We start from the raw sequence: 57,671 nt of genomic DNA, 5'->3' as shown, positions 1-57,671 counted from the left end.
TAAAAAAGCCAGAATAGATCTGGCTTTTTCTTTTCTTCTATTATTTAGCGATGGGTATGAATTGACATCACAATACCCATCCCTGCCAACATGGAAATCACAGCTGTACCCCCATAACTCATCAATGGCAAAGGGTCACCCGTTACAGGTAAAATCCCACTGACCATGCCTGAGTTTAAAAACACGAAGAAAAAGAAAGTCAGTCCGATCGCACCGGCATACAAACGGCCAAAGTTATGAAAGCTATTCATGCCAATAATCAGACAGCGAATAATAATGGCCGTAAACAGGCTGCATAGCAGAAACACCCCGATAAAGCCAAATTCTTCTGCATAAGTCGACATAATAAAGTCGGTATGATGTTCAGGCAGATAACCTAGATGAGACTGCGTACCTTGTGAGTAACCTTTTCCCATAATCCCGCCCGAACCGATGGCAATTTTGGACTGGATAATGTTCCAGCCTGCACCGAGTGCATCCGATTCAGGATCAAATAGCGTCAGGACACGTTTTTTCTGATATTCCTGTAACAAGAACATCCACATTAATGGTGCGACCACAGCTAATGCTGCCATTGCACCGCCAATCAAGCGCCAGGACATACCACTCAGAAATAAAACAAAGATCCCCGGAATCACCAGACCGATATTCAAGTCAGGCTGCAATGCCACAAGCACAAATGGAATACCTAGTAAAATCAAGGCACCAACAATATGCATAAACTTCGGTGGAAATGGTTTGCGGGCAAAGTACCAAGCCATCATCAGTGGCATGGCAAATTTCATCACTTCACTCGGCTGCATACTTCCCACGCCCGGCAAAGTAATCCAGCGTGTTGCTCCGAGTCGTCTTTCACCAATCACAAAGACCAGCAGCAGCATAAAAATCCCGAAGGCATAAAAATACGGGCTTGCGGCTTGATACACTTTTGGCGGAACCTGCGCACAGATAAACATCACCACAAAACCGACACCAAAACTGATCGCCTGACGGATCACCATGCCTGAGTTTTCAGAGGTCGCACTATAAACTACCATCAACCCCAAGGCAGCATTCAGTAACAGGAAGCATAGCAACCACGGGTCCAGATGTAGCTTGGCCCATCTTGAGGAATCGTGTTTTATACTCAATCCATCACGTGCGGATTGTCGTAAAAAACGATACTGCTGTGAAGGTATCATTGTGACAAAAGGTTCAAAACTAACAATGGCGAAATTATAAGTGAAAGCAGCGGAGAATTGATCGCCAGTGCTCTATTTATTATGTATTTCTTCAAATAAATTTAGGCTTGTGCTGCCAGAATCAGACGAGCCAGTTCCAGGTCATCCGGATAGGTAATTTTGAGATTATCAGATCGCCCCTGTACCACACGTACGGTTTCACCTACATGCTCAAGTGCACTGGCTTCATCGGTAATATTGGCACCATCTTGTAATGCCTGCTCAATGGCATGTTTTAACCGGCCCAGTTTGGCCATTTGTGGGGTTTGTGCCTGCCAGAGAGTCGAACGGTCTACTGTAGTTTCGATATCCTGACCTTGTACGACGCGCTTTAAGGTATCGCGGACTGGAATTGCCAAAATGGCAGCTTGATCAGTTTCAGTCGCCGTATTGACCAGATCAATCAATGCATTTTGACTGACACATGGACGTGCCGCGTCATGTACCAATACCCAATCTTCTGCTGAAGTGATTTCAGTTAGGTAAGCTAAGGCATTGAGGACAGAATTAACCCGCTCTGTACCGCCGGTGCAGAAATGGGCTTTCTCCTGATTGGAAAATGGCAAGGTTATAGCAACATCATCCTGACTACCGATCGCCAGCACATAACCGGTCAGCGGAAGTTGATTCAGACGTGCAACCGTATGTTCAAGAACAGTACGCTCCTGAATCATTTGATATTGCTTTAGTTCTGTTTTAGAGAATCTGCTACCCGAACCTGCAGCTGGAATGATAGCCCATAATTTATGGTGTGCTTGAATTTTCAGCTGACTCATTGGTACGCAGGTCTACTTTAGAATTTTGATCGAGATAAATCGGTTTATATTGGGTACTGATAGTACTCATCTGCACAAAAGTCTCATGCGGCTTAATTAAACCCAGATCCAGACGTGCATGTTCTTCAATGGCTTGATCACCATTTTTCAGATCATAAACTTCAGCTGCCAGCACACGGTTGCGCTCTTTCAGCTCTTCATTCAGTTCTACTTGTTGTTGTATTTTCTGTGTCAGTGCCTGATGGTCTTGATAGCCACCCTCACCAAACCAGTATAAATATTGAAACCCTGCGATCACAAGGATCGCAAGGCCCAACAGTACTTTACTCATCAAAGAGTCGAATACATTTAACATCAACGATAATCGCTTAGTTCAAACCTTTGAATTCAGCTTTACCGCGATATGCAGCATTAGTCAATTCTTCGATACGAAGTAATTGATTATATTTCGCTACACGGTCAGAACGGCAAAGTGAACCAGTCTTGATTTGACCTGCTGCTGTACCTACTGCAAGATCCGCAATAGTTGAATCTTCAGTTTCACCTGAACGGTGAGAAATTACAGTAGAGTAACCGTTTGCTTTTGCAAGGTAGATTGCATCTAAAGTTTCAGTCAAGGTACCGATCTGGTTGTACTTGATTAGAATAGAGTTACCTACTTTCTCGTTGATACCACGTTGCAGAATCTTAGGATTCGTAACGAACAGGTCATCACCAACCAGCTGGATCTTGTCGCCCAAGATCGAAGTCAGATAAGACCAGCCTTCCCAGTCAGATTCATCCAGACCATCTTCAATCGAGATAATCGGGTACTGATTTACCAGACCTGCAAGGTAGTCAGAGAACTGGTTGCTTGTGAATGCTTTATTACCTTCACCTGCAAGAATGTACTGACCATCTTTGTAGAATTCTGAAGACGCACAGTCAAGCGCAAGCATAATGTCAGAACCAGCTTTGTAGCCAGTTTTTTCAATTGCTTCAAGAATAACAGTGATCGCTTCTTCGTTTGAACGTAAGTTCGGAGCAAAACCGCCTTCATCACCAACAGCAGTATTTAAACCCTGTTTTTTAAGTACTGATTTAAGTGAATGGAAGATTTCAGCGCCAGCGCGAAGTGCTTCAGAGAATGAAGTGAAACCTACAGGCTCAATCATGAACTCTTGAATGTCAACGTTGTTGTCCGCATGTGAACCACCATTCAGGATGTTCATCATTGGAACAGGCATTGTCAGAATGCTGTTGTTACGAAGGTCTGCGATATATTGGAAAAGTGGGATTTTCTTTTCTTCAGCCGCAGCACGTGCAGCAGCAAGCGAAACTGCCAGAGTTGCGTTTGCACCTAGTTTTTCTTTGTTTTCAGTACCATCTAAAGCAATCATCGTGTTATCGATGTCTTTTTGTTCAAATACTGATTTACCAACCAAAGCTTCACGGATTAAAGTGTTTACGTTGTTAACCGCAGTTTTAACACCTTTACCCAGGTAACGTGCCTTGTCGCCATCACGAAGTTCTAAAGCTTCACGAGAACCAGTTGAAGCACCAGATGGTGCACATGCACGGCCAACTACGCCAGATGCTAAGATAACGTCTGCTTCGATGGTTGGATTACCACGAGAGTCCAAAATTTCACGTGCACGAATGTCAACGATTTGACTCATGAACTATTCCTCAGTTGATTAATAAAAATGATGCGTCAAAAAAGACGCATCAATGTGTATTGAATTAATGTGTATCTAGCTTTGCGAAACCTTTGACCAAGGTATCTAATTCTTTCAGCTGCGCCAGGAAAGGCTCAAGCTGTGACAGGCGCAATGCGCAAGGACCATCGCACTTGGCTTTTTCCGGATCCGGATGTGCTTCCAGGAACAGGCCTGCAAGACCTGTTGCCATACCCGCGCGTGCAAGTGTCGTGATCTGGGCACGACGACCACCAGCAGAGTCAGCACGACCGCCCGGAGTTTGCAGCGCATGGGTAACGTCAAAGAACACCGGGACATTCATCTCTTTCATGATGTCGAAGCCCAGCATGTCTACAACCAGATTGTTATAGCCAAATGCTGAACCACGTTCACAAAGAATCAGTTTGTCATTTCCTGCTTCCAGACACTTGTGCAGAATGTGGCGCATTTCATGTGGAGCAAGGAACTGGGCTTTCTTGATGTTGATGATGGCATCAGTTTTTGCCATTGCTTCAACCAGGTCAGTCTGACGACTTAAGAAAGCTGGCAACTGAATAATGTCGGCAACCTCTGCCACAGGAGCCGCTTGATACGGCTCATGTACATCGGTAATGATCGGCACATTAAAGTGTTTTTTAATGTCCGCTAACCACTCGAGACCTTTTTCCAGACCTGGGCCACGGAAAGAGTTCAAACTTGAACGGTTGGCTTTATCAAAACTTGCCTTGAATACGTATGGGATTCCCAAACGTTTACAGATATCTACATAAGTTTCTGCAATTTCAAAAGCCAGGTCTTTGGACTCGAGTACGTTCATCCCGCCGAATAGTACAAATGGCAAATGATTTGCCATTTGTATATCGCCTAAACATACAATCTCTTGTGGTTTTAACTGCGACATTTAAACTTCCTAGTTGTGTCCTGACACCGATTATTGCGCTTTTTGATGCTGTTTTTTCGCAGCGTCGATAAAGCCAGCAAATAATGGATGACCATCACGTGGTGAACTTGTAAATTCCGGGTGGAATTGTACCGCAATAAACCAAGGATGTTCAGGAATTTCAACAGTTTCTACTAAATGTTGTACTGGTGAATAACCAGAAATCTTCATGCCTTTCTCTTCCAGCACTGGGATATAACGGTTGTTCATTTCGTAACGGTGACGGTGACGTTCGATGATTTCATCAGAACCGTACACAGCAGCAGTCTTGGTCCCTGGTACCAGTTCAGACTTCTGTGCACCTAGACGCATGGTACCACCAAGGTCAGAATCTACAGAACGCTGTTGCACTTCACCACGCTCATCTAACCATTCAGTGATCAGACCAATCAATGGAGATTTGGTTGAACGGTTGAATTCAGTCGATGTTGCGTCAGCAATACCGGCAACGTTACGTGCATATTCAATTACTGCCAACTGCATACCCAAGCAGATGCCCAGGAACGGTACGCCATTTTCACGGGCGTATTTAATTGCCTGCATCTTGCCTTCAGTACCACGTTCACCGAAACCACCTGGAACCAGGATCGCGTCAGCATCTTTCAGCACTTCGCTTACATCCTGACTTTCAAGCTCTTCAGCATTAACATAGTCGATCTGAACTTTAACGCGATTTTGAATCCCTGCGTGTAAAAGTGCCTCATTCACAGATTTATATGCATCTGGAAGTTCAACGTATTTACCGACCATTGCAACACGTACGGTGTATTCAGGATTCAGTAAAGCTTCTACAACGTTATCCCAATCTGTTAAGTCAGCTTCAGGAAGGTCGTTATAACCAAAACGTTCACAGATTAAATCGTCAACATTTTGTTCATAGAAAGTACGTGGAATCTGATAAATCGTACGCGCATCTTTACATACGACAACTGCACGTGCTTCAACGTTAGTGAACAGTGCAATTTTACGCGTAGTATCTGCATCAACATCGTGTTCAGTACGACAGATCAGAATGTCTGGCTGAATACCAATCGACAGAAGTTCTTTAACAGAGTGCTGTGTTGGTTTGGTTTTTAATTCTGCTGCAGACTTAATGTATGGGAGTAACGTTAAGTGCATAAGCATCGTGCGCTTGTGACCAAGTTCAACCATTAACTGACGTACAGATTCCATGAATGGGAGAGATTCAATGTCACCTACTGTACCGCCGATCTCAACGATCGCAACGTCATAACCTTCACCAGCGCGAAGTACACGTTCTTTAATATTATCAGTAATGTGTGGAATAACTTGCACAGTACCACCCAGGTAGTCACCACGGCGTTCTTTATTCAGAACATCCTGGTAAACACGACCTGATGTGAAGTTATTCAGTTTGGTCATTTTCGCACGACGTAAGAAACGTTCGTAGTAACCCAAGTCTAAGTCTGTTTCAGCACCGTCTTCTGTAACAAAAACTTCACCATGTTGGAATGGGCTCATGGTCCCCGGATCGACATTAATGTATGGATCCATTTTTACCATGGTCACTTTTAAACCACGGGCTTCTAAAAGTGCAGCAACAGAAGCAGCTGAAATACCTTTACCTAGTGATGATACAACACCACCAGTAACGAAAATAAAATGGGTCATTGGGTTTCTCGTACAATCGAGCCTAAATAGGCCTGCAATGTTGCGCAATTTTACTTTACCTTGCACCTAGAAAGCAAAGTCAATCCGCATCAATTCAAAGAACAATAAACAATTGACTATTCTAGCAGCATTTCCGATAAAAAATTAGAGTAAGTTCAGATCATTTCTATCTGCTAATTTACTGCTATAATATTGTAATCCCCTCTACATTTACCTATGAAGTAATGATGAATAAGAAACTTTTAATCTGTGGCGCGCTTGCAACCGGACTTTTACTTACTGCATGTGTAAAGAAAGAAGCTCCAAAGGAAGAGGAACAGACTGAAGTTGCTGCAGCATCGGAAGCAACCCCAGTAGAACAGCCGAATTTCGAAACACTGGAACCAGCAGAACAAGATCAGCCTTTAATTGAGGAAATTCCTGAAACAGTTGAAGTGATTCGTGAAGAAACGCCGAATACCACAACTGAAATTCGTCGTGAAACTCGACCTGCTCAAAGTACTCCTGCTACAGCACCGGCAGCATCACAACCTGCTCAAGCACCAAACACCCAGGATTCTGAGACTGAATACAAGCCTAAAACCAATTCAGGTGCAGAACAGTCAGAGGATGATGCTGTGGCAGAAGCCATTGCAGCTGCTACGCCAGCACTTGAAAACTGATTATTTTTCAGTTAAAAAACCCAGCTTATGCTGGGTTTTTTAATGCTACGTATTCAGGTTCTGCTTCTTCTATTGCTGCCGCGGCCATAGAAAGCTGCTTCAGATACTGTGCCATAAGACGAGTAGCCCATGATTCAGTTCTGGTTAAGCCCTGATAAAAACCGCAATGACTGCCCCTTTTCGTAGTAACTACAATAATATTCGGCATGGCACGGATACGGTCTTTATATGGATGCAGATTATTAATATGACAGACTGGGTCGTCTTCTGCATTCAGAATCATCAATGGGATTTTGACATTTTCAAAGACATAAATTGGGTTCGTGGCTTTGGTATAGGTTTCATAGTCTTCATAGCCAGCCAACTGAAAATACAGCTTCTCAAAATCGGCCAGATTTTGAACGGAAAGAATCTGCTCCCAAGAAGGTATATTTTTCCAGGTGTCCTGATAAGGATGAATAAATTTTTTCAGTAATTTTTTAGCCATAACCTTGCTATAAAATGGATGCACATAAGCAAAACCACTTTCAGTGTTATAGCCCGGACACAGTGCAAAGGCTGCTTTGAGTGGGGTCTGTTCACCCTCTTCCCCCAGATAACGCACTAACAAACCTGTTCCAGCGGAAGAACCTATACCATATAGTTCGGATTGCGGGAATTTATCCTGAATATAAAGTAACTGTTCACGTAAATCCTGAGTGGAACCAAATAGGTTCATTTTCGGAACAGGCATCGGCAAATTGGCATGACCACGGCGTAAACATAATGCCACTCGCCAACCCGTATGCAGATGCAGATCTCTGACCAGCTCACCCATTGATTCTGGTGAACCGGTAATGGTATGCAGTAAAACAATCGTTGGCGTATCTACTGGCAGGTCGAGTCCATACCAGGCAATACCAGTGATTCCGCCATCAGACATGTTCAGCTGCTCAATTGCATCGTATTTTAGTTTGATGGTTTTCTTTTTGATCAGGTCAAAATACAGAATATGAGCATGCGCATTGCATAGCCACGGTGTAGGACGGTATTTTTGCTTTAATTGTGGTAAATGATCAATCAGGTTCTGAAATACACCATTCGGGTTGTAATATAAAGTAGGCGTGTCCGCACCAATTACACGGTCCAAATACTCACCTGAAAGCTGAACTACTTTTTTTATCAACATTTTCATTTGTCTTTCCATCCAGTTGTCCTTCAGTGACTTACAAATTTCATGCCGGGTTATATGATGGCTCCTGAATCAGACTAGTTTTGGAAGGCCATCATCCGCTGTCCCATTTGTGCAGCAAGCGCTTCAAGACCTGACTTCGGTCGAATCATCACTTCAAAGTCGATAATTTTGCCTTCATCATTGAACTGAATCATATCGATACCCTTTAATTTCTTATCCCCCACATTGGCAGAAAACTCAAGTACAACATGGTTACCGTCTTCTGAATAGAAAGTACGGTGATACGTAAAGTTCTCGAAGACCTGAATCACATTAGTCAGAATAAAAAAGACTACAGGCTTACCTGAGTATGGATTAAATGCCACTGGTGAACAAAATACCACTTCATCTGCCAGCAGTTCATTCAGAATATTCATGTCACGGCTTTCCAACATTTCGTGCCAGAATGCGAGTGAAGCTTTGGTGGTTTGTAGAGTCATTTTTGGGTCCTTTTTTGTTTTTTAATTTCCGCATATAAACGATAAAGATTGATGCTTTTAAATATGATATCCCTTCTGTTAGAAAGCAGTTTCCCTCTTTATTAAAGGTGAGAAGTACTACTTCGCAAGGAGGAGTCATATATTTAATAGTTAAATCCTCTCCCTAACCCTCTCCTTTATTAAAGGAGAGGGAAAATTACATATCCATTTGTTTACATCACTACAAATCTTGGTTTGCAAACAAAAAACGGAAATGCAGTTTTTAATATTTTTAAATCACTGCTGCCAATTCAGCACCTTGACGAATCGCGCGCTTGGCATCCAGTTCACCGGCTTCTTTAGCTCCCCCGATCAGATGCACGCTCTTGCCTGACTGTTTCAGTTCATCAAACATGGCAGTATAAGATTCCTGACCTGCACAGATGATGACATTATCTACTTCAAGCAACGTTGGCTGACCGTTGACTGTAATATGCAAGCCCTGATCATCCACTTTTTCATAGCTGACACCAGGGATCATTTTTACGTGGCGGTGTTTCAGACCTGTACGATGAATCCATCCGGTTGTTTTACCCAGGTCTGCGCCCACGGATTTTGCTTTACGCTGCATCAAGTAAATTTCACGACTTGGCTGCTCTACACTTGGCTGTTTTAAACCACCGACATTGTCATAATCGGTATCGATTCCCCACTCATCATAGAATTTCTGCGGATTGACGCTGCCACTTTCACCTTCATGGCTTAAATATTCCGCGGTATCAAAACCAATACCGCCTGCACCAATAATGGCGACATGCTGACCCACAGGCTTACGCTCTTTTAGTACATCCAGATAAGACAGCACTTTTGGATGATCAATGCCTGGAATATCCAGCTGACGTGGATTCACCCCAGTCGCTACGACGATTTCATCAAATTCTGAAGACAGCAGCTGCTCAAAAGTCGCTGTATGATTCAGTTTGAGCTGAATACGGGGTTGCAATTCGATCTGGCGTTTAAAGTAACGAATGGTTTCGTAGAATTCTTCTTTGCCCGGAACAGTTTTGGCAATATTAAACTGACCGCCAATCTGATTGGATGCCTCAAAGACAGTGACATGATGACCACGACCTGCAGCATAAATCGCGAAACTTAAACCAGCTGGACCCGCACCAATTACTGCAATATTTTTTGGTGTAGACACTTCTTTGAAAATCAGTTCAGTTTCATAGCAGGCGCGCGGATTGACCAGACAGGTCGCAATTTTCATCGAGAAAATATGATCCAGACAGGCCTGATTACAGCCAATACAGGTATTGATTTCATCACTACGGCCCTGCTCCGCCTTTACCACAAACTCTGCATCCGCCAGCATCGGCCGCGCCATGGAAACCATATCCGCATGACCGGCAGCCAGGACATATTCTGCCATTTCTGGAGTATTGATACGATTTGAGGTAATTAAAGGAACCTTGACTGAACCTTTTAGCTTTTCAGTTACCCAGGTAAAAGCTGCACGTGGCACTTTGGTCGCAATGGTTGGAATACGCGCTTCATGCCAGCCAATCCCTGTATTGATAATCGTTGCACCTGCTTTTTCGATTTCCTGTGCCAGCTGAATCACTTCTTCTAGCGTTGAACCACCTTCAACCAGATCCAGCATCGACAGACGATAGATGATAATAAAGTTCTCACCTACGCTTTCACGGGTCCGGCGCACAATTTCAATCGGGAAACGGATACGGTTTTCATAACTACCACCCCACTCGTCATCACGGTGGTTGGTACGTGCGGCAATAAATTCATTGATCAGATAGCCTTCTGATCCCATGATTTCTACACCATCATAACCGGCATATTGGGCTAAGCGTGCACAGTTGGCAAAATCATCAATAGTCTGCTGGACTTCACTCGAAGTTAAGGCATGCGGTTTGACCGGATTGATTGGTGCCTGAATCGCAGACGGCGCGACATTTTCAGCCTGATAGGAATAACGTCCGGTATGCAAAATCTGCATGGCGATCTTGCCGCCAGCTTCATGCACTGCTTGAGTAATTACCTTGTGCTTCTCAGCTTCTTCTATCGTATCGAGCTTGGAGCCACCTTGGAAAGTCACACCGTGATCATTTGGCGAAATGCCACCAGTCACAATCAGGGCCACACCCCCTTTGGCACGTTCAGCATAGAATGCCGCCATACGATCATAACCACCCGGGGCTTCCTCCAACCCGACGTGCATAGAACCCATCAGAACCCGGTTTTTTAATGTGGTAAAGCCCAGATCTAATGGGGCAAGTAAATGCGGATACTTTGACATTTCGACTCCTTAGCGTGCCTGTCAGCTGGCTATTTTTATATCGGCTGATGTGAAATTCCCCTCAGTCATCAGCTTTTATGCAACTTGTTGCATTAATTTATAGTTCAGAATTGATTTTTATGCAACATGTTGCATAATAATCTCGAGTCATTTTTCTTGAGACGTTTATGTCTTTATCGCATGTTCTATTGACCAGTTTACTGGAAAAACCAAGTACCGGTATTGAGTTAGGACGCCGTTTTGACCGTTCGATGGGCTTTTTCTGGAATGCCACCCATCAGCAGATCTATCGTGAACTGAATGCCATGTTACAAAAAGGCTGGATCTCCACCATAGAAGATGAAGACAGCGGTTCACGTAAAAAGACTTATCAGGTAGAACGTCCAGGACGTGAAGAACTGGCCAACTGGATGCTGGAACAAAGTCCACCGGCTCAACTACGTGAAGAATTGATGGTACGCTTACGTGCTGAAGCCCAAATGGGCAGCAATACTATTTTGCCAGAACTGGAAAGGCATCTAGAGTTGCACCGGGAAAAACTGAATATTTACCGACAGATTTTTGCCAAAGATTTTGCAACAGCTGACGAAAATAACCGCACACTGTATATTCATAAAATGATTCTGCAACTGGGTATCGATCTGGAAGTAGGCTGGATTAGCTGGTTAGAAATCATGATTCTAAAATTAAAACAATTTAATAATGCAGCTGCTGGCTAGCATATAAAAATAAGGACTCAGTCGATGTCATATTACAAAATGCCCGATGGCGAAATGCTTTTTGTACGCGAATATGGACAGGGTCAGCCGGTACTGGTGTTGTCCGGCCTGGGGATGTTGAGCTGGCAATGGGCGGCTTTCCTCTATCCGCATCGGCATCAGTTCAGATTTATTATTCCGGAGTGGCGCGGTTTTGGTGCTTCCAGTGATTGCAAGATTCCAGATATGGATGCGATTTCCAGTCACTGGCTGGATGTGCAGTCGGTAATCCAGCAATTACATCTTGATAAGGTGATGGTGATTGCATATTCCATGGGTGCTACTACGGCCATGCATGGTATGCACTATGCTGATTTCGCCGAGCATATCACTGCTTATCTGCATATTGACCAGACCCCAAAAATCCCGGTAGATGACAGTTGGGGCTATGGCCTGTTTGGTGAACATCATCCGGTATTTATTTCTATTCTGACCCAGATTTCAGAATTACTGGCACCACATCATAATGTAAAATACATTAAAGATTTGGACAGTAACACTCGCCATCAGATTGCCAAACTTTGGCTGCAGTTTATTGGCTTGCAAAATAACAATAAATACAGCCTGAAAGCCTTTGAATGGATTATGAATCAGCCACGCCTGCAAAGTCTGCTATTACCATCAAACCGGGTCGACTATATGGCCTGGTATATCAATAATTATCTTTACCATCGAGAAGATTACCGTGCGGCGATTCAAAAACTAAAATGCCCGGTGACTTTCCTTAGCGGCTCACAATCCAAACTTTATCCAGTTGAAGGTCAAACCCTGATTACCCAAAGCATTCCACATGCCAAACAGGTACGTTTTGAAAAATCCGGGCATACTCCACTTTTGACTGAACCGGTAAAATTTAGCAAGGAAATCGCGGCATTCTTAAAAGCCAGTGCTAAGCACAGCAATCACGCAGCTTAGAGGAAAAAAGAAACAAAATGAAAAAACTGGTGGTCTTTTCTGGTGCAGGTATGAGTGCTGAAAGCGGAATCAATACCTTCCGCGACAGTGATGGTCTTTGGGAACAGCATCGCGTAGAAGATGTGGCAACACCAGAAGCATGGCGACGTGATCCCGAACTGGTACAGCGCTTCTATAATGAACGGCGCAAAAAGATTCTGGCTGCACAACCCAATGCTGCGCATCAAATGATTGCTGAATTGGAAGTTGCTTATGACATACATGTGATTACCCAGAATATTGATGATCTGCATGAACGTGCTGGAAGTTCAAAAGTTATTCACCTGCATGGCAATATCCGGCTGGCAAAAACGTCTGGACCAAAAGCGCAATACACCACCGAGTTTTATCCAATTGATGGAGCTGAACTGGATCTCAATAAACACCTTTGTAAGGATGGCTATCCACTGCGTCCGCATGTCGTGTGGTTTGGTGAAGCTGTACCTGCTTATGCAGAAGCACAGGACTGTGCGCAGGATACTGATATTTTCATTGTGATTGGTACCAGCTTGCAGGTTTATCCGGTTGCTGGCTTGATTCATGAGATTTCATCGAATTGCAGCGCTTACTATATTGATCCTAAAGCCAATCAGCAGCACTTACCTCCTCAGTTTGAGAAAATTGCCATGACTGCTACCCAAGGCATGCAATATCTGAAAGATAAACTGCTCAATGAAGCTAGATAGTCAATAAAAAGACAAAGTCAGCATTGACACATTGCAACAATAATTCTTTAATCACCTTATTGTTGCGTATATGGAATGAACTCATGCTGACAGATCTGGATGACTTTTATTGTTTTGCCCAAGTGGTGGAACATGGTGGCTTTAGTGCAGCAGAACGCGCCACTGACATTCCCAAATCCAAACTCAGTCGCCGGGTTTATAATCTGGAAGAACGTCTCGGTGTTCGGCTAATTCAACGTAGCTCACGTCATTTTGCTGTGACTGATATCGGTATGAACATTTACCGTCATGCCCAGGTTATGCTCAGTGCCGCCCAAGCCGCCCATGATCTGGTCGATCATCTCAGTACTGAACCACGCGGCATTATTAAACTCAGCCTGCCAGTTTCTATTGCACAAAACGAAATCGCACGGATTCTCCCTGCATTTCTGAAACAATATCCTGAAATCAAAATTCAGATGATGGTCACGAACCGTCGTGTGGATATCATCAATGAAGGTTTTGATATTGCCCTACGCGTCCGTTCCAGTCTGGATGATGATCCAAATCTGGTAATCCGTCAGTTTGACCAGATCGAACAGCATCTATTTGCCAGTCAGGGCTATCTGAATGAATTTGGTCATCTGAAAAATCCGGAAGAATTGTCCGAGCATAAAATCCTGAGCATGGCGGATGAACATACTGAACAGTTTTTGATATTACACAATAATATGCAACAACAGAAAAAGATCCGCGTTATGCCGACAGTGCTTGGTTCCGATCTAAGTATGCTGGCACAACTGGCTGCTTCAGGCTGTGGTATCACCCTATTACCTGATAACGTCGTGCAGCAATATGTGGAACGTGGTGAACTGGTACGTGTACTTCCGGAATGGAAAGCAGCACATGGTATTTTCCATATGGTTTATCCGTCACGTCGTGGCTTGTTACCTGCTGTTCGGGTCTTTATCGATTATCTGGTTGAGCACCTGCATCATGATTAGATTAATGAGCATCTAAGTAAAATAAAATAATAAGTAAAAAAAGCTCATCTACGGAGGATGAGCTAGTCAGAGTCACTACAGCATTAAGGGGTAACAATATTTACTCTGTAAATCAAAAAATATATCGCTTAGATCATTATCTTGGCTCTTAATCAGTTAATTATACGAGCAAGAATAAATAAAAGAGATTGATACAGCTTATCTATCTAACTCATATAAATATAGAGAATGAATCTCATTTGCACCACTGCAAGGCGTAATATTTTGTATTGTTTTGAAAACGTATGTGTATGCTCATTTACAATTAAAAAAACACTGATTTTTTAAAAATCAGTGTTTTCACAATCAGAGATTTATCTTTTATTTAAATTGCAGGATAAGAGCCCGTGCCTTCTGGCCATGGAGATAACAATTCAAAGCCAGTGTCAGTCACATAAACCATATGCTCCCACTGCGCAGATAACGATTTATCTGCAGTCACCACTGTCCAGCCATCTTTAAATTCTTTAACACGCGCTTTACCCAGATTCACCATTGGCTCAATAGTGAATACCATGCCTTTTTTTAGTACCAGACCCTGACCCGGTTGACCATAGTGCAGAATGTTTGGCTGTTCATGGTACACCTTACCTATGCCATGACCACAGTATTCACGTACGATACTATAACCTTCACGATGTGCCACAGACTGGATGGCATAACCAATATCACCCAACGTTGCACCCGGTTTAACCGCATGAATACCGGCGACCATTGCTTCATAAGTGGTTTCAACCAGTTTTTTTGCTTCAGCCGAAGGCGTACCAACATAGTACATTCTACTAGTATCACCAAAATAGCCATCTTTAATAATCGCAACATCGATATTGATGATATCGCCGTCTTTTAATACGGTAGTTGCTGATGGAATGCCATGACACACCACTTCATTGGGTGAAATGCAGGTAGTCTTGGTATAACCGTAATAACCCACATTCGCCGGAATGACTTGGAGTTTATTCACAATAAAATCATTACAGATGTCATCCAGGTATTCTGTCGTGACACCCGGCTTCACATGCTCTCCGATCATTGCTAAAACCTCAGCAGCCAGACGGCCCGATATACGAAGTTTTTCGATATCCTGTTCAGTTTTAAGACTTATCGTCGAAGCTCTCATGTGTTCATCCTCTTGGTCAATCCTTGAATTATAGACCCTTTTTCTGAAAGATGCGGTAAATTCCTTCAATAACAGCGATCGGAAAATGTATATTTAAAATATGTATTGCTTATAGATTAAACAAATAAAACTATTCAGGATTTTTTAGAAATATTGATAATTTATGATGATTTTTACAATTTATAAATTTATTTGATTGAATTCATAAATTTATTTTCACCAAAGTTCTACCTATCAGTTAAACAGAAAATTACTCAAGGAAATTCATCGAAGCTCAAACCAAAATGTGCTCCAAAAATCAGCATATTTCCTTTAAAATCGCTTTCTTTTGTTCGTTTATTCTCCCTCTATGACAAGTCTCCGTACTCGGGATATTGTTGCCTTAGGTTTTATGACCTTTGCACTGTTCATCGGTGCCGGCAACATTATCTTTCCACCGATTGTGGCTCAACAAGCCGGTGAGCATGTATGGTTAGCTGCTCTAGGTTTCCTGGTTACTGCAGTTGGCCTGCCTGTTATCACCATCGTGGCACTGTCTCGTGTTGAAGGTTCAATCCAGATCTTAAGTTCACCTTTAGGTAAAGCTGCAAGTCTTTTACTGACCGTAGTTTGTTATCTCACTGTTGGACCTTTATTCGCAACGCCACGTACTGCAACCGTTTCCTACGAAATTGGTTTCTCCTCTTATTTTGGCAATGAGCCAAGTAATCTGCTGATCTATAGCGTGATCTATTTTGCTGTGGTGACATTGGTTTCACTGTATCCAAATAAAATTCTGGATACTGTGGGTTACTTCCTGTCTCCATTGAAAATTATCGCCTTGGTCATTTTAGGGGTGGCCGCAGTTCTTATTCCTGCCAGTAACCCACCTGCTGCGATTGGTAATTATGTTTCTAGCCCGGTCACTGAGGGCATCGTCAATGGTTATCTGACCATGGATACTTTGGGTGCCTTGGTCTTTGGTATCGTGATTGTGCGTGCAATTACTTCTCGTGGGGTCACTGACCGTAAGCTGATTACCAAATATGCGGTAAATGCTGCCATTATTTCCGGGATCGGCCTAACCTTGGTTTACCTCAGCCTGTTTAAATTGGGTCTGGGTAGTCATGAAGTTGCCCCAAATGCTGCCAATGGTGCGATTATTCTGCATGCTTATGTACAACATGCCTTTGGTGATATGGGTGCCTATTTCCTTGCAATCATGATCTTTGTTGCCTGCATGGTAACTGCGATCGGCCTGACCTGTGCATGTGCTGAATATTTCTCATCGATTACTCGTTTACCATACAAAGCCTTTGTATTTGTTCTGGTTGGCTTCTCGCTGGTGATTTCAAACCTCGGTTTGACCAAACTGATTGCCGTTTCTGTGCCTGTACTGAGCGCGATTTATCCGCCTGCAATTGCAGTGATCCTGCTGAGCTTCTGTGGACATTTCTTTAAAAAGCCTGCTCAAGTTGTTGCACCAACCACACTGGTTGCATTTATTTTCGGTATATTTGATGGTCTTAAAGTTGCCGGATTTGATTTACCTGCTGCACTTCAGAATTTGCCGCTTTCTGAGCAAAACATGGCATGGCTTATCCCAGCCCTGATTGTTCTCGTGATTTCAGCTGTGATTGACCGTATCAGAAACTAATCTTTCTGCGCAGTGTCAATAAATCGTCTTTTTACCCAGAATACGATTTAAGCGTGATCAATAATTGTCAGGTTTTACCCAAACGGACATTTATTGGTTCAATTCACTGCATGATTATCAGTAAGCAAGCGTTCAGTTAAAAGTAGATAAAAATTTAGCTGATACACAATTTAACCATTCGTTTAGCTAAACTACCCTAATCATTTCCAAAATTATTCAATTTCATTTACTTATATCAATATTCTAACAAATTTTATAATTCATCAGCATCCCGTATACACGTGCTTACATTCTCTGCCGAGTAAACTACATATTATGGCGTAAAATTTGCATTTTTCCGCTTGTGCCATTTAAGTTTTATCACCCAGCACTGCCTTAAACCCTAATTTAAGCATTTAAATGGTTCAGGTAAATTGCTGTACTTTGATAATTTTTATAGCTCTACGACTAAAGTTGCTGTATTTCACCAGAACAGTCATCCGGAGCTATTGAAAAGTTCTGGTATTCGAAGTACAACTGTATGTTCAATTCTGATCAATCCACTCAGTTTTGGACATCAATAACACTAAAAATAGGAGGGATGGAGATGTTATCAGTACATTTCAAAAAGCAAGTCTTCATTGACGCTCTTAAAGCCAATTCTAACCTTGTGGTGTTTCTAAGCACTACCTTTGCGCTAATGTTGACTTTAATCGTTCACTGCGTAATTCAAGGCAATTTAAAGCCAGAGTATTTAGCGTATGCGCTGATCGTCTCGGCTGCATTTTACCTATGGGTGGTCATTGACCAGAAATATCGCTAATTAACCTTGATGTTGAACCACATGGATGACTTGGCCACTCATCCATGTGGTAGAAGAAAAAGAAAAGTCCAATTCAAGTATTTCTCCTTCCAATCAGAATAAAAATAATCTAAAACAGCCCCTGTGTTGCGCCCCAAAGTAAGATTCCTGTTCCACCTAGTTCTGCCACAATTAACCCGATCATCGCCAAAGTCATTAATATGCCCGGTAACTGAACCTTGCCCAATTGATGCGGTTTTTTGAATTGGTTGGTGGTGTCTTTCAGCACGCCATGCAGAATATAAGCCCCAATTGAGAAGCTGAAAAAAGCAAGATTCAATACTACACAGATCAGATTTATAGTTTCTGAAAATTGAGAATAATAAGCCAATACCGCAAGAATTAGTGTGGCTGGTGCATACAACAAGCTGCTACGATGATGATATTGAATAATAGTGACCGAAATTGCCTGCGGGTCATACAGATATTTCTTTAGCTCCTTTTCACAGGTTAACGTAAACACCTGCTGATCAAACTCGGCAATTTTTTCAAAAAAATAATCTTGTTGTTGTGTGGATAAGGCTTTGAAGTCAAACACCGTCTCAGTGATATCCATAATCCTTCACCCTATGATTGTTTTAATTTTTCAGACTCATTTTAGTGTCACAACCCGGAATCAGTTATCACTATTTTCCTGGATTTGTCCATTTTGTGATAAATCATTGTAATTATATGAAATAATTCATATTAATCAAAATAATTGTGAGTAAATTTAATCTAATGATTTTACAACGCTTATCTGGGCTTTCTCGCTAAAAAACCTGATAATTCAGCGAATTAATGAGATCTGGTTAACATTTTAATTCGACCAAAGGTTATCTGCCTGCCATCTACACAACGGCGAAATAACCGTCGTTATATTACATGAATTTTCAACTAAAAATCAAAATGAATCATAAAAAAACCAGTGAAAAATCACTGGTTTTTGTGAAACAAAAAATGTGTGAAGAATTAAAACAACTGGAAAGCTTTAGATGCCCAGCCGCGTGCAGCCGATGAACTGACCGCAGGCAAAGGTTGTCCTCCATAAACTACGCTGCCCTGCCGATCCTGATAACTCATCCAGCCAATGGTGTCAGCAAAGCCAACTGGGGCTTGGCTATAGTCACACACGCCTTGCGGGAAAACCCGATGCAATCGCTGGAGCTGTTCATTGCTAAAGCGGACCGTATTGCCATAATCCGACACATTTAAAGGTTTCAGCTGACACTTGTTGGCATAGGTGGTCAGGCTGTCCCCGGCCACCATACGCGGTGTGCTATATACCGGTAATCTGCGCGTGCTGCACAGATTCTCGCGGTTAATGATGCCGGCAGTAATACAAGCATCTTTTACATCTGCCGGTTTGTTTTGGGTCAGTTTGGTGGCAATAGGCAAATCACTTAAGTCTTTTTCGACATTGCTTAACCAGCGGTCCATATCATTAAAGCTGATTTCCAGACATTTGACATCGGCAATCATGACCAGATCACCGCCATAAATCACATGGTTATTATAATTGCCATGCGCTTTTTCCAGTCGCGCCCGAATGGCAAAGGTACGATAGGCGTCATGGAACAGCGCCGGGTCCGGACCTCGACAGTCAATAATCGCCACTTTATTCAGGTTGTTCCCAACATTAATTAAGCCACTGCGATAGGCATTGTTCAGCGCCGTATAATTGGCTTCTAGACGTTTAGGCACCGCCTGAATATCAATATCCACACCGCCTATTTTTTCGTTTAACTGTACAAACTGTTCTGGGGTGATGATATTTTTCATCAAGCTGTCTAGGCCATATTGTACCCCGACATTATCCATCGGCAGGCCGGCAAAACCGCGACCAATGCGTTTTTCAGTTTCGGTCCACAGCTCCGTTGGACGTGGGGCCAGCAAATTAATTGCAGCATCCTGAATCGAGCAACGAATGCCTTGAGGATTATTGGTGGCATGATATAACTGCGCCGATGAAATTCCCTTGCAGATGGTATTTGGCCGCGCCACATCAAACTGGGCCAGCTCACTGACATAGCCATTAATTTCAGAAATATGTCCCTGAACATGCGCAATCTGATGCGGCAAGAAGCTTAAACGGCCTTCTGGAGTCTGGAAATAATTAATCATCAGGTGATAATCGGCGAACTGTGAAGCGGTACTCCAGGCATCAGGGAATGAGCAAGTGGGTAAAATCCCCTGATAAATTCCCGGATAGGCATTGGCTACCCATTGCGCTGCCAGCGCACCACCTGAACAGCCCTGCCCGATGGTATAGCGTAAGGTGCCATATTGCTCAATAAAACGCTCTTTGGCCATAATCAGCGATTCTGCCTGAATCGCCAGATTACAGTTATGACCACTATGGGACAGTGCGGTCGACATCACCCCAAAGCCGCGGCCTAAAGCCAAAATGGTGACATCAGGCAAAATGGAACTTGAAGTGGCAATGACCGTTGGCGCAGAGGCAGACTGGTAATCATTACCACAGCTTTGGCCATGCGTGACCACCAGTTTATGGTTAAATTGCGCTTGTGGCTTTAAGGCGGTCCACGGCTGGTTCGGATCATACAACACCGCAAAACGGTATTCATCGCGGTTCTGATAGCCCACTTCCTCACGCACAATAAATGGCACCGTTAGTCCTTCATCGGTAGTGGTGGTGGCAATATTCTGACTGGCCGGCGGTTGTGCCGGGTCATAACTTTTAATGAGTCCCAAGCGATTTTTATAGTAATAGTTATATTGCACAGCCTTTTGACAGAACTGATCGGTCGACGCATTAGTACAGGTCCAGGGCTTTAACTGCGGGCCAGACAGTAATGGTCCACTCGAAGGATGATTGATCAGGCTTAAATGCTGATAATAACGCCCTGCTTCAACCTTGAGTTGATTATCGCCCAGCTTAAGTCCTTCAACTAAGGCTTGGCGCTGCTCATTGGCAAATGCATCACTAATATTTTGTCCATTCAGGGACACTTTCAACGCCGTAGTTTGAATATCATCGGGCAGATCCAGTTTCAGCAATACATCCGAGTCTGTAATTAAATCTGGCCGGGTGGATAACACCTCCACCATTTCCCGTTCTACTTTTGAAGATGTTCCTGAACCGGAAGAATCTCCACCTCCGCCACCACAGCCATACAATATGACACTACACACCGCAATATTGAGGCTATTGAATACCAGTTTTCCTTTCATACGCTCATCCATAAATTATTATTTTCTGAAGTTTTTATCTGTATAACTTCATTCATGAGCATAAAGATAATTTAACAACAACCATTGTCATTATTGTTACTTATTGTTTTATGGGCTATTTGAAAAAATCACCAAAATCAGGGATAAAAACTCAATTAAGCGTTTAAATATTTGATTTAATTTCAAGCTATTTTGCATGACTTAAAAGATGAATAGTTATATAAATTTTACTTTAATTAACTTGGTAAATGATTAAATTCTTTTATTCTTGTGTAATATTTTCCATCTTATTGGAAAACTTTTGTAACTATTTAGCGATGAAATGAGAAATTCAAAACATCCAAATTTCAGATAAAAATGCTTAATTTTGAGCGATAAAACTTGCTCCTCCCCCCCACTTTTGACTATGACCTTCCATTTATAACCAGCAGATCAGAAAAACTTTCGTAGGTTTAAGTAAAAGAATGTGCTTTAATACGCTGAGTATGAGATGAGCCTCTTACAGTATGTGCCTCAGATGTGCATACGACTAGCCCCTAACCATGGGGCTTTTTAATGTCTATATGATTTTGAAGTCGTATTAAAATTTAACCGGAAAATGCAATGATACTCTGAATCACCACAGCATTCACAATATCAATAAAAAATGCACCACACAGCGGTACGATTAAAAAGGCTTTATGTGATGGACCATAGCTATTGGTGACCGCCTGAATATTGGCAATCGCAGTCGGGGTTGCTCCCATACCAAAACCACAATGCCCTGCTACCAATACGGCTGCATCGTAATTTTTTCCCATGATTCTAAAGGTCACAATTGCGGTAAATAAAATCAGTACCGCTGTCTGCGCAAACAAAATGGTAATGAGCGGGCCTGCCAAATCGGCCAGCAACCAGAGTTGCAGTGACAGTAAAGCCATAGATAAATACAGGGACAATGACGCGTTGCCAAATACATCAATGGCACGGTCGAAAATATCGACTTTCAGTACATGCTCCAGAAAGTTACGTACAATTACTCCTGTACCTAAAGCCCAGACAAAGGTCGGCAGTTCAAACCATCTTCCCTGACTGATCTCTGTCATTTCATTCGCAACAAAAATACATAGCGCAAACATCCCCAAAGTCGACACTGCATTACTGGCTGTAATCAACCGGGTTTTCTTTGGATATTCGAAGGGTGCGGTGTTGATGCTAGTATCGAGTTGTTGTTCATTGGTCTCTTGCGCTACTGTCTCTGCCAACTGATTTCGTTTAATCAAGAATTTGGCAACCGGACCACCCACAAGCCCACCAATAATCAAACCAAAAGTAGCACTTGCCATTCCGAGGACAATTGCCCCCTGTATTCCATATTGAGTTTCAAGCACTTCACCCCAAGCACCGGCAGTACCATGTCCACCCGTTAAGGTAACAGAACCGACAATCAGACCAATCAATGGATCAAGCCCAAGTGCTGTGGCTAAACTCATGCCAACCGCATTTTGTACAACTACAAATAGAATGACACAGACCAGAAAGATCAGCAGTGATTTCCCACCTTCTTTGAGCTTGGTAAAGTCTGCACTTAAACCAACAGAGGTAAAGAACATCAGCATCAGAATGGTTTGAATTTCTGAGTCAAATGTGGCACTGATATTAAAAAATTTATAGAGAATAAAAGCTGTAATCGCTGCGATTAGACCGCCGATTACAGGTTCAGGTAAGTTATAGTTTCTAAAGAAGCCAATTTTACTAACAAGATACCGCCCAATAAAAAGAAAAAATACTGCAATCACCAAGGTGCCAAAGGCATCGATTTCATAATTCATAACATTCCCTATTAGCTTTATTTTCATACAGTTTTAGGAAAACAGTATGAAAAATCAATTTTAGAAATGTTATGCAAGTTATTGTTTCTAGTAATTGTTTAATTTATGTCCTAAATAGATTCAATTAATACGATGGAATATCATAAACCCAATTGTGTGCTTGCTGGTCTGTCGTACTTTCACAAACATAATAATCATGATCCCAAGCATCTTGATGGAAGATTTCCTTTTTATGGTAATTCACCTGTTTACCATTTTCGACGCAGACAAAGCTGTCGCCTTGGTCTTTGACTTGTGTTCCAATGAGGAAACCGCCAATACAGAGGAATCGGGATTGTGAGGGCATTTAATTAAATCCTTTATTCTACTTCTGTATCTTAAGTATATCTTCAATAATAGATATAGCTCCACTTGGCACATATTGCTTCCAAGATTCATCATTTTCTCTAATTAATTTACGAATAGTTGTCGACGACATTTTGTTAATAAGTAAATCTTTATAAAGAATATCAATCTGATAGCCAGCATTTCTTAGCTTATTAAGTTTATGTTCATTCCAAATTTCCACAATATTTGATACACAGATAATGTCTTTAGATAAAGTTATGTTTTCAATCTGATCAATATCAAAAGGTAAAAAACTAAATCTATCTTTATTGATACCACTTTCAACTAAAGAGGATTGAATAATTTTACAACGCTGTTCATAACTAAAAATATTATTCTCTGGATCATCTCTGTACATTTTATCCAAGAAATCTGTTTCAGAAATATTAGAAATATCAGGCTTAGTAATTCCAATATATAAATAATTATATTTTTCAAAAGCTTGCATAAAATATTTTAAATGCTCATTATGAAATGGCTGAAATCTACCATGTATGCAAGCTTTAGAATAATTCAATTTTTCCACCCTGATCACATTTCTTACAAAAACCAATTTTAAAACAATTATCGATCTCATTTAATGGACTTAAAAAAAGTATTGGTCCATTAAATTCACTACCGAATATTTTTTGACTTTCAATATTTGTAAAATCCTTTTCAAATTCATGAAACATATTTCTTTTAGCACTACAATCTAAATGGTCTACATTTTCAAAAACAGAAGGTATTTGATTGAGAAATATATTAATATTAAATTTATAAATTTTATTAAATAAGAACAACTCATTATATAAACCATAACCAGATATATCAGTTGCAAATAGTATATTATTAAATATATTCAGAATAAAACTATTATCTTTTTCTAGCAAATCTATAGATGACTTATTATTTTCATAATTATATCTACCACCTAATGGTTTTGTTAAAAATAAATTACCCTCTTCAAGCTTCTTTTTACTACCTATATTATCCGAAATAAGTGTTAAAGAAATAAAAGATTTTTCAGCAAATACTGTATGTGCATTTATCAAATTAATATTCTTATTTTTTAAATAATCTATTATATATTTAATTTGGCAACTTCTTTCTTTAACAGATAAATTATAATTAATACCAAAATTTAAAAAAGCATACTTCGCAGTCTCACCTGAAACCAATAAATCATTATTACAATGTTTAAAAGATATATCTACAAATTTTTTAAACGGCAAAGTTCCTTGATACACTAAATCCGTCGTTCCAAGTCCACTCATAATATTTTGATTATTAAAATTCAAGTAATCATAATCATGATTAAAATATTCTAACATTTCTGCAAAAGAAATTTTGTTGGAACAACCAATCACTACTCTAACTCCAATATTTGGGATTCTGGTATCGACTCCCAAAGATGATCAAAATATTTTTCAAAACCTGAATATAAAGATACATCATATCCATTTGTATTATATTTTTCTTTCAAATGTAATTGTGCCAATTGCTCACCTTGATGAGAGGGATCATTAAATAATGAATAACTTACTAAGCAAAAATTATTATTTATTAATGATAATCTAAACATAGGCATTTTAAATATTTGGTCAGCTTTATATAATTTAACTTCAATAGTAAGGTTGTAATCATTAACTAATTCCTTTAGTGTTTCTTGAGAACTTTTCACATTCTGTTGAAATGATGCTTCCTTTATCCCATTTTGTTTAGTTTGAGCATTTTTAGCTAATAGTTTTAAAGCTTCACTTTGCGGATCACATAAAATTAATCTAAATTTACCATTCTTGGAATTAACTCTTCTCACTGCTTCAGCAAACGCTTCTCTATTTTTAGTTAATTTACTTGCACCAACACCAATAAAACGAAAATCTTGGGTTATTAATTTTAATGTTCTATTATAATCAATCCCATTTTCAATTGTTTCATCAGCTCCACAAACTCCATTCTGCTCCAATCTAAATAAATAGTACCAAATTATAATTAGATAAATAGATTGAAAGCCTATCCACACAATATCACTTGTATGAAAAAATAATAAGATAAATGATAAATTTATAATAATAAAAACTAAATGTCTTGATAAAAAAGCTAAGACTTGGGAGGTACTAATAAATTTATTTATTAATTTTAAAAAACTTTGATAGTATGAAATTACTACCGCCCCTATTATAGAGCCCAATGCGCCAATTAATATTGTATAGGCTAAAGAATTTTCATCAAAAAAATTCATTTTAGATTCCGTAAAATAATTTCTGACCAACTATCTAAAGAGTTATAGTTAACTTTAAGAAATTCTATATTTTCAATTTTTAAGTTTGAAAATAATTTTTTTTCTTTTGTTGATATACTACCAATATCTTTAAGTAATACTTTATAAACTAAACCAAGATGCTGAGCACCGATTTCTGTACTATCATCATATAATAGTCCAAGTTGAGAGACCTTTATTAATTGGGTACTATCTATATTAACTTCTTCAAATAACTCCCTTAATACAAAGGGAAAATCAGAAGAAGTATCTAAACAATCAAATAATGTAAAGAATTCCTCATATAGAATATGCCCCCCAAAATTTATACATTTTTTATTATAATTAAGCCTTTTTTCAGGTTGATAATTCGTTTTATAAAAGGTAATTATATTATCTTTACAATCTCCTACAACAAAACATGAGACTAGCTGAACTATACTATGATCCTGCTCAGCTACTGATCTCTGCATTGGCTTTATTATTGTTTTAAAATTAGATTCACTAAAATCAATATATTTAAATTTATTTTTGATATTAAAATTTAAGATATTTTCGATTGGAAATACGGAAATTATTTCATCAAGAGGACTAATTTTTGTTGCGCTTGTTGGATAAACCTCGGAGTATCTTTCAGTTTTTAACCACTCTCTTAATCCGAACTTATTTGATGCAGTTTTGAAAAACAAAGAATTTTCACCATTGAGTAAAATATTATCTATCAAATAATCATAGATTATTTCTTCTCCTAACATTAAAGATAAAGAGATTTCTGCACTCGTAATCGGTACATTTTTTGACTTTAGGATAGATAAAATTGCTACATCATTCATATTTTCTAGTGTATCAAAAAAGACTAATTTTAAATATATTTATTCAACTATCCAGATTATTTTTATAGCCTTTTAGATAAGTTAAGCTTTTCTATTTAAGTTTAATAAAATAAGGACTGATAAATCAGCCCTTATTTTCAACTACTTAATCAATTAAGACAACTGAGCAGCAGCAATTTTCTTGGTATCTACATTTTCAGCAGCATCTGTATATTCAGACATTTGATCGAAGTTCAAGTACTTGTAAATGTCAGCAGACATGCTGTCGATTTGAGAAGCGTATTGTTGATACTCTTCTGGAGTTGGTAATTTACCAAGAACCGCAGCAACAGCAGCAAGCTCAGCAGAAGCCAAGTAAACGTTTGCACCTTGACCTAAACGGTTCGGGAAGTTACGTGTAGAAGTAGATACTACAGTTGTGTTCGGTGCTACACGTGCTTGGTTACCCATACATAATGAACAACCTGGCATTTCAGTACGCGCACCCGCTTTACCATAAATGTTGAAGAAACCTTCTTCCATTAACTGGTGTTCGTCCATACGCGTTGGAGGAGCCAACCATAGACGAGTAGATAAAGAACCGCCAGGAACTTTGTCTAATAACTTACCAGCTGCACGGAAGTGACCGATGTTAGTCATACAAGAACCAATGAATACTTCATCAATCTTGTCGCCTTGAACGTCAGAAAGCAGTTTCGCATCATCTGGATCGTTCGGGCAGCACAGGATAGGTTCGTTGATGTCAGCAAGGTCGATTTCGTACACTTTAGTGTATTCAGCATCAGCATCAGCTTTTAGCAGTGATGGGTTCGCTAACCATTTTTCCATGTTCTCAACACGGCGCGCCATAGTACGAGCATCGCCATAACCTTGTGAAATCATCCACTTCAGCATCGTGATGTTAGAACGTAGGTATTCAGCAACTTTCTCTTCAGAAAGCGTGATCGCACAGCCTGCAGCAGAACGTTCAGCAGAAGCATCAGACAATTCGAATGCTTGCTCAACAGTCAGGTCAGTTTCCATTTCTGTTAAGTCGATCTCTAAGATACGACCAGAGAAGATGTTTTTCTTACCTTTCTTCTCTACAGTCAGGTCACCTTCTTTAATTGCGTAGTAAGGAATCGCGTGTACCAGGTCACGTAAAGTGATACCAGGCTGCATTTTACCTTTGAACTTCACAAGTACAGATTCAGGCATATCCAGTGGCATAACACCAGTCGCAGCAGCGAACGCTACAAGACCAGAACCCGCTGGGAAAGAAATACCAATTGGGAAACGAGTATGCGAGTCACCACCAGTACCTACTGTATCTGGAAGCAGCATACGGTTTAACCAAGAGTGGATAATACCGTCACCTGGACGTAAAGAAACACCACCACGGTTCATGATGAAGTCAGGAAGCGTGTGTTGCATTTGAACGTCAACTGGTTTTGGATACGCAGCTGTGTGACAGAAAGATTGCATTACTAAGTCTGCAGAGAAACCTAAGCACGCTAAATCTTTTAATTCGTCACGTGTCATTGGACCTGTTGTATCTTGAGAACCAACAGTAGTCATCTTAGGTTCGCAGTAAGTACCTGGACGAACGCCTTGACCTTCTGGAAGACCACATGCACGACCAACCATCTTCTGCGCTAAAGTGAAGCCTTTGCCAGAGTCAGCAGGTTGTACTGGAGTACGGAATAAAGAAGATGGCTCAAGACCTAAAGCTTCACGTGCTTTACCCGTTAAACCACGACCAATGATCAGGTTAATACGGCCACCAGCACGTACTTCGTCTAGAAGTACTGGAGTTTTCAGTTCAGATTCAGCAATTTGTTCGCCGTTTTTGAACGCAGTTACTTTTGCAGCAGCGTGATCGATTTTCAGAGTGATTTCATCACCCATGTTCATGTTAGAAACATCGATTTCAACTGGTAATGCACCCGCATCTTCCATGGTGTTAAAGAAGATTGGCGCAATTTTACCGCCTAAGCAGTAACCGCCATCTTTTTTGTTTGGAATGTGTGGCAGTTCGTCACCAAAGAACCAAAGCACAGAGTTGGTTGCAGATTTACGAGAAGAACCGGTACCAACAACGTCACCAACGTAAGCAACCTGGTTGCCTTTCGCGATCAGTTCTTTAATTTGGTTTAATGGACCAACTTCACCAGGAACTTCTGGGTTGATACCATCACGAACGTTTTTCAGCATTGCATTTGCGTGCAATGGAATGTCTGGACGGCTCCACGCGTCTTGTGCAGGTGACAAGTCGTCAGTATTCGTTTCGCCTGTTACTTTGAAAACAGTCAGTTTGATTTCTTCTGGAACGTCTGGACGGCTAGTGAACCATTCAGCTTCAGCCCATGATTGAAGTACTGCTTTCGCATTGTCATTGCCCGCTTTTGCTTTTTCAGCAACGTCGTGGAATGCATCAAATACAAGCAGGGTTTTCTTCAGGGCATCAGCCGCTAAACCACCAAGTTCAGCATTTTCCAGAAGCTCAACTAAAGGCGCTACGTTATAACCACCAAGCATAGTACCTAGTAAGTAAACCGCACGTTCTTTAGAAACTAATGGAGAAGTCGCTTCGCCTTTTGCAACAGCAGACAGGAAAGCAGCTTTTACATAAGCAGCTTGGTCTACACCCGCTGGAACACGGTTTTCAAGCAAATCAACCAAGAAAGCTTCTTCACCAGCTGGCGGGTTTTTTAATAATTCAACTAATGCAGCGGTTTGAGCATCATCAAGTGGCTTCGGTGGGACTCCGAGTGCGGCACGTTCTTCAACGTGTTGGCGGTAAGCTTCTAGCACGGTTTATTCCTCTTTTTTAAAAAATTATCTGTGAATTCCTACTTTATAGAGCTTCACAAATAATATGGACTCTCAAATTTTACTAAAATTCCAGTTAAAAGTTAATGCAAGTAAAGTGTTTCTTTGTGATGCTCATTATTTTGTAAATAAATGATGTGCATAATGATTATTTGATAGTCAAAAATCTGTTTTCTTGCATAAATTAAGCTCTAATTGAGCACTTTTAGCTGAATTTCACTTATAAAAAAGGCAACACGAATGTTGCCTGAGTTATAAGAAAAAAGATACTCCACCTTAGTGTACTGTGCTTGTGCTCAAATATTGGTTAAATGCATCACGACAGCCTTCAAATTTGAGTACACACTGGTCTTCGTAGGTGCCGTTATGATTGTTACTGGCAAAGGAAATATCGACCAGATAGAGTTTTTTATTTTGATCAAGAATACGTTTTAAACTGACTTTATCACCAACGCTCAGCACGTAGTTTCCACCACCAATGATCGCCATGCCCTGTTCATCTTCGAGCAACAGGTCTGCATGATGTAAGTATCCCACAACGTTCATAATGCTGCTCCTTTTTAATTATTTTGGAGATATTTTCATTATTCGATATTTAGATAAGTATTGCTATATTTTAGATTTAGAATTTGTCACAAATTGTACAAGCCGCTTAGGCTATTTTTATAAGAAATTAGTATTAGATAAATAACTTCTTCACGCTTGCATAAAATAATTTGAATATGGCAAAGCTATAAAAAAACCGTTCCTTAGAACGGTTTATAATCTGGCAATTCGTCATGCGGTGTTGCAATACATTTTTCAGTATATTCAGCACGGATTTTTTCACGCGATTCTTTCACATCTTTGGTGATTTCATCCAATGGCATTTTATAAACGTCATCAATAATGGTCATGACGAATGCTTTGGTAGTTTCATCTTCAACCTTGCTGGCATGTTCAACAGCTTTTTCTTTCTCAATGCCATTTTGACGGTCCAGCATGATACTGCGTGCAGCATTGCCCACACTACGACAATAACCTTGCCACTGCTCTTCAGGGGTGAGTGGTTTCTTTTCGGCACAGCCAGCCAAAGCCACCAAAACAGATAAAGCAAATAACTTTTTCATGAACTTCTCCTTACGCAGGGCAATATAAAAGATCACAGCGCATTTGTCATTTAATTTGCCAAGTCCGGCTGCAACAAAAAAGCCCTCTACAGGGCTTTGTTGTCAAAATGATTTAGCCGCAGCTGGACTGAACAATTTTTCCAGTTTTTGGATCTACGGTGACCGTAACACGGTCTTCACGGAAATCCATAGTTACTGCTTGTCCCGGTTGTATCATACGCACAATTTTAGCTTTGGTTTTGGCTTTGATTTGCGCTTCACTCAGACCAGACTGACCGATCAGATTATGTGCTGCTTCAGACAGGCAGATGTCCTGATTGCTACGATACAATGCCCACTCCTCCACCACTTTACCATCTGGCAGATGGCAATAGGCCACCTGACCATCCACTTCATTATGGATATCAAGCTTCCCACCTTGATCCACACAATAAGCACTGGCAGGATTCGGCATGCCAATACGCGGTGTTTCTTCTGGTTGCTGTGCTGCACATCCTGTTAATACGGCGATCAACATGCCCAGATACATGATTCTTTTCATTGGCGATCTTCTTCTAAAGGACCATTCCGACTTAATTTAACATAGTCATACTCAAGAAAGTTTATCTAAATGTATGTAAATCAATGCTGAAGCTACTATCAGCGATAAATTATGATGCTTTTATATTGCCCTGCTGCAATTAAGCCACAAGAATACTTAGTAATCTGGTTTGAGTGATATGCAGGTTTAAGCTAAAATTTGCTTGAATTTTAAACTTTTCTGCGGCTATGCAAGATCCCCAATTCTCGCTCAAGGAATATCTCTCTACCGTGCAGGAGGTGATTAAACTCACCTTCGATACACCGGTATGGGTCAAGGCAGAGATACGCAACCTGAATATCAAGGCAGGTCATTACTATCTGGAACTGGCAGAAAAAGATCCTGACAATGATCAGGTGATTGCCAGTTGCCGTGCCACCATCTGGAAATTTGCTGCACAGAAAATTGTGACCCCGTTTGAACGGGAAACTGGGATTGAGTTAAGTCGTGATTTAAATGTTCTGATTAAGGTCAAAGCCAGTTTTGATCCGCAATATGGCTTTTCCCTGAATATCGTTGAAATAGATTCCAGTTATACCCTCGGTGATATCGCCCGACGTTATCAGGAAATCGTACAACGACTCACGGCAGAAGGTTTGATTGAACGCAACCGGCAATTACCAACACCATTCGACCTAAACCGGATTCTGGTGATTGCTCCTGAAAATGCTGCTGGTTTAGGTGACTTTAAAAAGGATGCAGATGCACTAGCGGATGCACAGGTATGCGAGTTTGTTTATCACTCGGCGACTTTTCAGGGAAATACTGCACCACAAAGTATTCGCCAAAGCCTGGCACAAGGGCTGAAACAGTGGGCAGAAGATTACACAACGGCGCCTGATTTAATCGTGATTATCCGCGGTGGTGGTGCAGTCAATGATCTGGCCTACCTGAATGATTATGAACTGGCTGCCCTACTGTGTAAGCGTAGTGTGCCAATCTGGGTTGGTATTGGTCATGAAAAAGACAGGACCATTCTGGATGAAATTGCACATCGTTCCTATGATACCCCGAGTAAAGTCATCGCTGGGATTCGCAATCACATTGTGGAGCGTGTGCAGGATGTCATTACCAATCTGCAAATTATTCAGCGTAGTTCCCGGCAGCAGATTCAGGCCTATCAAAACCAGAATGATCAATTGATGACATTGATTCAAAGTATTGCCAATGCCAAAGTCTCGGATGCTTTCAAAGAAGTTACCCAATTGAAATCCAATATCGGCAATTTGGCTCGTCAGCAAACCCGAATTGCACAACAACAGATTGAAGCCTTGTTACGTGAAACGCTGATCCAGAATCCGAAAACAGTACTTTCCAAAGGCTATGCCATCGTCCGTCAACAAGGTCATGCTGTGCGTTCTGTCCATGAACTTGAAAGTGAGGTGCAGGTCGAAATGCAGGATGGAACTTTTGCAGCCAATATCACACAGGTAAATCCACATGAATAATGACAATACTTTAAGCTTTAAAGAAGGCTATGAAATTCTGAAACGAAATGCGGAATTATTGGATGCCCAGCAGGAACCGGATATTGATAATCTGATGAAGATTGTTGAGGAATCCATGGCAGCCTATAAAGCCTGTAAAACACGTGTCGATGCAGTACAGCAAGCATTAGATGACACTTTTAAGGAATAAAATTTAAGTTTTATCTCCTATTATGTTTATTTTTTAGAGCAAGTAATAAGGTTTAAAATATAACTTAGGCTATTTTTCGAATATAAAAAGCCTTCATGAAGAAGGCTTTTTTAGATGAGAACAGTCTATTTTTGCTCTCTTAGCGGATTTTCAGGCTCTGCATTGGGTTTTTTCTCAGGCTTAACATTCTTATAAGAAGCCTGATTGCCCTTGTCATCGTTGGATTCTTTATGTGGCGTAACATCTTTATCTGATTGCTCTGATAGATTGGTCATATGTGTTCCTTTACTCAATATGCTTAACCCATAGATATGACAGATTGGAACCCAACATCAAGGCTAGAAATGTTATACATCTTTATCATTTTAAAAAGACAAGAGTTGCTTCAACTCCACAATTAAAAAAAGCCCTCACTTGAAGGGCTTTTTTTCTTTTAGAAACGCCAATTATAGAACAAGTCGATGGCTCGTTCGAGAGACTGACTCGCTTCCAGATATAGACGCTGATTCATCTGATAACGCAAAGTCAGTTTATTCACTGGGGTAAAGACACCTACACCATAGCGAATATACAGGTCTGGCGTAATATAACCAGTGACTGATACCTGGGTATCATCGCCTGTACCCTGTGCATCCAATGCCAGGCCGCTCAAACCGAAAGTACGACCAATCTGATTGGTCAATGCCCGTGTACCACCTAGACCCAAACTGATCCCCGCAGCGGCAATGGTATTGTTAACATCAGACCTGAAACTTTCAGACTGGCTTAATGCTGAACTACCTTCATTGATCCGGCCAGTGATCAAGGCATTTAATGCTTCCTGTTCAGACAAGCCGGCATCGTTATACACCTGAATCGCAGGACTTGAGGCTGTACCGGTAACACGTACACCTACGACACTACCCTGAACAGATTTGTTGGCATCAACATCCAGGGTCGGATTAGACAATGGACCGTTAAAACGGGCAATGGCACGGTTCAGATCCAGACTTTGACCATACGCTTCGATTTTTACCCGCTGGGACACACCAATCGCACCATTGGCACGCATCGCTGTTTCCAGACCACGTTGAGACAGGTTGACCCGTCCAATCAATGGAATACGGCTATCAAAGCCCTGGAAGATCACCTGGTTACCCAGTGACACCGCAACATCAGCACGAATATCCCATGGACGTGCTGATTTTAGAATTGCCAGCTGATCCTGACCTTCCTGTACAATACGGACATCTGAAGAAATATTAACAACTGGTTTAGACGCTTCCGGCATAGAAATCAAAGCACGTGGAACTTCTATTGAACCATTCAGACTGAGTTTCTTGTTAAATGGATAAAGGTCCAAAGCCAAATCTGGCGTGACGACAGCTGTAATCAGTGGTGCCTGGCGTATCAGCAGATTTTCACCTTTGAGACGTAACTGAACACGTGGATCGTTTTTCCAGTCCACCAAACCAGTCAAGCGGCCTACACCACGACCACTGTTAAATGCACCATTAATTGTCGCAGAATCCTGACGTACAGATGAATACAGTTGCACATTGGTCAGATTCACTGGCAGGGAAATCATACTGATCGCCCCATCTTTTACGCGAATCTCACCGTTTAATAATGGCTGGGTTAGTGTACCGCCGATCTTACCCGCATAAGATAAGGTGCCTTCCAGCGTACGCACATCCTGAATAAATGGCTTGAATACTTTTAGCTGTACTTCGTTAAAAGCGACTTCACCACGCATCGGTTTACTGTCACGATATGGATCAATAATGACATTGGCATATCCCGTTCCGATATCCGGTGTTTTCACATCCAGACGAATTTGCAAGCCATCTGCAACACTTTTCGCGACCAATCCGACTTCATCATATTTCAGGGTCTGCCCTAGATATTGCGGATCTTCAGCAGCTAGCCCCACCACACCATTTCGGGTGACAAGTCGCGCATCAATCTTCGGTTTCGCACCTTGCGCCCATGTTGCACGCGCGTAGCCATTGACCTTACCGGTAATTGCCAGCCCTTCAGGCATGAACGCACTAAAATCATTAAGATCCAGGTTCTGGGTCTGGAATGAGACACTACCACGTGTCTTGTTGACACGTATTGGCCGGTCAAAGCACAACTGACTTTGCTGGCTCATCCAGCAATGCGCACCGACAAACAGATCTGACTGTGCTGTGTTATAGATTACAGAAGCATTCTGACGCTGTACCAGACGCGTACGCAGAGAATCGAAATCACCATTTTGGATCTGCCCCAGCCAATTGTTTTGTGCATTAAAACCACCGGCCAACTGTACATAAAACTTGGTCAGTTTGTTTTCTGCCTGAACTTTTAAGATATGCGCTGCACGTGTCCCAGCTAGAGATATTTCACCGCGGGTAATCTGACGATTACCACTACGCAGGTTATCCATGGTTGCGGTGAGCAGGGTTGGTGTGCTTTGTGAAGTCGGCAACTGGCCTTGTACCCGGATTTTCTGCACGCTAAACAGATTATTAAAGGCAAAATCATCGACTGCAAGGTTGGTTGAAGCACGCAAACGTGGCTGCGCCTGCATATTGATATAACCATATGCACGACCACGCAGTCCTGGATATAACTCATAGAGCGCTGGCGCATTCACCTTGAGTTGAAGATTCTGTGCATTACCGGTTGCCTGAATCTGGTTACTGGCATAAGACAGGAACAGATTATTGGCTTCAAACTGCTGTGGTACAAATCCGCTCTGTTTGTTATCAATAATCATCGACAGATTACCTCTACCACGTACCGGCTTGTTATTCAGTATTCCGGCAAGATTAAGACGTTCAATCTGAATACGTTTCAACGCATCTGACCATACGCCACGGGTTTTCACATTTCCCGATAGCTCACCTTTGACACTGGACGCAAAATATTGTGGCTTAAAGCGAACCAGTGAAGCATTGATATCCCAGCCAAAACCATTCGCCAGATTCACCAGACCACTGGCATTGATCTTGCCCGCAATACCATCATGCCTGAATTCATTGATTTTCAATAATTCAGGTGTACCGGATACCTTGAATTTGAGTAGACCTTTACTTGCAGCGAACTGGCTGGCATTTAAATTGCCATCATAATTTACTGCATAGCCCTTGAAGCCACCGCCCCGTTTTTCATCATGGAATAACAATGCTGCCGTACTGCTACCGGTCAGTCGCACTGTCTCATTTTGACCAGCAAGGCGTCCTGTCAGATCGATCGCTTTTAAGTTGATAATCTGCTGATTTGGCTTGGCATAACCACTCGCTGTAACGCGACCATTGAGGCGATCGACTGGTGATGCCGCTGCCAGTGCTTGCGTATTCAGATCCTTGGCATTTAGCACAGCGCTCCATTTTAACTGGCGTTTTTTATCCGGCAGCTCTACTACGGCGTTACCGGTGAGGCCACCACTTTGCGCAGCATAATTGAAGCTCGGCACTTTGAGAATGTTATTCTTCAGATTCAGTTTCGCCTGATACATACCTGTTGGCAGCATACCTTGCTCATGGGCAGCCACCTGCGTTGCCACAAAGATGTCCTGCTGACCTTCGGTTAGCGCCAGATTTACATCTCCGGATTCGCTCTTTAACCAGCCTACATAAGGCACTGCACGGTCGATATTCTTCCATGCCACATTCATCAGCATCGGCTGGGCTTTTTTATTTTTCGCTTCGTTCTGATCCAGCTTGATGTTCCAAGTTTCATAACGATCGAAATCAACCAGCGCTGTCAGGTGTAAACCTTTTTCCAATGTGCCTTTAGAAGCGATATTTCCATCCAGACTTGGTGGCAGAAAGTCCTGCACGACCTGTGGAATCACTTTATCTTTAGGATTAAGACGATTCACACGGCCAGACACATCCCAGGTCACTTGATCATGCCAGCCGACCATACCTGCCAGACTGACTGAACCTTTCATTAATTGTCCATTAAAATCAGTAATATTCAGCTGATTGACCAGATCGGTATGCATCATGGCATTGTACTGGCCTTCCGGAATATCCTTGCCGCTCAGGTCTGTATTGAGATTAATATTCAGTTTTTTGATATCACCATTAAATTCCGCCATACCATCTTTGGAGAATAGTTTCTGATCTTCTAATATTGGCCAGTGATACTGCTCAAATTTAAGTTTACCGAACATCGGCACATGTGAATTCATCGGATGAATCACGGCCCAGCCAGTCAGCAAGTCTGGCGTATAGGTAGCAACACCGGCTTCAATAGTCTCTAAGGTACCTCGGGCTGCTATACGAATATCACGAATATTCAGGCTATTGTTTAATGATGGAATATTCAGTACGCCGGTCGCATTCAGTGGATATTTACCATGGAAGTCCATATCACCCGTGGCATCATAAACATACAGATAGCCCATATTCATACGCGAATTTTCGAAGGTCAGCTTAGTTCCCGACCAGAGTCCCTCATTAATCACCACATCATAAAAATCAACTGAGGAACTATGTGTTTTAATCAGCAGGTGATCCAGATCCAGATGATCGACCCGCAACACAAATGGCAAACGAATATCATTATAAGAAAACGGCTTATCACTTGGCGGATTCTTGCTAATGACCTGCAGATTGCGCATATCTGCATTATTTAAATGAATTTCCCGTTTGAGAATTGCTCGCCAGCCTAGAATGACATCGGCACGGTCAATTTTGACATCAACCGATTTGAGCGTCACCAGCACATTGCGCACAATAATCCCGCGCCACAGATTACCGCCTTCATATTCATAATGAATAATCTGCTGACGTTGCAGTACCTGATCCAGTAAAAACTTGCTGCCACGATCCGTCGAGAACATGATCGCCAGTGCCGCGAGTAAAAATAGAATAGAAAACAGCACCGACAGTAAGATGCTTCTTAAAATACGGCGCTTTTTAGGTAAAGGCGTATTTTCCGGCTCTGCTTCTTGTGGTTGCTGGTTCTCGACCATGTTCTTCCCAAATATCTAAAATTTTTAATCAGTTTGTTTTATAGCTGTGAGCCAATAAAGAAATGCACGCGGATTGGATGGTTATCATCCGAAATGCCTGAGGCCACATCAATACGAATCGGACCAATTGGCGATGCCCAACGCACGCCAAGACCTACCCCATATTCAGTCGGATTACTAAAGTCCTTGTCATAGGCATTTCCAGCATCTGCAAATACTGCCCCACGCCAGCCTTCCCTGAATTGATAATTATATTCCAAGGAACCAATGGCCAGGGCCTGTCCACCTACTTTAAAGCCATCGATTTCTGGTGACAGACTCTTATAATCAAAACCACGAATACTTTGGTCACCGCCAGTGAAATATCTTAAGTTATACGGTACTTTGGTAAAATCTTCAGTAAAAATATAGCCTGCATCGGCACGACCGACAAACTGATGATCAGCATTTTCACCCAGTGAATAGATAAAGCGCCAGCCAGCATTGGCAATGACCATATCTGCATCGGATAACAGTGCCTCACTTCCCAGTTCAATCTTGTAGGTCTGTCTAAAGCCTTTGGTTGGGTTTACCCGACGGTCACTGGTGGTACGAGCGATTTCATAACCGAATAATAAAGACTCTTGGGTTTCTGCAGTACTGACCAGGAAAGCATCTGGAATATCATCGGCATTCACAGTACCGTCCTGAGTCAATTGATCCAGACGATAACGCACGCCATAAGTATGCTGCCAGCTTCCTCGTGGATTTTTAATATAACGATCGGCACCAATTACGGCAGATTCGATCAAGAGTCCATCGCCTTGTGCAACATCATCACGTTCTTCACGCTCATAACCACCGACAATACTGATGTAATCATTGAGCGGGTGTTTATACGGAATATTATAGCGGCCATCAATAGACTGACGGATTCCTGAAAGCTCGAGGTTGGCATCAAAAGAATGTCCACGTTTGTTAACGATGGCACGGCGGTACTGACCCCGTAGACGTGTCCCAGTATCGGTTCCATAACCTAGACCGACTTCAGCGCTGTTTTTCTTGTCAGCATTCAAAGTCACAATCACCGGAATCTCTTTCTCTTCACGTGCTTGGGCTTTTAAACGTTCCTGCTCATTGGCCTTGGTTTCCTGCGCAGTACGCATGGCGCGTACATCCAGGTTTTCTTCCTCACGGCTACCAGCAAACTGGCTTTCATCAACCACGTTTTGGGTAACTTCCTTGGAAGAAGCCTCGGCTTTTTTCTCCTGGGCCAAAACCCCTTCAGAGATTTTTTGCTGATCGACCAGCAACTGCAGATCAGGCGCCAGTTCAAGTTCCGCTTCGACTGGGTCCGGTTTCACCGCATCAACCAGGGTATAGTTAAAATATCGTGAGTTGGTCAGATTATTGGCTAGTGTGTTTACCCGCCAGAAACGGTAATCGGCACCATCTTCCCAAGGCACCAGACTTTGCAAGATATCTGGATCTAGCGGGAATTCCTCATCCGGATCACTCATCCGGAAGGTCACCGGTCCAAGTTTATAAGGATCGCCAGTTTCATAACGCAGATTTACTTCTGCCGTATTCTGTGGCTGTGCGACCTTGACATCATGCAGCCGCCAGTGCGCATCGAAGTAGCCGTTATTACTCGCTGCTTCGACAATTCGCTCCTTGGTTTTTTCATATTCACCATGATTAAACACATCACCCACTTCCTGATCTGGCAATACACTAATGACCTGGAACTGTGGTTGCTCAGCACCAGCACCGGTAAATTCCAGGTTCTGGCTTTGAATGATGACTGGCTCATTCGGAGTTACATGCACCCTGACGCGTGATTCAGAAATTTTTTCAAAACGGAATTCGGTATTATAGAAGCCAACTGCCTGAGCAGCCTGGTTAGACAGACTACGTAATTGTGGCAATGCAGATGGAAAATCGCTAAAGGATTCCTGAGTGAAACTCGACAGTTTATTTTCAATATTCTCTGCCAGGTTTTCATAGGCCTGTATACGTGCAGCCGAACTTAATCCATTGCTCGTTTGAGTACTGCTTTCACCATTACGTATAACCACGTCTGCATCAATCCGCGGCACACTAGCTGTCATGATCTGGCGTGGCGGACGGATTTTATAAAAAAGTCGTTTAAAAATATTCGGTTTCTTGTCATCTGCCGGCGTAAGTTGCTGTGGAGAAATTTCCGGCAAGGTATTGCCTATTTCATTTGCCTGCACAATGATCTGGCTGTCAGACTGAATACTTTGCATCAGCTGATCAACATTGACTGGCGCCTGATTGATTTCCACCAGTTCCTGCTGGCTGATATCGGCAACCACGGTTTCTGTCTGCTGGGTCTGGCGATAGCTTTGTGCTTCCTGCTTGGCTTGCTCAGCCACTCGGTAAATTTCATCCGCCATCGCCTGATCAATCGGTTGAACCGGTAATTCTTCTAAATCTTCAAACTCAATCGGCTTAAATACATCCAGCTGTGCGCCTTGCTGTTCCTGCTGTTGCAGCATTTCCAGGCTGTCTATTTCATTTTCTGGCTGCAAAGCCTGTTCAATTTTCCCGGCAGCTTCGTCTTCGGAATTAGCTACACCCTGTTGCACCGCCTGCTTAGACAGTTCATCAATCATTTCCGCCTGTGAAACTGCCACGGGTGTTTCCGTTTCTGGAGTTTGTGCCATGCCATGTTGGGCCAACATCATCAAGAAAATACTCATGCACAGGCAACTGCCTGTAGGTGCAGATATGAGTGGACTCATGCTCTGACTCAGTACCGTTTCTTTAAATTTTATTTTTGCAGGCATAGCAAACTCTAAACAAATACATTCTTTAATTGATTATTTGACCGAAAAATATAAGCTAAGAAACTTGAATCTATAGGATTTTGCCATTTCCGTGGTCAAAGGTATCTTACATGATTTTTCAAGATGTTCACGCATCACTGACATTTCTTAATAAATCTTAATGTAGCACGTCCAATATGAACAATAACGAACATTTGTTAGGCTCTCGTCGCTTTTTACCCATGTTTTTGACGCAATTCTTCGGGGCGTTAAATGATAATGTATTTAAACAGGCATTATTACTGGTCATTACGTATGGATGGATTCAGCAAAGTGCGGGCATTAGCACCTTAAATAATCTTGCTGCATTACTCTTTATTTTGCCTTATTTTATTTTTTCTGCGACTGCCGGACAAATTGCCGATAAATATGAACGTTCCCAATTGATTCGTTATTTAAAGATCTTGGAAATCGTGGTGATGATTCTCGGTACTATCGGTTTCCTGATGGGTAATCTATGGATTCTACTGTTTGCGCTGTTCTTAATGGGGACGCAATCGACTTTCTTTGGTCCGATTAAATATGCAATTTTGCCAGAAGTGCTGAAGAAAGAGGAATTGATGTCAGGTAATGCACTCTTTCAGTCTGGAACTTCCCTGGCGATCCTATTCGGTATGATTCTGGGGGGTGCGGTGATTGCAGCATCGGCTGGCAATTTACTCTGGATCAGCTTAACCGTAGTGGTTATTGCCATCCTCGGTTATTTATCAAGCCGCTTTATTTTAAAGCAAAGCATTCCTGCACCTGATATTCAAATTGACTGGAACTTTTTCCGTACCAGTTTTCAAACCCTGAAATATGCCAAAAGCCTGCCTTTGATCTTTCTGATTCTGCTTGGCAACTCCTGGTACTGGTTCTATGGCGCGACCTATTTAACCCAGATTCCACAACTGACCCTGCAGAACCTGCATGCTTCTGAAAATGTTGCAAGTTTACTGCTGACTTTCTTCTCGATCGGGATTGGCTTGGGATCTTATCTGTGCCGTAGATTAGGTGGGACTGAAGTCAACATTCGTATGGTGCCAATTGGTGCAGTTGGACTGACCGTCTTTGCTATTTATCTGGCTGTCAGCATGGCCTTTATACCTGAGCGTACTGGCGAACTGCTGGGTCTGGCAGATGTATTCCGTCAGGGCTGGAGCTATTACCATGTCATGTTTGCCGTGACCTTATTGGGTATCAGTGGTGGTTTTTATATTGTTCCACTGTACGCCATGATGCAGGCACATTCTCCCCGCTCACATCGTGCACGGGTGGTTGCAGCAAATAACATTCTGAATGCAGTTTTCATGGTATCTTCTGCTATATTTTCGATTATTATTTTAAGTGTCTTAAAGTTTGATCTTAAAATACTTTTCTGTATTACAGCGGTCTTAAGCGGCATATTTACCTTATGGTTATTACTGCGCCTTAAACCGATGATCAACTCTGCACAAGCATCATTGGAGGATTAATGCATGCGTCAATTTACAGGTGTCGATAAGCTCATTCATTCTTTTGACCAGGCATTACGTAGTCTTGTCCCAGGTACGACTTCTGCACAGCGCACTAATCCTGCTGAAAATACTGATAGCCAACTGGCGGTTTCTGATGCTCGTCATGTTGCGGGTCTGATGCGGGTGAATCACAGTGGTGAAGTCTGTGCACAGGCGCTTTATCATGGTCAGGCGATGACCGCCAAACTGCCAAATGTCCGTCGTGAAATGGAACAGGCAGCAATTGAGGAACAGGATCATCTGGCTTGGTGTGAAGATCGTTTAAAAGAATTAGAGAGTCATACCAGCTTGCTGAATCCGGTTTGGTACGGTCTTTCTTTTGGTATGGGTGCCATTGCCGGAATTGCTGGCGACAAATACAGCCTTGGCTTTGTTGCTGAAACAGAACGTCAGGTCAGCCTGCATTTGCAACACCATATCAGCCAGTTACCACCGCATGATGAGCGTTCACGCCGTATTCTGGAACAGATGAATGAAGATGAATTGCATCACCGTGATACAGCATTAGCAGCGGGTGGTGTAGATCTGCCTTTACCGGTCAAAATTGCCATGACCGGCATTTCTAAATTAATGACCAAGACCAGTTATTATATTTAACCATTTAGCTAGAAAAGCCCACATTGACGTGGGCTTTTCTATGAGTATTCAATCCACAAAATACTACAAAGGTTTCAGGCTCCTATACTTAATACTTCTTACTCATCTCGGAAAGCAGATCGAGTTGTATTTCCTGTATCTGGGCCAGTCTTTCCCACTGATGCTGAAGAAGATGATCCAGTTTTTCATGTAAATGCTGGATTTCAAGTTCAGCTTTGAGGTTGATTTGATAATCATTTTGGGAACGCAATCTGTCTTTGGCTTCTTGCCGATTTTGGCTCATCATAATGACCGGCGCCTGAATCGCTGCAATACAGGAAAGTATCAGATTTAAAAGAATAAAGGGATAAGGATCAACCGGTTTGGTTACGATAACCATCGTATTTATTCCGATCCAGAGGGTAATAAAAATAGTAAAACAGATCAGAAATGACCAGTTTCCACCAAAAGAAGCAATTTTATCAGCCAATCTTTCACCAAAAGTCCACTTTTGCTCCAGGGAGGCTTCTACATCTTTGGTAATCAGCTCATGATGGCGCATGCTCTTGATCACTTCATATTCAAGATTAGTGACTTCACCCTTTTCAGACTTTAACAATGCATGAACATACTGTATGCGATATTTGGTCAAGTCTGTCTGGCAAATATAATGGTCAGGTGACCAGTCTGGAATATCTTTAGCAATCTCTTCGGTAATGACTTTTCTCACCGTTCCCATCGGGGTAAGATTTTTTAAGGAATAATATTTTCCACATACCAAGCATGGATAAGTTGCATTTTTTTCTTTCATGATTATTCTCTTTATCGTGACGCCAGCTCAACAATAAATTTGCTCTAAATTATTATTTGTATTGGTAATTTTAGTAACAAATATAAAAAGTTAAGCTCTGTTATTCGTTTATAGGTCATATAGATAAGCGAGTTTCTAGCTCACCTCTTCATAGACCGTCACATTTTCTTAAAGAAGAGGGTTGATAATAGATGTTATAATTTTACTATCTTTAAATATCCTGTTTTTTCCGGGAGTGCTAATAAAATAGATAAGGTTGCTGGTCATTCCCATCCTTTTATGGCTAATTTAAAAGCTTAAATAAAAATATTCATTAAGGTCATGTTATGGAAACAGTTATAATTCTTGTCATATTAGCGATCATTACTGTACTACTGATTATTTTTTATAACAAGAAAAAATAATCGGCGCGCTTTTCTTTAACCAGTTTTAGTCAATTCTTGTTATTTAATATAAAAAATGCGTTGATTAGCCAAGCTTAAATTATAAACCTGCCCGTCTAGGTCTCATGTCATACTAATTGAATTTGATCCGTTCCGGTTTAATTTTCAGTTCATACATATAGCCAATATCACCATCGCACTTCTCTTCGGACAGTTGTTAACCCAGCATATATATCTGACAATTTTCTAATTTATGAAACCATTTATCTTTTGCTTTATAAGGGACTAATCTGATTGCAACTCCGTTTTAGACCGACAAAACATGTGCTACACATCAGCACAACTGCTAAAGGTTTAACCCTAGAAAAAACTTCGTTTAATATACCAGCATATGCTTCCACTCCTCTTTCTAAACCCTATTTTGCACAAGGTTTAGCATCAGGATTTATAGCACTGCGTTAAGTTTAACCTGTGGGTAATGTAGTTGATGGTCATATTCGAATGCCGGATGTGACCAGATCTCATGCATTGGAATTTTGACATCTAAAGCCAACGGTAACTTTTTTGGATTAAACTGCATTTGACTTAAATCACTGCCCCAGGCAATCAGATCGATATCCAAGCTGATCTGATGTGAGGGACGCACTCGTCCTGAATCCACTTCCATCTGTTTAAGCTGCTGAAGCATTTCTTCAACTGTCATTTCAACCTGTAATAGACATGCTGAATTCCAGTAATTCTCACCAATCCCGTCACGACACGGAATAATATAGATGGGAGAGAATTGAACTTCTCCCCAAGTAGAAATGCATTGTTGTGCAGCTTGAAAATGTTGCTGAGGATGACAATTACTCGCCAGTGCTAAGGCGAATATCGTTTCGGTGGCGTTCAAGACGTATCCCTACAGAATTGGCTTGCGCGATAATGGCAGGCTTACGAATAGTAATCTTAATCGATTCAATTGCTGTAAAGGTAGTAAAAAGTGCGTTTAGCACTAACTTTGCTGCATGTTCAATCAATTCTGGCTGTGCCTGCTGAATTACCTGTGCGGAAATTTCACAGATCTCGGCGTAATTTAGTGTATCTGCCAAGGCATCAGAATTGGATGCCTGTTCCAAATCTGTCTGAATAGCCAAGTCCAGCATTAAAGGCTGAATAATCTGACGTTCCCAGTCAAAACAGCCAATTACTGTTTCAACCTTCAAACCTTCAATGATAATTGCGTCCATATTTCTGCTCAGGAGTTTTAAAATCACTTCAATAATCTCCCTAAGTCCCTCTTTATGAAAGAGGGAATTCTACATCTCGAAGTATTTTTATGAGCGTGTAGCTCCTCCCTTTTTCAAAGGGAGGTTGGGAGGAATTCATCTTTTAGAATTAATGCTTCAACAATAAATTCGGGTCAATTGTCTGAATCATCTGTAAGCGCTGATCCGCATAGATATCGGTATATGGCGCAAGGATACGCATGAAACGGTCGAAATACAGCATTTGCTTGAACAGCAAGGCGAAGTCACGCGGGAAGCGAATGCCATGACGTTCACCAACGGCGACCATATCCATCATGACATCATTAAGGTCACTTGGATTGGAACTTAGCAATTCTTGTGGATCTGCCATAATTACACCACTAAATAAACGCTCAAGATCTGCGGCCAATACTTTCGTGTCAATGGCAACTGCAGTCATGCCCATTTTCAGCATGTTTTCTGCCATCAGATCATAATTGGTATTTTGCAGTGCATCCATAAAGGCCATACATGCTGTCCAGACTTCCGGATTCAGCTGACCGACAATACCAAAATCGATAAAACCAACACGGCCATCTTCGAGTAGCATCAGATTACCGGCATGCAAGTCTGCATGGAAACTTTCACACATCATCAGGCTGCCAAACCAAGTATTCATTGCAGTAATCAGCACCTGAGAAGGATCTTTAGCCACTTTCTTCACTACATCAAAATCGGTCAATGACACGCCATACAAACGCTGCATGGTCAGTACACGACGCGTGGAATACTGATGATAGACTTTTGGTGCTGTCGCTGCATGATTATTGGTGACATTCAGATAATTAACGAAGTCATCCAGATTTTTAGCTTCTTCAATAAAGTCAACTTCACGCACCATACGTGTTTTAATTTCTTCAACGATATCTGCCAAAGATGCAAATTTCACTTTTGGCACGGCTTTTTCAAGCAGCTTGGTTGCCCAATGTAGTACGTTCAGATCCGTATAAAGAATGGTTTCTACACCTGGCTTTTGTACCTTAATCACCACATCTTCGCCAGAAACCAGTTTGGCAGCATGTACTTGTGCAATAGATGCTGAAGCCAATGGCGTTTCCTCGATCGAGGCAAAGATTTCATCCAGATTACGGCCTTCAAACTCAGATGCCAGCACCTGCTGTACATAGCTAAATGGCAGGCTTGGGGTTTGATCTAGACAACCCTGAAATTCCTCGACAAATTCACGAGGAAATAAAGAGGGTGTAGAGGCAATAAACTGCCCTAATTTAATATATGTTGAACCTAAGGATTCAAAGGTTTCACGCATCAGTTTAGCATTACTTGGTTTTTCAGTCGCATACTTGATGCCTGCACGTGCAGCAATGACGGCGGTTTCACCGACACGTGCCACAGAACGCAAACCATCCAGGAAGATATTATTTTTCATAATGTCAGCGTAATTTCAAATTTTCTCGAGTGTAACAAATATTCAGGCTGATCTGTTCTATCTTGCCTGACAAATTAGACAATTCGTATCTTTCTCAAATTTGAGAATACGTTGCTGCATACTCTGACCATCCCATAACAGCAGTTTTTGTCGCAATGGCATTTTTCCAAGCCCCAGATAAAGCAAAGCATGATGTGCTTGCAGACTTGCCATGACATTCGGTGTTGTCGCCAGCACACCAGAATCCGCACAGCGCATGGCTGTATCAGTTTGATCTTCTTGCGGGAACAGGCAGTTATAGCAGGCAGAATCACCTTCCACCATAAACAGTTGGCCTTGTAGACCAATCGCAGAGGCGCTGATCAATGCTACATCAAACTGTCGGCAGGTTTGATTCACCAGATAACGGGTTTCAAATTGATCACATCCATCCAAAACCAAATCTTGGTGCTGAATCAGGACTTGTGCATTATCGATAGATATTGCCTGATTATAATATTCAATTTGCACATACGGATTAATCTGTTGCAAACGTTTCGCTAGCGTTTCTGCTTTATAAAAGCCAACATCTTGTGGGGTAAATGCGAGTTGACGCTGCAGATTACTGATCTCAATCGTGTCCGGATCAATCAGGGTAATTTTTCCCACACCTGCACGGGCAAGCAACTCCGCGAGTGCGCAGCCAATTCCCCCACAGCCAATAATACAAATATCGGAAAATTTTAGTTTTTCCTGTGCTTCGATGTCCCAGCCTTCTAACAGGATTTGACGTGCATACAAATGCATTTCCGCATCGGTGAGTTCGAATTCAGTGTTTAAAGCGTCTACCACTATACCGTCCGTGTTCTTTAAAAGATGAATCTATAATTTCAATCCATCTTGTTGATTTAAAATAATGAATAACATTTAATAAAGCATTCAACAAAAATAACTTAGATAAAATGAAATTTAATTTTTCATTAGATGCTGCCTTGATCATTACTGCTTTAACTGCACTACTTTATCTTGTAGCTCAGGTATTTCTTGCAGGTTATATCAGTATATTTGGCGCCGACATTACTGTACTAAATCTTACCGTTCAAGATAAATTGTATTATGGCTTTTTAAAGAGCCTTGTTCATACACTGTATTTTACTTTGGCTTTATTTGTACTTTTTATTGCTGTACCTTCCATCTTTAATAATTTTGGAGGCAATATATGGTTCCATAAAAAATTATAAAATTTAAGGGTCGCTATTCATACGGATACAAAGCATAGACCAGTGATCCATAACAGCTCTTTTAAATTAGAAAATGAAAGACAATTTAATCGTAAGCTTTTTGCCTCCTACTTTATTCTGGTCTTATTGTTAGGCTCAGTAAAATATTTATCTTATATCGAAACTGAAGCAAAGCAACGTGCTCAAAATGATTTAATGAATTACTCAGAAAAATTAAGAAAAGTTCAACTTAAATCTCAAGAAAATCAGGAAGCCTATAAAATTCTCTGTGGTCAAAATCTTTGTGCCGTTCTTATGGTCAATGGAAAACAAAAATCCCTGCACTATATTGACCCCAAAGATATTGCATTCTTCCTAAATTAGGTTTTATATAGGATCGACAGAATTCTTAATCCGGATCTCCTTTTCTGTTTATTTGCTTCAAAAATTCGGTTGATGCTTTCTTAAAGAATGAGTACTTAAACTAGCTAAAAGTCTCTTTTTGAAAAATATAAAATCAGGTATTTATTTTGAAACACTCAAAAACGTCCATTATTTGTAATTACAATGCAATATCAAAATTAACTAATTAATTTAAATTACAATGAGGTTGCAGAATTTATCATTATTTTTAGACCTTGCTTGCTCCAAATCTCTTATTAGCTTCTATCTAAAAAATTTATCGGATAATTTTTACTGTGCTGTAACTAAAACCTGTTTAATGGTAATTCGTGTAGTGCTCTTCTCAATTTAAGTATGTAAATGTACGAGTTCAGTGAGAGTTACAGCATCCTGCTATAAATATGATTAAGCTGCTTAACGTTATCCAAATTTAACCTTTAACAAGAATATGGAGCAGCATATGACAGAACAATATTCAGAACACAATGACCGTGAAAAATTATGGGAACTCATCAAAGATGTACGTTTCACTATGATCAGCCATCAAGCTGAAACTCAAGAAATTCACTCCCAGCCAATGACTATGCTTAATTCAGAAAAAATGCATGAAAGTCAGAATCTGTATTTCATCATGAAAGACACCAATGATATTGTCCAAGCAATTAATGCAGGTCGTCAGCATCTTGGTTTATCCTTTGCCAAACCATCAGATGATATCTATGTCTCTATCAGTGCTCATGGCGAAATCAGTACCGACCGTATCCTGATTGAAGAATTATGGAACCCTTGGGCAGAAAACTGGTTCGAAGGCAAGGATGATCCGAGTGTACGTGTGCTTATTGCCAAAGCAGTCAGCGCAGAGTACTGGAATGTGAAGGACAATAAAGTTACTCATCTATTGAAAGTCTTAAAAGGCAATATTACTGGCAAGCCTGAAGAGCCAGATACTGATCATGCAAAAGTACAATTATAAAAATTAAAGCAAATTTATTTATTATTTAGCCTCTTATCTAAGAGGCTAAATTTTTACATGTTGAGAATATTTTTTCAGTTTATTAGAAGCTCACATTTCGAAAAAAGTTGAATTCCTTTTAATCCATTACACTTATTTTAGGATCAGCATTAAACGGTAACTTAAGGAATTAATATAGCTTAGACTATTTTGCTGCCATCCGGATTGCTCCATCTAAACGAATGACTTCACCATTCAGATAGTTATTTTCAAGAATATGCCCGACTAATTTTGCATACTCAGATGGCTTAGCTAAACGTGGAGGAAACGGTACCATCTGCCCAAGAGAATCCTGTACATTCTGCGGTAAACCTTTCAGCATCGGTGTTTCCATAATTCCCGGAGCAATCGTCATGACACGAATCGAATTTTTAGCGAGTTCACGTGCCAGTGGTAAAGTCATGGCAACTACTGCCCCTTTAGATGCGGAATAAGCAGCCTGTCCAATCTGTCCATCGAATGCAGCTACAGAGGCGGTATTGATGATCACACCACGTTCCTCTTCGCCCTGTTTTAATTCATATTTCGAAATTAGCTCAGCAGCATAGCGCAGCATATTAAAGGTGCCCGTGACATTGATATTCAGCACACGCTGGAACATCGCCAAGTCATGAAATCCATCACGACCAAGTACTTTAGCAGACGGCGCAATACCGGCGCAGTTTACCAATCCATTGAGTTGCCCATGCGTCTGTTCTAATATCTTAAAAAATTCACTGGCAGCTGTTTCATCAGTCACATCTAATTGCTGGAATTGCGCCTGTTCCCCAAGTTCTTGTGCGAGACTCTGCCCAAGTTCAAGATTCATATCGACCAGTACGACTTGAGCGCCCTGCTCCACCAGATAGCGTGATGTTTCGGCACCGAGTCCTGAAGCTCCACCCGTCACTACAAAGACTTTATTTTGAATATTCATAGCTCATCCATGTCATTTTGAATTTTTCTTAGACTAATCTTTGCCCAAATAGGAAGCAAATCAAACTATGACCGCAGCAGTTTAATTATCAATTAAATATATTCTATTAGACTTAAAAACAATTAATATCAGCTTTTTCTATTTAAGTTTTTAATTTTGCAGAACATCTGGTTTTCAAGCTATATCATCAAATAAAATGAGACTCTACGGTCATCCCAATACCTTTGTATTTATCGTTAATTTAGATTATTTTTCACACAATTTGATGCATCTATTTAGTTGCTCATTCCTCTCCCTACTTAAGGTACTCTTATGTTAAACATGACTGATGTTCTTGGCCAAAACCTGGTTCAAAACTTCTCTAATGCTTTATTTCATTCTGCGGACCTTCTTTCTGAACAGCTCAATCAAGGGATTTTGAACGCATCTGATTCAGCTTTGAAAGATGCAGTGGTGACTTTCCTCAATCGTATTGATGTTCTTGACGCAGCGGCGGCACTTGAAATCTCTGCTGAACGTATTGAAAGCCTGAAACAAGGGATTGCACTGAAAGATGAGCAGTTCATTGCAGACACATTGAAAGTGGTAACCCTATGTCTGGCAATGGAAACCAATACACTGGATCAGGTTGAAGTTTCTGACTGTCTACAAGATTATCCAATGTAAAAATATAAATAAAAAAGCGACCTTGAGGGTCGCTTTTTTATAGAGGTTTATCCTGTGCAGAATCAATGCAATGAGATTTAAAAATATTTGCTTATCAAATCCAGCCATAATCTTGTAGAAATTTCAGCTAAGTCTAGAAAAATCACCTTCATTACAATTAAATTAATTATAAACAATAACTTATTAAAATTCACACCTTTATATTTTATTTGTTGATTTGATTATCTGTTTTTCTTTTTTGTCTGTTTATTCATTTACCGCTATTTATGTCGAAAATTTCCTAAATAAATTAGAGCTCCTCATGAAAAAAACTTTAGCAACAACAAAATTAGGCTTAATTACTATTTCTATCTCTCTAGTGAGCGGGTTGACAGTCGCGGCAATTCCAAGCGAATTAAAACTGGATTATGCTTATTATGCGCCTACCAGCTTGGTGGTTAAGGAGCAAAAACTACTGGAAAAAGCACTGCCTAAAACCAAAATTAAATGGGTATTTAGACAAGGCAGTAATCGCTCGCTTGAATATCTGAACAGTGGTAGTACAGATTTTGCTTCAACCGCAGGTTTAGCGGCAGTACTTAGTCGTGCCAATGGCAGCCCAATTAAAACGGTTTATGTTCAAAGCCAGCCTGAATGGACCGCGCTGGTCATTAACAAAGATTCCAATATCAAATCTCTCAAGGATTTAAAAGGCAAGAAAATTGCTGCCACCAAAGGCACCGATCCATTCCTGTTTACGCTACAGGCTTTAGATACCGTCGGCTTAGGTAAACGTGATGTTGAGCTGGTACACCTGCAACACCCAGATGGAAAAATAGCTTTAGAGCGTAAACAGGTCGATGCTTGGGCGGGTCTTGATCCGTTGATGGCTTCTGCGCAGGTGCAGTCGGGTGCGAAATTGCTGTATCGCAATGTCGGCTTTAACTCATATAGTGTACTCAGTATTAAAGAAAACTTCGCCCAGCAAAGTCCTGAAGCCGTTGATGCAGTCATTAAAGTCTATGAACAGGCGCGTAAATGGGCCAAAGCCAATCCGGATAAGCTGGCTGAACTGTTAGCTCGTGAAGCCAAACTGCCAATTGAAGTGGCGAAATTACAGCTAAGCCGTACCAATCTGGATCAAAACATTCCAACAGCAAAACATATTGCTGCATTACAAAAAGCAGGTTCTATTCTGACTGAAGAAGATTTGGTACGTAAAGGCACCAATGTCAATCAGGTCGTAACTCAGCTCTTTGATAGCAAATATGCGCAAAAGGTTGTTAAGAAGTAATGTCTGCACCAAACACTATCTCCGAACAACTTGTGAAGGCAGATCAACCTAAATCTGTTGCCCTTCCCCGTGGTATTCGTCTGCTGAAAGGGACCACCATTCCGGTGATCCTGATCTTGTTATGTGAAATTCTGGTTCGCAATGGTGTAATTGAGCCTTATTTACTGCCTGCACCCAGCAGTTTATGGCAGTCGCTGACCGAACTGGCTGAAGGTGATCTATGGCAGCATCTCTGGGCAAGTAGCTGGCGTGTCTTTTTAGGCTTTGGCATTGGGAGTGGCTTGGGCTTAGTTTTTGCGATCTTAGTCGGGTTAAATCGTCATGCCGAAGACTTCCTGGAACCAACATTTTCTGCAATCAAATCTATTCCGAGTTTGGCCTGGATTCCACTTTTGTTACTATGGTTAGGCATTGATGAAGGCTCCAAGATTACCTTGATTGCAATTGGTGCCTTCTTCCCTACTTATACCAATACCGTTGCTGCCATTCAGGGCGTGGATCGCAAGCTGATTGAAGTGGCCAGAGTCTACCGGCTGAAATATTGGCAACAGATTCATCAGATTGTGTTACCTGCGGCATCACCGGGAATTCTCACAGGTTTAAGAAACAGCTTAAGCTTGTCCTGGATGTTTATGATTGCAGCAGAACTGATTGCAGCGACTCAAGGAATTGGCTATTTACTCAGTGATGGCCGGGAGACCTCTCGACCGGATATTGTAATTATTGCCATTATTCTACTGGCAGTGTTGGGTAAGATTACTGACAGTATTATGAAGTTGTTTGAACATCGTCTGCTGCGCTGGCGCGATGTCATCAAAAAATCCTGAAACTAAAAAAGCGACCTTGAGGGTCGCTTTTTTATTAAAAATAAGATTTGGGAAATCAATGTGGCCACTGAGCCAAGGTCACTCGGTCATTACCGCCATAATCTTTAACAGTACGCACCTGTTTATAACCAGCCTGGGTAAATAGATGACGGACTGCATCCCCCTGATCATAACCATGTTCAAGCACTACCCAACCATTCACAGTCAGGTGTTTTTTGCCTTGAGCGATGATCTGCTCTAAATCAGCCAAACCGTTATTGTCTGCTACTAAAGCACGTTTTGGTTCAGTCGCCAGATCATGCATATGCTCATCGGCTGCATCAATATACGGTGGATTGGAAACAATCACATCAAAGAACTGACGCCCCAATGGTTTGAACCATGAACCCAATACGAACTGTACCTGCAACAAGTCATGCTGTTCAGCATTAAACTTGGCCACCTCTAAAGTCGGTTCATAAATATCCGTTGCAGTCACAGACCACGCTGGACGTTCCGAAGCCAAGGATAAGGCAATCGCGCCAGTACCTGTCCCCAGATCGACCACACGGGCATCTTCAGGCAAGTCCAGCTTAAGTACAGTTTCAACCAGTACTTCTGTATCGGGACGTGGCACCAACGTGTCTTTGGTGACTTTCAGATCCAGTGTCCAGAACGGTTGTGAACCAGTCACATAAGCCAATGGCTCACCCGCAGCAATGCGCGCCAGACCATCAACATAAGCCTGTTCCTGTTCAGGCGTCAGTTCCTGATCCTTTTTCATAACCAGATCAAAAGAATCAATCTTGGTAATGTGTTCCAGCAACCAGGCATTTTCCTGACGTTCATAGCTCTCTGGTTCACCACGCAAAGCCAGTGCTTGTAAAATATTCATTATCCACCATTCTGCTGTGCGAGCATGGCAAGCTGATCGGCCTGATATTCACGGTGCAGGCTATCTAACAGTTCTGTCAAATCACCTTCCATCACGGCATCCAGTTTATATAAAGTCAGGTTAATACGATGATCAGTCATACGACCCTGTGGATAGTTATAAGTCCGGATACGTTCTGAACGGTCACCCGAACCCACCAGGTCACGGCGCATTTCCGACGTTGCCGCATCTGCAGCTGCACGTTTGGCATTTTCCAGACGTGACACCAGAAGCGCCATCGCTTTAGCCTTGTTCTTATGCTGTGAACGCTCATCCTGACATTCCACCACAGTCCCCGTTGGAATATGGGTAATACGTACCGCAGAATCGGTTTTGTTAATGTGCTGACCACCGGCACCTGATGCACGATAGGTATCAATACGCAAATCTGACGGGTTAATGTCAACTGAAGTATCCACATCAACCTCAGGAAGAATCGCGACTGTACATGCTGAAGTATGTACACGGCCTTGGGATTCTGTTGCTGGGACACGTTGTACACGGTGTGCGCCACTTTCGAATTTCAGACGACCATAGACACCTTCACCATTGACCAGGCAGATCACTTCTTTATAACCGCCGTGTTCACCTTCATTTTCGGACAGGATTTCGATACGCCAGCCCTGACTCTCTGCATATTTACTATACATACGGAACAAGTCACCCGAGAAGATCGCTGCTTCGTCACCACCGGTTCCTGCACGGATTTCCAAATAAGCCGAGTTCGCATCATTCGGATCTTTCGGAATCATCAAAATGTTCAGATCTGCTTCCAGCTGTTCGATCAGGGCTTTATTTTCCTTGATCTCTTCCTGAGCCATTTCTTTAAAGTCAGGATCGCTCAGCATGGCTTGAGCAGTCTCGATATCTTCTTCAGCCTGTTTATATTTGGTCCATACTTCAGTAATTTCGGTCAGATCATTGTGCTCGCGGGAAAGCTGGCGAAAGCGTTTATTATCTGAAATGACTTCCGCATCTGCTAATAAGGCAGTGAGTTCTTCGTGACGGTCGGAGAGCTGGTCTAATCGTAAACGTAACGATTCTTTCATTTTTTAAAGTATCTCAAACTAAGGCTATAGCTAAATAAAGGTCTTAGCACAGCGAAATCAAAAATTGTGCCTAGTTTAACGATTCTCAGGCATAAAGAACATCTTTATTCAGTACAAGCTTTCTGCGGCTAAAGCATCCAGATAATTAACTTCCATACGATTAAAATCAACCTAACGCCTCTTTTTTAATCAATTTAATCCGCATTCTTTACTTATTTTACAAACTCGCAAATAAAGCATCTAAATATGGAGATCTTTCTTCACAATGTAATGACGATTTTTTGTTACATTTTCCGCCATCGATACACAATATAATCCGATCACGGATATGGAGTTCCAGCATGAAACTGAGCGCAGTTTTATTAAGTACCGCTTTAGCCGCAGGGTCAATGATGACCGTTAATGCTCATGCCGACAGCACTGCTCGTGTTGCTGCTGCAAGTGCATTAGGTAGTGTGGCTGGTACAGCTTTGGGTAAAAACATGGGGGGCAACACAGGTGCAACAATTGGTGCAGCTCTTGGCGGTGCTGGTGGTGCAGCTGTAGCAAGTAACAAGAAAAACCGTACTGAGTCTGCCATTGGTGGTGCTTTAGGTGGCGGTGCTGGTTATACCGTAGGTAAAAGCATGGGTGGCTCCAACGGTGGTTACATTGGTTCTGCGTTAGGGGCAGCAGGTGGTGCAGCTTTAGGTAATAAAATTGCCAAAGACAAAACAGCAGACCGTCGAGCTGAAAAACGTGCGAAACATTGGAAAAAACGTTACCGTTAATTCAGCTCTTATAGTGTCTCAATCGCATCTTACATTCGACATAAAAAGCACCTTCGGGTGCTTTTTTAATTACTTCTAAATGAGTCCAACTACTTGTAATACGTGAAAAATATTGTTTAGTAATTATGAATAAATTAAGGAGAGAAAAAACACATTTCGTCTACATACTCTCCATGCTGTTTCGCTCTTGCTAGATTAAATTTAACTCATAGACAAATACAGCCATATATATAAAAGGTGTACTCATGAACTACAAATCTCTAATGATCGCGGTTGTTGCTACCTCAGCTATGGGCATGGGTATGACAGCAGCGAATGCGGGTAATACAACGAATACTGCTCTTGCTTCTGCACTTGGTGGCGTAGTTGGTGCTGCAGTAGGTAATAGAGTTGGTGGTACAACTGGCGCAACAATCGGTTCTGCAATCGGTGGTGGTGCAGGTGCAGCCATTTCAGCGAATAAACGTGACCGTAACGGTGCCATTATCGGTGGCGCACTGGGTGGCGGTGCAGGTTATGCCGTAGGTAAAAATATGGGTGGTAACAATGGTGGCTTGATTGGTGCAGCATTGGGTTCTGCGGGTGGTTCTGCTCTTGGCAAGAAAGTAAGTGAAGACCGTCGTTATGATGACCGTTATGACCGCCGTTATAACTCCTCACGTAATTACCGTTATAACGACTACCGCTATAACAACCGTGGCCGTCGTTAAGCGTTCAATACAAAGCTTAATCTCTTTTACAACCTTCCCTCTTTTAAGCATCTTCGGATGCTTATTTTTTTGCCTATACATTTCGTTTACACTTATATCGTTTTTTTTCGATATACAAATTCGGTTGAACATCGTATGCTCTTAGTCATGTCAAATAAAGAGTAATATTATGCGTACGCTTAACGATACTCAGTTCTCCATTCTTGAACTGGTTCCTGTTCGTGACGATAAAACCATTCAATTCTCCCTGCAACATGCTCTGGAACTGGCACAAACCGCAGAAAAGCTGGGTTACCGCCGCATGTGGTTAGCCGAGCATCATAATATGGATGGTATTGCCAGTTCAGCAACTGCTGTCCTGCTTGGCTATTTACTGGCAAATACTAAAACCTTAACTTTAGGCTCAGGTGGCATCATGTTGCCGAATCATGCACCTTTAGTCGTAGCTGAGCAGTTTGGTACTTTAGCGACTTTATATCCTGAGCGTGTTGAACTTGGTCTGGGACGTGCACCCGGCACCGATCAGATGACCATGCGTGCTTTGCGTCGCGGTCGTCAGGAAACTGAAGATCAGTTCCCTCAAGATGTACTAGAGATTTTGCAGTACTTTAAAGATCCGATTCCGGGCCAACGTATTGTAGCTACTCCGGGTCAAAGTACTCATGTTCCGGTTTGGCTGCTTGGTTCTAGCCTGTTTAGTGCTCAGTTGGCAGCGAAACTTGGTCTGCCGTATTCCTTTGCTTCGCATTTTGCCCCACGTATGCTGGGCCAGGCTATTCAGTTATATCGTGAAAACTTTGAACCGTCTGAATACCTGGATCGTCCTTATGTTTCTATGGGCGTACCGACCTGTGTCGCAGATACGGATGAAGAAGCTCAATATCTGGCAACCAGCGCCTACCAGCGTGTACTTTCCCTGATTCGTGGTCAAAGCCTGAAACTGAAAGCACCTATTGATTCAATGGAAGGACTCTGGTCACCACCTGAAAAAATGTCCGTTGATAATTTCTTTGCCATGGCTCAGGTCGGTTCCAAGGAAACAGTCAAGGCCGGACTGGAAGCACTTTTAGCCAAATATGATGTAGATGAGTTTATTTTTACTTGTGACATCTATGATACTGACAAACGCCTATATAACTTCGATTTGTTAATGCAGGCTAAGCAGGGCTTATAAAATTTCCCTTTCATAAATTTTTTCAAAAAACCGCTGCCAGTCAGCGGTTTCTTTTTAGGAGGTAATCCATTGATTTATTAAATGCAATCTGCATTCAAATAAAAAAACTAACAATTATACGTTCAGGATAAAAACATCAATCATTAGACCTCTTTCATAAATCATTTTTTGCTCAGTTCCAAGTTGTAGATTCCAGCGATTAAATTGAATCTCAAACCAAGCCTTTTACCTCTATTTCGATAACGTTCAGCAAGGATTTTGAAGGTTTTCAGGCTGCCAAATACATGCTCAATTCCGATTCTTCTTTTATTGATTTCTTGATTATAGATTTTCAATTCAGGATCCAATTTACAGTGTCTTTTGGCTTTTAATGGCAACAGGCTATTCGGATACAACACATAAATCCCCTGATAGCCTTTATCTGCAAGGATAAAAGCCCCAAAAGGAATCTGGTTTAAATTACGTTTGAACAACTCGAAATCATGCACTGCACCGCGACTGGTACATAAACTCAGAATTTGCTGAGTTTTGTAGTGAATCATGGCCTGTACTTTAAAGGTATGGGTCTTTTTCTTG

The 57,671-nt window shown here is 41.5% G+C and carries 54 protein-coding genes; 20 read left to right on the top strand and 34 right to left on the bottom strand.

Annotation, left to right across the window (positions count from 1 at the left end; genetic code table 11):
- Positions 1-44: 44 nt before the first annotated feature.
- The 6 genes from rodA to ACTJIX_RS10885 all read right to left on the bottom strand — a co-directional run bounded on the left by rodA (position 45) and on the right by ACTJIX_RS10885 (position 6,247).
- Positions 45-1,181 (bottom strand): rod shape-determining protein RodA, encoded by a 1,137-nt coding sequence (gene rodA / locus ACTJIX_RS10910; protein ID WP_184104819.1) that lies wholly within the window; start codon positions 1,179-1,181, stop codon positions 45-47.
- Positions 1,182-1,282: 101 nt separating this feature from the next.
- Positions 1,283-1,996: a 2-C-methyl-D-erythritol 4-phosphate cytidylyltransferase gene (ispD, locus tag ACTJIX_RS10905; RefSeq protein WP_184104817.1), complete on the bottom strand. Its 714-nt coding sequence runs from the start codon at positions 1,994-1,996 to the stop codon at positions 1,283-1,285.
- Positions 1,965-2,351, bottom strand: coding sequence for a septum formation initiator family protein (locus ACTJIX_RS10900; protein WP_004815804.1), 387 nt, complete (start codon positions 2,349-2,351; stop codon positions 1,965-1,967). The genes ispD and ACTJIX_RS10900 overlap by 32 nt, the downstream gene beginning before the upstream one ends.
- A gap of 13 nt (positions 2,352-2,364) precedes the next feature.
- Complete coding sequence (gene eno / locus ACTJIX_RS10895) at positions 2,365-3,654, bottom strand: phosphopyruvate hydratase (RefSeq protein WP_004893069.1); 1,290 nt, start codon at positions 3,652-3,654, stop codon at positions 2,365-2,367.
- Between the two features lie 64 nt (positions 3,655-3,718).
- A complete protein-coding gene (gene kdsA / locus ACTJIX_RS10890) occupies positions 3,719-4,576 on the bottom strand; it encodes a 3-deoxy-8-phosphooctulonate synthase (protein ID WP_005222369.1) in 858 nt (285 codons plus the stop codon).
- Between the two features lie 30 nt (positions 4,577-4,606).
- Positions 4,607-6,247, bottom strand: coding sequence for a CTP synthase (locus ACTJIX_RS10885; protein WP_005222370.1), 1,641 nt, complete (start codon positions 6,245-6,247; stop codon positions 4,607-4,609).
- 227 nt (positions 6,248-6,474) lie between these two features.
- On the opposite strand from ACTJIX_RS10885, the gene ACTJIX_RS10880 reads away from it, so the two are divergent.
- Entirely contained in the window at positions 6,475-6,909 is a 435-nt protein-coding gene (locus ACTJIX_RS10880) for a hypothetical protein (RefSeq protein WP_008304156.1), read from the top strand.
- 25 nt (positions 6,910-6,934) lie between these two features.
- Here ACTJIX_RS10880 and ACTJIX_RS10875 read toward each other — a convergent pair whose 3' ends face one another.
- From ACTJIX_RS10875 to ACTJIX_RS10865, 3 genes are all read right to left on the bottom strand, one after another.
- Complete coding sequence (locus ACTJIX_RS10875) at positions 6,935-8,083, bottom strand: YheT family hydrolase (RefSeq protein ID WP_034434246.1); 1,149 nt, start codon at positions 8,081-8,083, stop codon at positions 6,935-6,937.
- 74 nt (positions 8,084-8,157) lie between these two features.
- The gene (locus ACTJIX_RS10870; protein WP_005222372.1) at positions 8,158-8,562 is read right to left on the bottom strand and encodes a nuclear transport factor 2 family protein; all 405 of its coding nucleotides are present in this window, start codon (positions 8,560-8,562) and stop codon (positions 8,158-8,160) included.
- Positions 8,563-8,833: 271 nt separating this feature from the next.
- Positions 8,834-10,858 (bottom strand): NADPH-dependent 2,4-dienoyl-CoA reductase, encoded by a 2,025-nt coding sequence (locus ACTJIX_RS10865; RefSeq protein WP_004815791.1) that lies wholly within the window; start codon positions 10,856-10,858, stop codon positions 8,834-8,836.
- Positions 10,859-11,025: 167 nt separating this feature from the next.
- Between ACTJIX_RS10865 and ACTJIX_RS10860 the strand changes: the two genes are divergently transcribed.
- The 4 genes from ACTJIX_RS10860 (at position 11,026) to ACTJIX_RS10845 (ending at position 14,239) form a co-directional block, all read left to right on the top strand.
- Positions 11,026-11,577, top strand: coding sequence for a PadR family transcriptional regulator (locus ACTJIX_RS10860; protein ID WP_005222373.1), 552 nt, complete (start codon positions 11,026-11,028; stop codon positions 11,575-11,577).
- 24 nt (positions 11,578-11,601) lie between these two features.
- Positions 11,602-12,531: an alpha/beta fold hydrolase gene (locus ACTJIX_RS10855; RefSeq protein ID WP_440611448.1), complete on the top strand. Its 930-nt coding sequence runs from the start codon at positions 11,602-11,604 to the stop codon at positions 12,529-12,531.
- A 17-nt stretch (positions 12,532-12,548) separates the two neighbouring features.
- Positions 12,549-13,256 (top strand): SIR2 family NAD-dependent protein deacylase, encoded by a 708-nt coding sequence (locus ACTJIX_RS10850; protein ID WP_004893026.1) that lies wholly within the window; start codon positions 12,549-12,551, stop codon positions 13,254-13,256.
- An 83-nt stretch (positions 13,257-13,339) separates the two neighbouring features.
- Complete coding sequence (locus tag ACTJIX_RS10845) at positions 13,340-14,239, top strand: LysR substrate-binding domain-containing protein (protein ID WP_004893023.1); 900 nt, start codon at positions 13,340-13,342, stop codon at positions 14,237-14,239.
- A gap of 364 nt (positions 14,240-14,603) precedes the next feature.
- Here the strand turns inward: ACTJIX_RS10845 and map are convergent, their stop codons facing one another.
- Entirely contained in the window at positions 14,604-15,398 is a 795-nt protein-coding gene (gene map, locus ACTJIX_RS10840) for a type I methionyl aminopeptidase (protein ID WP_440611447.1), read from the bottom strand.
- Positions 15,399-15,747: 349 nt separating this feature from the next.
- On the opposite strand from map, the gene brnQ reads away from it, so the two are divergent.
- From brnQ to ACTJIX_RS10825, 3 genes are all read left to right on the top strand, one after another.
- Positions 15,748-17,034, top strand: a complete 1,287-nt coding sequence (gene brnQ / locus ACTJIX_RS10835; protein ID WP_005222381.1) for a branched-chain amino acid transport system II carrier protein — start codon at positions 15,748-15,750, stop codon at positions 17,032-17,034.
- Positions 17,035-17,447: 413 nt separating this feature from the next.
- Positions 17,448-17,597 carry a hypothetical protein gene (locus ACTJIX_RS10830; protein ID WP_440611446.1) on the top strand — a complete coding sequence of 50 codons (150 nt, stop codon included), beginning with the start codon at positions 17,448-17,450 and terminating at the stop codon, positions 17,595-17,597.
- Positions 17,598-17,620: 23 nt separating this feature from the next.
- A complete protein-coding gene (locus tag ACTJIX_RS10825; RefSeq protein ID WP_004893017.1) occupies positions 17,621-17,836 on the top strand; it encodes a hypothetical protein in 216 nt (71 codons plus the stop codon).
- 109 nt (positions 17,837-17,945) lie between these two features.
- Here the strand turns inward: ACTJIX_RS10825 and ACTJIX_RS10820 are convergent, their stop codons facing one another.
- From ACTJIX_RS10820 to ACTJIX_RS10765, 12 genes are all read right to left on the bottom strand, one after another.
- Positions 17,946-18,431, bottom strand: coding sequence for a hypothetical protein (locus tag ACTJIX_RS10820; protein WP_008304148.1), 486 nt, complete (start codon positions 18,429-18,431; stop codon positions 17,946-17,948).
- A gap of 395 nt (positions 18,432-18,826) precedes the next feature.
- Positions 18,827-21,049, bottom strand: coding sequence for a DUF6351 family protein (locus ACTJIX_RS10815; RefSeq protein WP_111810748.1), 2,223 nt, complete (start codon positions 21,047-21,049; stop codon positions 18,827-18,829).
- 587 nt (positions 21,050-21,636) lie between these two features.
- Positions 21,637-22,860 carry a sodium/glutamate symporter gene (gene gltS, locus ACTJIX_RS10810; RefSeq protein ID WP_008304146.1) on the bottom strand — a complete coding sequence of 408 codons (1,224 nt, stop codon included), beginning with the start codon at positions 22,858-22,860 and terminating at the stop codon, positions 21,637-21,639.
- A 124-nt stretch (positions 22,861-22,984) separates the two neighbouring features.
- Positions 22,985-23,206, bottom strand: a complete 222-nt coding sequence (locus tag ACTJIX_RS10805; RefSeq protein ID WP_111810482.1) for a hypothetical protein — start codon at positions 23,204-23,206, stop codon at positions 22,985-22,987.
- Positions 23,207-23,224: 18 nt separating this feature from the next.
- The gene (locus ACTJIX_RS10800) at positions 23,225-23,764 is read right to left on the bottom strand and encodes an adenylyltransferase/cytidyltransferase family protein (RefSeq protein WP_213065967.1); all 540 of its coding nucleotides are present in this window, start codon (positions 23,762-23,764) and stop codon (positions 23,225-23,227) included.
- Positions 23,751-24,596, bottom strand: a complete 846-nt coding sequence (locus tag ACTJIX_RS10795; RefSeq protein ID WP_111810480.1) for a hypothetical protein — start codon at positions 24,594-24,596, stop codon at positions 23,751-23,753. Before ACTJIX_RS10795 ends, ACTJIX_RS10800 begins: the two co-directional genes overlap by 14 nt.
- Entirely contained in the window at positions 24,596-25,471 is an 876-nt protein-coding gene (locus ACTJIX_RS10790; RefSeq protein WP_262467274.1) for a hypothetical protein, read from the bottom strand. Before ACTJIX_RS10790 ends, ACTJIX_RS10795 begins: the two co-directional genes overlap by 1 nt.
- Positions 25,468-26,322, bottom strand: coding sequence for a hypothetical protein (locus ACTJIX_RS10785; RefSeq protein WP_262467273.1), 855 nt, complete (start codon positions 26,320-26,322; stop codon positions 25,468-25,470). Before ACTJIX_RS10785 ends, ACTJIX_RS10790 begins: the two co-directional genes overlap by 4 nt.
- A 153-nt stretch (positions 26,323-26,475) precedes the next feature.
- On the bottom strand, positions 26,476-29,115 hold the full coding sequence (locus tag ACTJIX_RS10780) for a bifunctional aconitate hydratase 2/2-methylisocitrate dehydratase (protein WP_440611445.1): 2,640 nt from the start codon (positions 29,113-29,115) through the stop codon (positions 26,476-26,478).
- Between the two features lie 294 nt (positions 29,116-29,409).
- A complete protein-coding gene (locus tag ACTJIX_RS10775) occupies positions 29,410-29,679 on the bottom strand; it encodes a hypothetical protein (RefSeq protein ID WP_004815762.1) in 270 nt (89 codons plus the stop codon).
- 203 nt (positions 29,680-29,882) lie between these two features.
- Positions 29,883-30,242 (bottom strand): hypothetical protein, encoded by a 360-nt coding sequence (locus ACTJIX_RS10770; protein ID WP_004892990.1) that lies wholly within the window; start codon positions 30,240-30,242, stop codon positions 29,883-29,885.
- Between the two features lie 112 nt (positions 30,243-30,354).
- On the bottom strand, positions 30,355-30,783 hold the full coding sequence (locus tag ACTJIX_RS10765; protein ID WP_004892989.1) for an I78 family peptidase inhibitor: 429 nt from the start codon (positions 30,781-30,783) through the stop codon (positions 30,355-30,357).
- 227 nt (positions 30,784-31,010) lie between these two features.
- Here ACTJIX_RS10765 and xseA point away from each other — a divergent pair, with 227 nt between their 5' ends.
- A complete protein-coding gene (gene xseA / locus ACTJIX_RS10760) occupies positions 31,011-32,270 on the top strand; it encodes an exodeoxyribonuclease VII large subunit (RefSeq protein WP_004892988.1) in 1,260 nt (419 codons plus the stop codon).
- Positions 32,263-32,460 carry an exodeoxyribonuclease VII small subunit gene (gene xseB, locus ACTJIX_RS10755; RefSeq protein WP_004892985.1) on the top strand — a complete coding sequence of 66 codons (198 nt, stop codon included), beginning with the start codon at positions 32,263-32,265 and terminating at the stop codon, positions 32,458-32,460. The genes xseA and xseB overlap by 8 nt, the downstream gene beginning before the upstream one ends.
- A 125-nt stretch (positions 32,461-32,585) precedes the next feature.
- On the opposite strand, the gene ACTJIX_RS10750 is transcribed toward xseB, so the two are convergent.
- The 3 genes from ACTJIX_RS10750 to ACTJIX_RS10740 all read right to left on the bottom strand — a co-directional run bounded on the left by ACTJIX_RS10750 (position 32,586) and on the right by ACTJIX_RS10740 (position 40,203).
- The gene (locus ACTJIX_RS10750) at positions 32,586-32,735 is read right to left on the bottom strand and encodes a hypothetical protein (protein ID WP_004892982.1); all 150 of its coding nucleotides are present in this window, start codon (positions 32,733-32,735) and stop codon (positions 32,586-32,588) included.
- 158 nt (positions 32,736-32,893) lie between these two features.
- Positions 32,894-37,411, bottom strand: coding sequence for a translocation/assembly module TamB domain-containing protein (locus tag ACTJIX_RS10745; protein WP_004892977.1), 4,518 nt, complete (start codon positions 37,409-37,411; stop codon positions 32,894-32,896).
- Between the two features lie 38 nt (positions 37,412-37,449).
- The gene (locus ACTJIX_RS10740; RefSeq protein ID WP_004892972.1) at positions 37,450-40,203 is read right to left on the bottom strand and encodes an autotransporter assembly complex protein TamA; all 2,754 of its coding nucleotides are present in this window, start codon (positions 40,201-40,203) and stop codon (positions 37,450-37,452) included.
- Between the two features lie 176 nt (positions 40,204-40,379).
- On the opposite strand from ACTJIX_RS10740, the gene ACTJIX_RS10735 reads away from it, so the two are divergent.
- On the top strand, positions 40,380-41,696 hold the full coding sequence (locus tag ACTJIX_RS10735) for an MFS transporter (protein WP_004892970.1): 1,317 nt from the start codon (positions 40,380-40,382) through the stop codon (positions 41,694-41,696).
- A gap of 3 nt (positions 41,697-41,699) precedes the next feature.
- The gene (gene coq7 / locus ACTJIX_RS10730; RefSeq protein WP_004815744.1) at positions 41,700-42,335 is read left to right on the top strand and encodes a 2-polyprenyl-3-methyl-6-methoxy-1,4-benzoquinone monooxygenase; all 636 of its coding nucleotides are present in this window, start codon (positions 41,700-41,702) and stop codon (positions 42,333-42,335) included.
- A gap of 88 nt (positions 42,336-42,423) precedes the next feature.
- Here the strand turns inward: coq7 and ACTJIX_RS10725 are convergent, their stop codons facing one another.
- From ACTJIX_RS10725 to ACTJIX_RS10705, 5 genes are all read right to left on the bottom strand, one after another.
- Positions 42,424-43,125, bottom strand: a complete 702-nt coding sequence (locus tag ACTJIX_RS10725) for a DUF1003 domain-containing protein (protein ID WP_004892968.1) — start codon at positions 43,123-43,125, stop codon at positions 42,424-42,426.
- An 828-nt stretch (positions 43,126-43,953) separates the two neighbouring features.
- On the bottom strand, positions 43,954-44,400 hold the full coding sequence (locus ACTJIX_RS10720; RefSeq protein ID WP_004892965.1) for a 2-amino-4-hydroxy-6-hydroxymethyldihydropteridine diphosphokinase: 447 nt from the start codon (positions 44,398-44,400) through the stop codon (positions 43,954-43,956).
- A complete protein-coding gene (gene folB / locus ACTJIX_RS10715; RefSeq protein WP_004892964.1) occupies positions 44,357-44,737 on the bottom strand; it encodes a dihydroneopterin aldolase in 381 nt (126 codons plus the stop codon). Before folB ends, ACTJIX_RS10720 begins: the two co-directional genes overlap by 44 nt.
- 148 nt (positions 44,738-44,885) lie before the next feature.
- Positions 44,886-46,184, bottom strand: coding sequence for an ABC1 kinase family protein (locus ACTJIX_RS10710; protein WP_004892962.1), 1,299 nt, complete (start codon positions 46,182-46,184; stop codon positions 44,886-44,888).
- Positions 46,185-46,241: 57 nt separating this feature from the next.
- A complete protein-coding gene (locus tag ACTJIX_RS10705; RefSeq protein WP_171058611.1) occupies positions 46,242-46,970 on the bottom strand; it encodes a HesA/MoeB/ThiF family protein in 729 nt (242 codons plus the stop codon).
- Positions 46,971-47,446: 476 nt separating this feature from the next.
- On the opposite strand from ACTJIX_RS10705, the gene ACTJIX_RS10700 reads away from it, so the two are divergent.
- Entirely contained in the window at positions 47,447-47,767 is a 321-nt protein-coding gene (locus tag ACTJIX_RS10700; protein WP_004892952.1) for a hypothetical protein, read from the top strand.
- 478 nt (positions 47,768-48,245) lie between these two features.
- Entirely contained in the window at positions 48,246-48,758 is a 513-nt protein-coding gene (locus tag ACTJIX_RS10695; RefSeq protein WP_004815728.1) for a pyridoxamine 5'-phosphate oxidase family protein, read from the top strand.
- A gap of 184 nt (positions 48,759-48,942) precedes the next feature.
- Here ACTJIX_RS10695 and ACTJIX_RS10690 read toward each other — a convergent pair whose 3' ends face one another.
- Positions 48,943-49,713: a 3-hydroxyacyl-CoA dehydrogenase gene (locus ACTJIX_RS10690; RefSeq protein WP_004892951.1), complete on the bottom strand. Its 771-nt coding sequence runs from the start codon at positions 49,711-49,713 to the stop codon at positions 48,943-48,945.
- Between the two features lie 312 nt (positions 49,714-50,025).
- Between ACTJIX_RS10690 and ACTJIX_RS10685 the strand changes: the two genes are divergently transcribed.
- From ACTJIX_RS10685 to ACTJIX_RS10675, 3 genes are all read left to right on the top strand, one after another.
- Positions 50,026-50,379: a hypothetical protein gene (locus tag ACTJIX_RS10685; RefSeq protein ID WP_004815725.1), complete on the top strand. Its 354-nt coding sequence runs from the start codon at positions 50,026-50,028 to the stop codon at positions 50,377-50,379.
- Between the two features lie 301 nt (positions 50,380-50,680).
- A complete protein-coding gene (locus ACTJIX_RS10680) occupies positions 50,681-51,652 on the top strand; it encodes an aliphatic sulfonate ABC transporter substrate-binding protein (RefSeq protein ID WP_440611444.1) in 972 nt (323 codons plus the stop codon).
- Positions 51,652-52,479 carry an ABC transporter permease gene (locus ACTJIX_RS10675; protein WP_004892943.1) on the top strand — a complete coding sequence of 276 codons (828 nt, stop codon included), beginning with the start codon at positions 51,652-51,654 and terminating at the stop codon, positions 52,477-52,479. The genes ACTJIX_RS10680 and ACTJIX_RS10675 overlap by 1 nt, the downstream gene beginning before the upstream one ends.
- Positions 52,480-52,534: 55 nt before the next feature.
- On the opposite strand, the gene prmC is transcribed toward ACTJIX_RS10675, so the two are convergent.
- Entirely contained in the window at positions 52,535-53,353 is an 819-nt protein-coding gene (gene prmC / locus ACTJIX_RS10670; protein ID WP_004892942.1) for a peptide chain release factor N(5)-glutamine methyltransferase, read from the bottom strand.
- Entirely contained in the window at positions 53,353-54,441 is a 1,089-nt protein-coding gene (gene prfA, locus ACTJIX_RS10665) for a peptide chain release factor 1 (RefSeq protein WP_004815719.1), read from the bottom strand. Before prfA ends, prmC begins: the two co-directional genes overlap by 1 nt.
- A 341-nt stretch (positions 54,442-54,782) precedes the next feature.
- On the opposite strand from prfA, the gene ACTJIX_RS10660 reads away from it, so the two are divergent.
- The 3 genes from ACTJIX_RS10660 (at position 54,783) to ACTJIX_RS10650 (ending at position 57,095) form a co-directional block, all read left to right on the top strand.
- Entirely contained in the window at positions 54,783-55,211 is a 429-nt protein-coding gene (locus ACTJIX_RS10660; RefSeq protein ID WP_004892936.1) for a glycine zipper domain-containing protein, read from the top strand.
- Positions 55,212-55,456: 245 nt separating this feature from the next.
- Entirely contained in the window at positions 55,457-55,921 is a 465-nt protein-coding gene (locus ACTJIX_RS10655) for a hypothetical protein (RefSeq protein ID WP_004815715.1), read from the top strand.
- Between the two features lie 169 nt (positions 55,922-56,090).
- Entirely contained in the window at positions 56,091-57,095 is a 1,005-nt protein-coding gene (locus tag ACTJIX_RS10650; RefSeq protein ID WP_071320049.1) for an LLM class flavin-dependent oxidoreductase, read from the top strand.
- Positions 57,096-57,256: 161 nt separating this feature from the next.
- On the opposite strand, the gene ACTJIX_RS10645 is transcribed toward ACTJIX_RS10650, so the two are convergent.
- On the bottom strand, positions 57,257-57,671 hold a 415-nt coding region (locus ACTJIX_RS10645; RefSeq protein ID WP_440611443.1), incomplete at its 5' end, for a transposase.

Source organism: Acinetobacter sp. 22323 (assembly GCF_052044895.1).
Lineage (GTDB): Bacteria > Pseudomonadota > Gammaproteobacteria > Pseudomonadales > Moraxellaceae > Acinetobacter > Acinetobacter schindleri.
This window is presented reverse-complemented; position numbering and strand designations above follow the sequence as displayed.

Excerpts from the sequence above, each read along its gene's own strand:
- xseA (WP_004892988.1), top strand. The coding sequence starts at position 31,011 with ATGCAAGATCCCCAATTCTCGCTCAAGGAATATCTCTCTACCGTGCAG.
- ACTJIX_RS10740 (WP_004892972.1), bottom strand. The coding sequence starts at position 40,203 with ATGCCTGCAAAAATAAAATTTAAAGAAACGGTACTGAGTCAGAGCATG.
- folB (WP_004892964.1), bottom strand. The coding sequence starts at position 44,737 with ATGGACGCAATTATCATTGAAGGTTTGAAGGTTGAAACAGTAATTGGC.
- ACTJIX_RS10735 (WP_004892970.1), top strand. The coding sequence starts at position 40,380 with ATGAACAATAACGAACATTTGTTAGGCTCTCGTCGCTTTTTACCCATG.
- ACTJIX_RS10650 (WP_071320049.1), top strand. The coding sequence starts at position 56,091 with ATGCGTACGCTTAACGATACTCAGTTCTCCATTCTTGAACTGGTTCCT.
- ACTJIX_RS10870 (WP_005222372.1), bottom strand. The coding sequence starts at position 8,562 with ATGACTCTACAAACCACCAAAGCTTCACTCGCATTCTGGCACGAAATG.
- ACTJIX_RS10745 (WP_004892977.1), bottom strand. The coding sequence starts at position 37,411 with ATGGTCGAGAACCAGCAACCACAAGAAGCAGAGCCGGAAAATACGCCT.
- ACTJIX_RS10705 (WP_171058611.1), bottom strand. The coding sequence starts at position 46,970 with ATGCATTTGTATGCACGTCAAATCCTGTTAGAAGGCTGGGACATCGAA.
- ACTJIX_RS10805 (WP_111810482.1), bottom strand. The coding sequence starts at position 23,206 with ATGCCCTCACAATCCCGATTCCTCTGTATTGGCGGTTTCCTCATTGGA.
- ispD (WP_184104817.1), bottom strand. The coding sequence starts at position 1,996 with ATGAGTCAGCTGAAAATTCAAGCACACCATAAATTATGGGCTATCATT.
- ACTJIX_RS10785 (WP_262467273.1), bottom strand. The coding sequence starts at position 26,322 with ATGAATGATGTAGCAATTTTATCTATCCTAAAGTCAAAAAATGTACCG.
- ACTJIX_RS10815 (WP_111810748.1), bottom strand. The coding sequence starts at position 21,049 with ATGAAAGGAAAACTGGTATTCAATAGCCTCAATATTGCGGTGTGTAGT.
- ACTJIX_RS10860 (WP_005222373.1), top strand. The coding sequence starts at position 11,026 with ATGTCTTTATCGCATGTTCTATTGACCAGTTTACTGGAAAAACCAAGT.
- kdsA (WP_005222369.1), bottom strand. The coding sequence starts at position 4,576 with ATGTCGCAGTTAAAACCACAAGAGATTGTATGTTTAGGCGATATACAA.
- brnQ (WP_005222381.1), top strand. The coding sequence starts at position 15,748 with ATGACAAGTCTCCGTACTCGGGATATTGTTGCCTTAGGTTTTATGACC.
- ACTJIX_RS10790 (WP_262467274.1), bottom strand. The coding sequence starts at position 25,471 with ATGAATTTTTTTGATGAAAATTCTTTAGCCTATACAATATTAATTGGC.
- map (WP_440611447.1), bottom strand. The coding sequence starts at position 15,398 with ATGAGAGCTTCGACGATAAGTCTTAAAACTGAACAGGATATCGAAAAA.
- ACTJIX_RS10690 (WP_004892951.1), bottom strand. The coding sequence starts at position 49,713 with ATGAATATTCAAAATAAAGTCTTTGTAGTGACGGGTGGAGCTTCAGGA.
- eno (WP_004893069.1), bottom strand. The coding sequence starts at position 3,654 with ATGAGTCAAATCGTTGACATTCGTGCACGTGAAATTTTGGACTCTCGT.
- ACTJIX_RS10825 (WP_004893017.1), top strand. The coding sequence starts at position 17,621 with ATGTTATCAGTACATTTCAAAAAGCAAGTCTTCATTGACGCTCTTAAA.
- prfA (WP_004815719.1), bottom strand. The coding sequence starts at position 54,441 with ATGAAAGAATCGTTACGTTTACGATTAGACCAGCTCTCCGACCGTCAC.
- ACTJIX_RS10765 (WP_004892989.1), bottom strand. The coding sequence starts at position 30,783 with ATGAAAAGAATCATGTATCTGGGCATGTTGATCGCCGTATTAACAGGA.
- ACTJIX_RS10660 (WP_004892936.1), top strand. The coding sequence starts at position 54,783 with ATGAAACTGAGCGCAGTTTTATTAAGTACCGCTTTAGCCGCAGGGTCA.
- ACTJIX_RS10875 (WP_034434246.1), bottom strand. The coding sequence starts at position 8,083 with ATGAAAATGTTGATAAAAAAAGTAGTTCAGCTTTCAGGTGAGTATTTG.
- ACTJIX_RS10820 (WP_008304148.1), bottom strand. The coding sequence starts at position 18,431 with ATGGATATCACTGAGACGGTGTTTGACTTCAAAGCCTTATCCACACAA.
- ACTJIX_RS10775 (WP_004815762.1), bottom strand. The coding sequence starts at position 29,679 with ATGAACGTTGTGGGATACTTACATCATGCAGACCTGTTGCTCGAAGAT.
- ACTJIX_RS10900 (WP_004815804.1), bottom strand. The coding sequence starts at position 2,351 with ATGTTAAATGTATTCGACTCTTTGATGAGTAAAGTACTGTTGGGCCTT.
- ACTJIX_RS10880 (WP_008304156.1), top strand. The coding sequence starts at position 6,475 with ATGAATAAGAAACTTTTAATCTGTGGCGCGCTTGCAACCGGACTTTTA.
- ACTJIX_RS10850 (WP_004893026.1), top strand. The coding sequence starts at position 12,549 with ATGAAAAAACTGGTGGTCTTTTCTGGTGCAGGTATGAGTGCTGAAAGC.
- xseB (WP_004892985.1), top strand. The coding sequence starts at position 32,263 with ATGAATAATGACAATACTTTAAGCTTTAAAGAAGGCTATGAAATTCTG.
- ACTJIX_RS10695 (WP_004815728.1), top strand. The coding sequence starts at position 48,246 with ATGACAGAACAATATTCAGAACACAATGACCGTGAAAAATTATGGGAA.
- ACTJIX_RS10770 (WP_004892990.1), bottom strand. The coding sequence starts at position 30,242 with ATGAAAAAGTTATTTGCTTTATCTGTTTTGGTGGCTTTGGCTGGCTGT.
- ACTJIX_RS10655 (WP_004815715.1), top strand. The coding sequence starts at position 55,457 with ATGAACTACAAATCTCTAATGATCGCGGTTGTTGCTACCTCAGCTATG.
- gltS (WP_008304146.1), bottom strand. The coding sequence starts at position 22,860 with ATGAATTATGAAATCGATGCCTTTGGCACCTTGGTGATTGCAGTATTT.
- ACTJIX_RS10885 (WP_005222370.1), bottom strand. The coding sequence starts at position 6,247 with ATGACCCATTTTATTTTCGTTACTGGTGGTGTTGTATCATCACTAGGT.
- ACTJIX_RS10680 (WP_440611444.1), top strand. The coding sequence starts at position 50,681 with ATGAAAAAAACTTTAGCAACAACAAAATTAGGCTTAATTACTATTTCT.
- prmC (WP_004892942.1), bottom strand. The coding sequence starts at position 53,353 with ATGAATATTTTACAAGCACTGGCTTTGCGTGGTGAACCAGAGAGCTAT.
- ACTJIX_RS10685 (WP_004815725.1), top strand. The coding sequence starts at position 50,026 with ATGTTAAACATGACTGATGTTCTTGGCCAAAACCTGGTTCAAAACTTC.
- coq7 (WP_004815744.1), top strand. The coding sequence starts at position 41,700 with ATGCGTCAATTTACAGGTGTCGATAAGCTCATTCATTCTTTTGACCAG.
- ACTJIX_RS10710 (WP_004892962.1), bottom strand. The coding sequence starts at position 46,184 with ATGAAAAATAATATCTTCCTGGATGGTTTGCGTTCTGTGGCACGTGTC.
- ACTJIX_RS10855 (WP_440611448.1), top strand. The coding sequence starts at position 11,602 with ATGTCATATTACAAAATGCCCGATGGCGAAATGCTTTTTGTACGCGAA.
- ACTJIX_RS10675 (WP_004892943.1), top strand. The coding sequence starts at position 51,652 with ATGTCTGCACCAAACACTATCTCCGAACAACTTGTGAAGGCAGATCAA.
- ACTJIX_RS10865 (WP_004815791.1), bottom strand. The coding sequence starts at position 10,858 with ATGTCAAAGTATCCGCATTTACTTGCCCCATTAGATCTGGGCTTTACC.
- ACTJIX_RS10725 (WP_004892968.1), bottom strand. The coding sequence starts at position 43,125 with ATGAAAGAAAAAAATGCAACTTATCCATGCTTGGTATGTGGAAAATAT.
- ACTJIX_RS10750 (WP_004892982.1), bottom strand. The coding sequence starts at position 32,735 with ATGACCAATCTATCAGAGCAATCAGATAAAGATGTTACGCCACATAAA.
- ACTJIX_RS10845 (WP_004893023.1), top strand. The coding sequence starts at position 13,340 with ATGCTGACAGATCTGGATGACTTTTATTGTTTTGCCCAAGTGGTGGAA.
- rodA (WP_184104819.1), bottom strand. The coding sequence starts at position 1,181 with ATGATACCTTCACAGCAGTATCGTTTTTTACGACAATCCGCACGTGAT.